Genomic DNA, 57,671 nt, shown 5'->3' with positions numbered 1-57,671 from the left:
CAAGATCTTACCCTTGAAGCAATCGACAAAATGTACGGACCAGAAGCCAAAGCGGATAAAATGGTTGAGAATATCAAAAATATGAGATTTTTGCACGAACAGGTTCTCCAATTGAGAATGCTTCCTTGTCCATACCACCGTTATTACTACATGACGGATGCCATGATCCAGGAAGAGCTGGAAGAAGTAAACACAGTCGGTAGCCGTGGTCAAGTCGTTAAACAGTTGGAAGAAAGCCTTTTTGAACTTTACAGGAATCCGAAGCTGGATTACAAACCGAAAGAGCTGGAAAAAAGAGGTGGTGCGCATTATAGTGATGCTGCATGTGAGATCATCAATTCCATTTATAACGATAAAGGGACTCGAATGGTTGTAAGCACTCGGAACAACGGGGCAATCAGTGATCTGCCGACTGAGAGTGCGATTGAAATTACAAGCATGATTACTTCTCACGGTGCAGAACCTGTTCATTTCGGCTCATTCCCTTCCGCACAACGAGGATTGTTGCAAGTAATGAAAGCAATGGAAGAACTCACTATAGAAGCAGCTGTGACAGGCGATTATGCTACGGCATTACAAGCATTCACCATGAATCCGCTTGTTCAAAGTGGCGACACAGCAAAGGCCTTGCTGGATGAGTTGCTTGAAGCCCACCGAACTTATTTGCCACAGTTTCATCAATAAAATAAGAATGGTTAACAGGACAACAAATATTCATCAGCACTAGTCACCTGATCACATAGAATATCCCTGAATTCCACGGGTTGGATTAATTCGTACCGAATTCAGGGATATTCTGATTAAATGCGTACATAAACAAAAGTAAACCTAATCGTATACGTTTGCTCTTATTGCAATAGCATGTCGAATAACAGAGTCACATCTTGGGGCGAGCTTACAGATATTATTTTTGTTTCTGAAGATCCAGCTTTCTTTTTTACAACTTCCGTCATTTCGTTCACGGTAACTACCACATCCGCTTTTTGTATAGCTTGAAAAAGCTCCTCGTCTGGTGTTGAGATATCAATCGTTTGAATATCTGCGGAAGAACGACGCTGGATTTCGTCCAGATAAAACAGGCAGGCCATAGTTTTGCATTCAATGAAAAGGTAACGCTTCTTCTTCTCGTGTTTGGCTCCAAATAATTGTGTATATGCAAATCCTGACAACATGACATTTTCTATATTGAAACCTTGTTCAAATGCGTCTTTTACGGTCTTCTCCACGAATGAAAAATAAGGATTTTGCTGCTTGAATTCCTTTATCCGTTCTTCATTAGCTATTCGAGTTCCTCGTCCTTTTTGCATGATCAGCAGTCCTTCTTCTTTGAGCTGTGAATATATCCACTGTATCGTGTTTCTATTAACAGAGAGCTGCTCCGCTAATTCATTCGTTGAAGGCAAAGCATCATCCGCTTTCAGAAAGTCTTTACTGATCAGCCATCTAATTTGTTCTTTAATTTGTACATTAATAGGCAGTGGAGATTGGGGATCTGTTTTGAAGGGCAAACGAGAATGTTCCATATAACCATCCAACTTTCTGGGTTAACTAGTGTTCTAGATAAGCTCAATATTAAAACAATCGTTCACAAAAATCAATGAAGGGCATAAAACAATAGGAATAATGGTTTTATATGAGAACAGATCATCTTGACAAATATAAATCATTCGAATAACATTATCCTAGTTAACCAATTAACTATGTAACTAGACATCATGAAATGATTATTCTACTAAGGAGTGATTTTGTTGAACTGGAAAGAGATATCGACACTCGACCAATGGAAAGAAGTATTGGAACAGTCGGATCAACGCGGAAAGATAATACTTAAGCATAGCACTACATGCCCAGTGAGTGCGAATGCACTAGCAGAATACGAACAGTACATCAAAGAGAGCCACACTGAAGACATTGATTTTTATCTTGTTAAGGTCTTTGAATCGCGACATGTGTCTAATCAAATTACTCAGGATCTTGATGTTAAACATGAATCTCCTCAAATTATCTATGTTAATAACAAAGAGAAATTTTGGACTGCCTCTCATTGGTCGATTACAAAAGAACACATAGCCGCTGTTTTGAACTAATAACTACTACTTTATAAACCTAAAATGAAGGATGGTATATAATGAATTATTCACACTTTGCCAAACAGTTAGATATCACTCGCGGAAATTTATACAAAGTATTGGAATCGGTATCCGAAACTAGCGCCGACAAACAACCCGTCGGATTCAGTAACACGATACGTTGGAATGTTGGGCACATTCTTACAGTAGCTGAAATGTTTATTTTCAACAATCTCCAAACTTCTGGCCTACCTAAGGAATATACCAGCTTGTTCGCTCCCGGTACCAAACCCTCTGACTGGACAGGTGAGCTCATTCCGTTGTCAACATTACTTGCGCAGTTGCAGGATCAGGTTGTACGCATCAAACAACACGTAGAGATTTATTCTGATGAAACCCTGCCAGAACCATTGAAATTGGGACCTGTTCTCCAATTGAATAGCATGGGGGAAGTGTGTAACTTAGCCCTGTATCACGAAGCGATGCATACGGGATTCATCCATGCCTTAAAGCGCATCGTCTAAGGGAAACTGACTGGATAATAAAAGGAGCTGATCGACATGGCCGATATGAAATCTAATTTGAACACTGCATGGTATAAAGACACTAAAGGTAGCGGTAGGCTGAAGGCAGATTATCTTAAAACGAATATCGCGATTCCCGAGTCTTCGGGAGGGAGTGGGGAAGGAGCCAATCCTAAAGAATTATTGGTTTCCTCTGCCACTACTTGTTACATCATGACACTCGTGTATATGTTGGAACAGAAGCAACTGTCAGTTACTGGAATAGTGATGAACACAGAGGCTGTAAATTCCAAAGAAGAAGGATTTCGAATTGTCCATCTTCCTCAAGTTATTTTGTCCGCGAATTCCACTGAAGAGCAGATTCAGTCTGTGCGCAAAATCATGATTAGCGCAGAGCAAGTGTGTGAAGTAGGAAATCTGCTCAAAAAAGCAGGTGTTCAGATTGAAGCAGAAGGCAAAGTAGAGATTGAATCTGGTACAGATGTAGTAAGTCAATACATTGAGGAAAATCAACTAAACTGGGATTGACGTTCATTCATAATGTAGGTTCGTCAGTGAGGATACAGATATGAAAGAAATGATGGAATTAACTTCGCTAGATATGGTGGAACGGTTTGTTAGTGAACATGAATTAAGTTTTTTATATGTATCTCAAACGAATTGCAGTGTTTGTCATGCATTGCTCCCTAAGATCAAAATGCTATTAGAAGAATATCCTAAGATTCAATTGGGGCATATCGACATTCACAATGTAGAGAGCATAGCAGAGAAATATATGATTTTCACAGCTCCGATCATGTTGCTGATCATAGAACAGAAGGAATATGTCAGAGCAGATCGATTTGTTCGCTTTAACGAGCTTAAGCATAAACTGGATCAGATATACGAATTGTACACCCAGTCCATGTAAACCCAATAAATCGGAACTCTTGGGAACAACACCGGGCAAAAGTCACAGTTACTTGAGCTGGCACCAATCAAATTTGGAGCCAGCTTGATTCATTTCCCGTTGATTACTTGTGCCGACTGTGCACTCGAATAGGAGATATGCCTTGCAGTTTATTACAATTGGTCCTTTCAATATTAGCCTGGAAATGTTGATCGTTAGTGCTTCCGTACTTGCAGGGTATTTAGTCTTAAAATGGCGTCTGCATGTACTGCGAAACGTTGAAGGAACTTCGATCGATCATCTCATGACAAACATTTTGATTGCAGGTCTCTTTATTTGGAAATTCAGCCCGTTGATTTTGGACTTTCAGCTAGTCATTCACGATCCGTTGTCCCTGATCTACTTTAACGGAGGAACAAATGGCCTCTGGATTGCTGCCTTGTATGGCTGCATCGTGTTGATGATTCATACGTGGAGAAAGAAACTTTCTTTTTTTATGTTCCCTGACCTCTTGCTGACGTTCTACCTGGCTTCATCAGCCTTGTATAGTCTGTTATATTTTATCCTTCTCCAAGGAGGAGTTCGATCTTTAGCGTTAGGCTTGCTCGGCTTGGTTATGGTCATCACTCAATTCAAATTCAGCAACCAACGAATGCTGTCTTTTCTAGGATTGGTAGTAACCGTCTTATGGTACAGCGTGGGCAGAGCAGTGATCGCCTTTGTGGACGGAAACAATGAATTTGTTGTACACGGAATTGCCGCTGAACAGCTGTTTTTTCTTAGTGCAGCATGCATCTCTTTTTTGACTAAAATCATGCTGGAGAGGCGAACCGAACACGATTGATTTTTGGGGGAATCTGGTCCGTGAAGGAGTGACGATTTGGAACAAGTGACGCTTTTAGTAGCATTTACAGCAGGTGCGCTTTCGTTTTTCTCCCCTTGTGTCTTCCCGCTTGTACCTGCTTATGTTTCACATATCTCGAATACAATGGTTGAAGCAGGAAGGATTGCGGCGAATCGGAAACAATTATTCCTCCGATCGATCGGTTTTATTCTTGGTTTTGGCGTTATTTTCGTATTGATGGGAGCTTCCGCTAGTGCCATCGGGAGTTTCATTTCTATGCGCAGGGAATTAATCGAGAAGTTCGGCGGTATTTTAATTATCGTATTCGGATTGCAGATGATGGGTTTGCTGAAACTCAAGTTATTGATGAATTCGAAGCCCTTGCAAAACGAAAAAAAATATGGTGGCTGGTTCGGTTCCTTTTTTCTCGGACTGGCCTTTGGTGCAGGTTGGACGCCGTGTGTAGGACTCGCATTATCCTCCATATTAATCTTGGCTGGTTCTTCTGAATCCCTATATCAAGGGATTGGTTTCTTAGCGGCTTATTCATTAGGCTTGGGTATTCCTTTTTTACTTATTTCACTTTTAGTTACATTTTCGCTATCAATCGTTAAGCTCATTAATCGGGCCCTTCCTCTGTTGAGCATATTCAATGGAGCCATCATGGTGGCTTTGGGCGTTATGCTGTATACCGGGAGTTTCCAACGATTAAGTGCAATGCTTGCCAAGTACTCATTTTTCAATTTCTAATGGAGGACTACTGCTCGTGAAAAATATTCGCAATATGCTCGTTGGCGTTTTTCTGACAGGCTTGGTTGTATGGGGAGTCTACGATCATCTGCGCGAACAAAATGAATTGAAGTTTCATGATAACGCGAACGGTATCAACGGCATAGAAACAGGCATCCAGGCGGGCAAAATTGCACCAAATTTTGAGCTGGCATCCCTGGATAACGAAGAAATGTCGCTGACTGAATTGAAGGGAAAACGGGTTTTGCTGAATTTCTGGGCCACTTGGTGCCCACCGTGTCGTGCCGAAATGCCACATATCGAGAAATTTCATGAAGAGTATAAAGATCAGAACGTTGTCGTCATAGGGATCAATTTGAGTTATACGGAAGATTCGATAGAAGATGTGTCAACATTCCTTCGAAAATATAATGTAACCTTCCCTATTTTGAAAGATGATAAGGCTCGGGTAGCTGATTTATTTGCGATCCACTCGTACCCGACCACCTATATGATTGATTCCAGTGGGGTTATTCGCCAAAAATTTCAAGGTGCAATTACGTACGATACGATGAAAACAGCGATGGATTCCATGAATTGAAACGCTTTTGGTAAGAAGGATGTCTGGCATTGTCACGTAGCTTGGGGAGAAAGTTCAAGCAAGTTTCCAGGTCTTGCAATTTTGTGGAGGAAGGGATAGTACGATGACATTGATTTATATCTTATTGGGGCTGGCGGCGGGTATATGGGGACTGACTCAACTATAGCCTCTGCGTTCCCTTACTTATATTAATATCGAGTACTTGGACCTCACTCAAGAACGTTGGGGAAAGGTGAAAATCCTGGATGTCAGAGACGCGAGCGAGTATTGTGGAGCAAACATATTGAGCCGCATGATGAAGTATTCATCTTTTCCCGCAGTTGGTTTCAGCGAAAAAAAGCTGCCAGAATTCTGGCACGTCGGGGCTTTCTGCAGTTGTATGCTGTTAGAGGTTGTTTTCTTTCAACTAATAAGGGAAACGTGGCATCTCCGTGTCCATGTATGCAATGAAGCGTTTCATTAATAGCTGTGCAACAGATTTAAGGCAAAAACAAGCAGTTGAACAAGTTAAAACGGTTATTGCTAAATCTTTCGGTCGCGGCTATAATGAGAATGCGAGTTAAGGATAGTGATTGTTTAATTACAAGCTAGACCTGCTTGCACATCGTGAATTTGCGCTATATTTAGCGTTTATTTCGAGATGTGCGGGTGGGTCTTTTTATTTGTATTAAGGGGGGAATGAGATGATTATTCTTAAGATCCTTAACAATAATGTGGCAGTTACACAAGACAAATTGGGTCAGGAAATCATTGTCATGGGCAAAGGAATCGCTTACCAGAAGAGAATAGGCGAGGCCCTTGACGAGCAATGCATTGATAAAATTTACTCACTTTCTACCAAGGAGGCATTTATCAAATTTCAGGAACTTCTGACGGAAATCCCTTTAGATTACTTCGATGTTGCGGATAGAATCATAAATTTTGCAAAAATGACGTTAGGCAAAAAACTGAATGATAGTGTATATATATCGCTCAGCGACCATATTTTCTCAACCGTAAGCCGTTTCAAAGACGGGATCTCCCTCAAAAATGCTTTACTTTGGGATATTAAACGGTTTTACGCGGATGAGTATAAAGTTGGTTTGAAGGCGCTTCAATTCATCAAGGAGTCTTTTGATATTCAGTTTCCGGAAGATGAGGCTGGTTTCCTTGCTTTGCACATCGTCAATGCGGAGGATCGCCAAGTAAGTCAGGATATCTACAGAGTGACTAAAATCATTCAGGAAATTAGCGACATTGTCAGGTATTATTTTCAAATTGAATTCGATGAGCAATCCGTAGCATTCTATCGATTTATTACGCATCTGAAATTTTTTGCTCAACGATTAATCAGTGGAAATTTGCATGAGAATGAAAGCGATCAGGATCTTCTGGATGTGATAAAAGAGAAACATCAGAATGCGTTTCGTTGTGTGGGGAAAATCGAAATCTACATCAAAAACAACTACAATTACAGCCTTACGGGTGAAGAAAAGCTGTATTTGACGGTCCACATTCAACGTGTGGTGTATAAGACACGATCATAACGTAACCATGAAAGGAGGTGAGGGTTTAAAAGCAAGCCAGGATGGTGACATTAAGTTGGCCAAACCCTTCACTATGCTGTTTCAGCTAGAATATGGAGGAGAACATAATGGGAAAATATCAACAGTTAGCGGAAGAGATTGTGAATCAACTAGGGGGATCAGATAATATTGGTGACCTCACTCATTGCGTTACAAGGTTAAGATTTCATCTGAAGGACGATTCCATACCCGATGATGAAGTTATGAAAAAGCTCGACGGGGTAGTAACAGTCTTACGTTCAGGTGGGCAATATCAAGTCGTTATTGGAAATCATGTTTCTGAAGTTTATTCGGAGGTCAACTCACTGGCTAAACTGAATTCAGACAATACAAGTTCTTCAACCGAAAAAGGTGTTAAAAAGAAAAAGCTGCTGGACGCTTTCATTGATGTAATATCAAGCTTGTTTCAACCTATTCTTGGCATTCTATTAGCTGCGGGGATGCTGAAAGGCTTCAATACGTTGTTCAGCACACTAAATCTTTATACAACGGATAGCGGGGCATATATGATCATTAATGCCATGGGGGATGCTTTGTTTATGTTCCTCCCTGTATTTTTGGGATATACATCTGCTAACAAGTTTAAAGTACAACCCTTTATCGGTATACTCATTGGATTAGCTATGTGTTATCCCGCTATTCAGTTGGATGCCTTGGCAGGATCCAGAGAGCCACTTTACACGCTATTCAGCGGATCTGCCTTCAGTTCTCCAGTTTATCTGGATGTGTTCGGCGTTCCATTGATCAGCATGAACTACACATCCACTGTTCTCCCAATCATCATCGTTGTTTATTTTGCTTCTAAAGTTCAACATACCGTGGATAAGATTGTTCCGAGTGCGGTTAAATTTTTCATGATCCCGATGGTCACGGTGCTGATTTCCTTATCCTTGGGCTTCCTATTGATCGGACCTGTTGCGAGTTATGCGTCTGAATTGATTGCTCAAGGCATACTGGTGGTACGAGACGCAAGTCCATTATTTGCAGGATTCCTTTTGGGGCTCTCATGGCAAGTACTTGTCGTGTTCGGACTGCATTGGGGACTCATCCCTTTATATATTAACAACATTACGAGCATGGGTTACGACACCATCATGGCTTCCGTCTTTGCAACATCATTTTCCCAGTTGGCCATTGTGCTTGCAATTATTGTGAAAACCAAGGATAAAAAGCTTAAGGCTCTAGGCTTCCCTTCGGCCATTTCTGCATTGTTTGGCATCACTGAACCGGTCGTTTACGGTATTATCCTGCCGCGAAAGAAGCTGTTTATTATGAGCTGTATCGTTTCGGGCGTTGCCGGCGGATTTTACGGACTGTACAACCTTAGAGAGTTTACTTTCGGTGGATTTGGTGTATTTGAGTTTTTGACTATGTTCGACCCTAATGAACCAGGCACGTCTAATATTATAATTGCCATCATTGGTGTAGTGTTTGCCATGATTGTCTCATTTGCATTAACACTCGTCATGTTCAAGGATGATAAGACGGAAGCTGACTCTGCTACATTGTCTGTAGATCCACCTCAATCGATGTCTAAGACTGGAAAAAAACATACGATGCTCAGTCCGATGAACGGGGAGATCATTCCGATTAAAGATGTGCAGGATGGGGCTTTCTCGCAAGAACTACTTGGCCGAGGGATAGGAATTCGTCCTTCTACAGGCGAGCTGTTTGCCCCCTTTGCCGGAAGGATTGTTACGCTATTCCCGACCAAACATGCCGTTGGAATAATTTCGGATGAAGGAATGGAAGTATTGATTCACATTGGTTTTAACACCGTTCGGTTGAAAGGAAAACACTTTGAAAGCTTCGTTCAAGAAGGGGACATTGTGCGACAGGGACAGAAACTGGTCGAATTTAACATTGCTGAGATCGAGAAAGAAGGATACTCCGTAGAAACGCCAATGATTGTTACAAACACGGAGAATTATCTGGAAATCGTCGAGACCAAAGAAAATAAAGTGAACGCAGGCGATGTGCTGCTTACAGGCTTGTTGTAAGAGAATAATTATATATTTTATAAATAGAGGGAGACGATAAATTTGGGATTTAAAGATGGGTTCTTATGGGGAGGAGCAACCTCGGCCAACCAATCAGAGGGAGCTTACAATGCGGACGGCAGAGGACTAGCAAACGTTGATTTGAGCCCGACTGGCGACGTGCGAGAAAGTGTGCTTATGGGAAAAACTAAAATGTTTGACTTTGACGAAAATTATTACTATCCTGCCAAAGAAGCAATCGATATGTATCACCATTTTAAAGAAGATATTGCCTTGTTTGCCGAAATGGGTTTCAAAGTATATCGCTTGTCGATTGCGTGGAGTCGTATTTTTCCCAAGGGGGATGAGACAGAGCCTAATAAGGCTGGGCTTCAATTCTACGAAGACTTGTTCAAAGAGTGCCAAAAGTATAATATTGAACCCCTCGTCACCATTACTCACTTTGATGTTCCAATGCATTTGGTCAAGGAGTATGGTTCATGGCGGAACAGAAAAATGGTTCATTTCTATGAAAGACTGTGTACGGTGATATTTAATCGTTACAAAGGTTTGGTTAAATATTGGATTACTTTTAATGAAATTAACATGGTCTTAGAAGCGCCATTTTTAGCAGCTGGGCTGTTCATTGAAGAACACGAAGACGCAGAAGCTGTAAAGTTCACAGCCAGTCACCATGAACTGGTAGCCAGTGCGTTGGCCACCAAAATTGCCCATGAAGTTGATCCGGAAAATATGGTAGGTTGTATGCTTGCTGCCAATGCTCCGTATCCTAGAACATGCCACCCACAGGATATATGGAAAGCGAAGCAGGTTGAGAACCAAAGCTACTTCTTCATTGACGTTCAGGTGAGAGGTGAGTATCCTGCGTATACACTCAAAGATCTTGAGCGCAAAAATATAGTTCTCCCATTCGAAAAAGGGGATCAGGAATTACTTAAACAGCACACCGTTGATTTTATCGGATTCTCGTACTATTCTTCCAGTGTGGTTAGCGCTGATCCTACACAAACGGATACGATTGGAGGCAATTTGTTCCCCAGCTTGCCTAACCCCTACTTGAAAGCTAGTGACTGGGGCTGGCAAATTGATCCGCTCGGTTTGCGGATTACGATGAACAACATTTATGATCGATATCAAAAACCTTTATTCATTGTAGAAAATGGTCTCGGTGCTGCCGATATAGCGGATGAGAGCGGATATGTTGAAGATGACTATCGAATTGCTTATCTAAGCGAGCACATCAAAGCAATGAGAGATGCTGTAGACTATGATGGCGTCGATTTGCTTGGGTATACTGTATGGGGACCGATTGACATTGTAAGTGCAAGTACGGGAGAAATGAAAAAAAGATATGGATTCATATATGTTGACCGGGACGATGATGGTCAAGGAACATTAAAACGCTCCAAGAAAAAATCATTCGAATGGTACAAGAAGGTTATTGAGTCAAATGGTCAGAATCTGGATGCCTAATTCATAATAAGATCGATATAAACAAAGGTCACTCCCACTTTGCTTGACAAAGTGGAAGTGACCTTATGTTTTCTACTTTTATTATTTTACAATAAATTGATCATGCAACTGGTTTCGAAGTTTTTCACCTTCAACTTTAATCTGAACTATTGTGTTCTGTAATATCGTGTTTATTTCTTATTGCGATGTGAAATCTTCAGTCGATTTCACATCGCAATACATGCCATTAAGTGCGCCGACAAAGGCATAATGAACCTGTTCTGCTGGGACGACCTTATTTTGATAGGATAGCTCTCTCGTTGCACATGCGTCTTCAATAAGTGTTGTTTCATATCCGAGATCTACTGCAGCTCTAACGGTTGCATCAATACACATATGTGTCATCATACCTACAACCACTACTTTGGTTATTTCTTTCTCTTTGAGTTTGCTTTGTAATTCGGTCTGTAAAAAGCTGTTGGGAAAATGTTTATTAATAATACTTTCATTTTCTAATGGTAGAACAGCCTCATGTATCTTTACACCTTCCGAATCCGGAAGAAAGAAACCTAATGCAGGATCACTTGCGATATGCTGAACATGAAAAATATTATCCTTGTGATTTTGTCTGAACCAATCAAGCACTTTAGCAGCATTAGAAGCTGCTTTTTCAGGATTGCTTAATTCCATCTTCCCATTCGGGAAATAGTCATTTTGAATATCTACAATAATTAGAGCTGTGCTCATTATTCTCCACCTCGTATAAAATATTTTGTTACAATACAATCATAAATCGAATTGTAATTTTATTCGATAAGTTAACGAAACACTTTTGTCCCAAAAAAATTCATGGTGAAAGGAATTTATTATGGAACTTGATAATATTGATTTTCAGATCCTTCGGATACTATCTGAAAATGCACGTATCCAATGGAAAGAATTAGGTGAACAGATTCATATGACTGGACAAGCTGTAGGAAATCGTATTAAAAGACTTGAGGAAAGTGGTGTTATTAAAGCTTATTCTGTAATAGTTGATGAAACGAAAATCGGACTCACTTTTACAGCTTTTATCATTTTCTATATGAAAACAGCTAACCATCATTCGTTTATAAGATTAATGGACGATCGAAGGGAGGTATTAGAGGTTCACCGCGTATCGGGAGAAGGCTGTTACCATTTAAAAATTAAAACTAGCTCTCAAGAGCAATTGAATCGTTTTCTGGACGATATTCTTGAGTATGGGAATTATACTTTACATCTATCTATACAAGAAATAAAAAACCGGAATTCTTTAACTACTACATGACTAAACGTATTTAATTTTTATAAGTAATAACATAAAAGGTATAATTCTTCTTCCAACGTGTTTTATACCTTTTCTCAGAATAAAGAATTGCGTGATGAATTGAATTTAAGAGAGAGCATTGACATCAAAACCGTTATATCGTAATATTACGTTTTAGTGATTTAGGAGGGGTACTTTTGACCACACCTGCTTTTGATATGAATACTTTAAAACAGTTCGACGAGCCCGCTAATCTGCTGAAAGCTTTATCTCACCTGATTCGTTTATGTATTGTGCGTGGACTGATGCAAAAAAAGAAATGTAATGTTTCATACATGCAGGAATGTCTGGATCTTCCGCAATCAACTGTATCACAGCACTTGCAGAAGCTTCGCAGTGCCGGTATTGTCGCTACTGAGCGGAATGGTCTTGAAGTGAATTATGTGCTTGCAGATCAACGGGTTGAACAGATTATAACTACTTTGTTTGGAAAGGAAGACTGTGAATCATGAGCAAAAAAAATACTGGTTGTTGGCGGTGTAGCAGGAGGGGCATCTGCGGCTGCACGTCTGCGCCGTCTGGATGAACATGCCGAGATTATTATCTTTGAGAAGGGACCTTACATATCATTTGCCAATTGTGGATTACCCTATTATATTGGGGGTTCGATTGATGATCGAGAGCGTCTTTTGGTACAAACACCTAAAGGTATGGCAGATCGCTTTCGTATCGATGTGCGTACAAGGAGTGAGGTCATTACTATAGATCCGTACAAGCGTACAGTTACGATACAAAGCCAAGAGCGTGGTCAATATGAAGAAAGTTATGATGAGTTAATTTTATCACCAGGTGCAAAACCAATCGTTCCCGATTTGCCGGGCAAGGACAATCCACTTATTTACACCGTACGTAGCATTCCTGATATCGATCGTATCAAAGAACAAATAAATTCATCTAACAACCAATCATCAATTATTATTGGTGGTGGATTTATTGGAGTTGAAATGGCAGAAAACTTAAAGGAAGGCGGATTGGATGTAACGTTAATTGAGGGTAATGGACAGCTACTCACGCCGTTTGATGCTGAACTGGCAGCAGCTTTGGCCCAGGAAATGGAGCAGAATGGTGTAAACTTGCTGTTCTCCCAGCGTGTTCAGGGATTTCATTCCCTTGAGCAGGGCATTGGAGTAGAGCTTGCTGATGGTCATGTTCTGACAGCTGACCTGCTTATTCTTGCGATAGGGGTAACCCCGGATACATCTTTTCTGAAAAGTAGCGGCGTTTCTCTGGGCACACGTGGACATATCATTGTAAATGAAGCTCTGGAAAGCAGCATGCCACATATCTATGCAGTTGGCGATGCCATCGAAGTAACTGAAACCATTCATGGTACTAAGACAGCTATTCCACTTGCCGGACCTGCTAACAAACAAGGAAGAATTGTTGCTGATCGAATTGCCGGACTAAGTTCTACCTATAAAGGAACACAAGGAACATCCATTATTAAAGTATTTGGTATGACCGGTGCTACGACAGGCAGTAATGAAAAAACACTAAAGCGTCTTGGTGTTGATTATAGAACCGTAATCGTGCATCCTGCCTCTCATGCATCGTATTATCCAGGTTCCAGCGCGATTACTCTTAAGTTGCTTTTCACACCGGAAGGTAAGATTCTAGGTGCACAAGCAGTCGGTTATGACGGAGTGGATAAACGGATTGATGATATTGCTGTAGCCATACATTTTGGCGGTCATATCCGAGATTTAACCGAGCTTGAACTGAGTTACGCCCCACCTTATTCTTCTGCAAAAGATCCAGTGAATATGGCTGGTTACGCAGCAGAGAATATTACAGCTGGACGTGTTCAAACGTTCACCTATGATCAGCTGTCTGAGCGCCAGCCAGACCAGTCTATACTACTGGATGTTCGCAGTGCTCTGGAGCATCGTAATGGGAATATTCCGGGTTCAATAAATATTTCAGTGGAAGAGCTTCGTCAGCGGTTAGATGAACTAGACTCATCCAAAGATATCTGGGTATACTGCCAGGTTGGTTTACGTGGATATACGGCTTCGCAAATCCTGCGTCAGCATGGATTTAGCGTGAAAAACTTGAGTGGAGGCTATAAAACATATCGCCAAGCCCAGTTTAAGCCCGCTCCATTTTCTCCTGCAAAACCAGATCATCATGAGCTTGGGCTAGCGTGAAGGAATCAGGGCCAATTCCCACTGCTTCGACTGAGCCACAGCGTATCGATAATGAGTTGAACGTATGCGGTTTAAGTTGTCCGGGTCCGCTGATACAAGTGAAGCAGAAAATGGATCAACTATCGAATGGAGAGACCTTGCGGGTTAAAGCTTCCGATCCAGGATTCTATGAAGATGTGAAAGCATGGGCAACCATGTCTGGGTCCACACTCTTACACTTGGAACGAATCACAGGCGGAATTATTGAGGCTGTAATTGCCAAGAATTCAGTGCAACCCGTTTCTGATTCACCTATCCATGATCCCGCTAGCACGATGGTTGTCTTCAGCGGAGATCTAGATAAAGCGATTGCCTCTCTTATCATTGCGAATGGAGCAGCAGCCAGCGGACGCAAGGTAACCATGTTTTTTACTTTTTGGGGATTGAACGTTATTCGGAAGCATCAGATGCAGCCTGTATCCAAAACCATGATTGGCCGAATGTTTGATATGATGCTGCCGCGTGGCAGCAAGAAGCTTGGCATGTCCAAAATGAATATGTTTGGTGTTGGTCCAAAGATTATTCGTGGCCTGATGAAAAATAATAATGTTCCGTCTTTGGAAGAATTGATAGAATCCGTCGTTGCACAAGGGGCCGAGTTGGTAGCCTGCCAAATGTCCATGAATTTAATGGGAATTCAGCGTGAAGAATTAATAGACCAAGTTACAATTGGTGGTGTAGGTTACTATCTGGGAGAAGCATCCCAAGCGAATCATAACCTATTTGTTTAAAGTCAATTCCTACTTTCAAAGAACACCAAGTGACACTGTACTAGAGGAGTTAGAGGTAACCGTAAAGATATACTCTCCTTAATGGCATTACCTGTATTACTTGAAAAAGGCTGAAAAGCAGTTTCTGTTATCCACAGAAAGCTGCTTTTCGGCCTTTTTTGATCAATAAGAACAATCAATACACGAGAACAACGATAGATGCGTACAGTTTTGTAGCAGATCCTACATTATTCTTTCATTTAGATACCTAGGACTTGTTGTGAGCTGGTTATCAGCTATGTTCATGATTTGGTTACATTTGAACGATATTACATGTTTCGGATAGCCCTACAGAGCCATTCAGTTAATGAACAGCTGCAGTTATGATTTTCTGTAAACCTGTGACATCAAGTTCTGCGGTTCATGCAATGGAGGGGAAGCACGTGACCATTATTCACAAAAAAATTTTACTGATAGACCATGAAACTAGAATTCGAGTGCTGATGAGAAGGTATTTGGAAAAAGAGGGTTTCATTGTAGACGAAGCCTCCAGTGGAGGCCAAGCTATTCAGAAATGTTATTTAAACAATGGAAATTACGATCTGATGTTGCTTGATTTATCGTTGCCCGATATGAATGGGATTGAGATCTGCAAATATATGAAGCACAACTATCATGAGATTCCGATCATCATGTTGTCTGAGTATTCCGAAGAAAAGGATCGAATCGAAGGTTTCAAGGCAGGAGCCGACGATTATGTTTCCAAACCGTTCAGCCCTAGGGAAGTTGTCCTGCGTATCCAAAGCATTGTGGCTCGCACACAAGGAATCAGCATGCATGACTTTAAGAGCACATCAAGCAACGAGGTCCTTATTGATGAGATTCTGATCCAACCTTCCGCTCGGCGTGTTTTGGTACAAGATAATGAAGTACATCTGACGCCAAAAGAATACGATTTATTCTATTTTCTCGCTACACATCAGGAAAGAGCATTTTCCCGAGAAGAATTGCTTATCCAAGTATGGAAATCATCTCACAAAGAAATTTATGATCAACGTACTATTGATACTCACATCAAACGATTGCGCGAAAAGCTTTTTGCCCAATATTCAAAAGGAAATGAGTTCATTCAGACTTTATGGGGATACGGATATAGGTTCCGCAGTCCGGAGTGATCGCCATCTTAAATTGAATTCAGATTGTGAGGAGTTACCTATGTACTATAAACAAATCAAATGGATGATTCTTTTCATTCCGACTTTCACTGTAGCCATCTGGGAATATGTCAGACATCAATTTCTTCTTCCTTACATCTCGATGGATCTGGGCAATTGGCTAACGCCGGTTCTAGTGTATGTCGTCAGTATCACACTATTAACCCAACTATTTCGTATCTTAGAAAAAATACAGAAAGAACTGGAAATTGAACGCTCCGAAAAAGCTGCGCTCGAAGCACGAGAACAGCTGGCACGTGAGCTTCACGACGGGATTGCCCAATCCCTTTTCCTACTGTCAGTCAAAGCCGAAAAATTAGAAAAGGTACGTAATGAGAAGCAGCATGAACAGAACATTCTGTCCATACGCAAAACGATTCATGAAGTGAATCGTTATGTAAGACAAGCGATCACCAATCTTCGTCTCGATCGGGATGTAAGTCAATCCTCCACGCCAATATCATCAACACTTGCGGAACAAGTTCATGTCATGGCCAAGGACGTACGTACGCAAATCAATATTCATTGGGAATTAAAAGACCACCAGCTAGATGAAAAAGAAAAGGTTGAACTGCTAGCCTGTATTCGAGAAGCGCTCATCAACATGAACAAGTATGCTTCTGCTACAGCAGGATCAATTACAGCGATAGGAATGAGCCATAGCTGGAAGGTTACTGTTAAGGATAACGGAAAAGGGTTCGATGGCGATCCGTTTGCCAAACAAGGAAAATTCGGTCTACGTATTATGAAAGAACGCTGCAAAGAGATGGGATGGATCATGAACATGTATCGAGAGGACAGAGAGACGATCGTTGAGATTCACAAGGGGGCTCTAACATGACATTAACCACCACAACAAGAGTCTTGGTTGTTGATGATCACGCACATGCAAGGGAAGCGATCCGTGAGATTATGGAAATGGATGATCACTTTAACGTTATCGGTATCGTCTCTAACGGTCAAGAAGCAATCGACTTCATGGAAAAGTGGCTTCCAGACCTTATTTTAATGGATATTCAAATGCCCGTTTTGGATGGACTGGAGGCAACTCGCAGAATCAAGCTTACGTTTCCTTATGTGAAAATTGTCATGATAACCGTGTCGGACGATATGCTTCATTTGCTGGAAGCTCTAAAACGGGGAGCCCAAGGTTATTTGCTTAAAAATCTGGAGCCCTCGACATGGCTAGAGTACTTGCATTCAATTATTAACGAGGAAGCTCCCTTGTCAAGAGACGTGGCTTATCAGATTTTGAAGGAAGTCAACGTGATAGAACACAAGGAGCCCATTGTAAAACTTACAACTAGGGAATTGGAGATTTTATACGGAGTGGCAGCCGGATGGACGAATAAAGAGATTGCAGGTAGATGTGATATCTCGGAATACACGGTTAAGAATCATCTGAAAAACATATTACAAAAGTTGCAGTTACAAAATCGGGTTCAACTTACACGTTACGCATTGGAACAGGGGCTTGTATCGGAGGCCAAACGACATCCAGAATAAAACGGTAAGAATTTCATGTACGGCTAACGTACAGATAAGGAGAGGCAAAATTTATGCACAATATTGATAACACTTCCACTTCAGGGCAACCAACAAATGCAAACGGTGCTGGACATCGCCAAACTACGCTTCGGATTACAGGCATGACTTGTGCAGCATGCTCAACCAGGATCGAGAAAACACTAACCCGCTTGAACGGTGTTAGACAGGCGAATGTAAATTTAACTACAGAGGAAGCAACGGTAGCATATGACCCCGCTTTAGTAGATATTCAGTCCCTTCGCAATAAAATAGATAACTTAGGCTTCGGAACAGCTTCGACTTCCGTTGACCTAAATATTTCAGGTATGACTTGTGCAGCCTGCTCAGCACGCATCGAAAAAGGCCTCAGTCGTCTCCCGGGGGTGACGCGTGTGAATGTAAACTTGGCTCTGGAGTCAGGGCATGTAGAATTTGTAGCTGGAACACTGAAAGGTTCCGACCTCATTTATAAAATCAGGCAACTGGGTTTTGAAGCACGTATAAAAGCTACAGAGGTAGAAGCTCTATCCATGAGGGAACAGGAGATTCAACGTAAAAAATGGAAGTGGATCTTGTCAGCCGTGCTTTCTTTCCCCTTATTATGGGCCATGGTGTCACATTTCTCGTTCACATCTTGGATATGGGTACCTGATGTATTTATGAATCCACTGTTCCAATGGCTGCTTGCAACGCCCATACAGTTCTATTTAGGATCTCAATTTTATAAAGGTGCATATAAAGCTTTGAAAAATCGAAGTGCCAATATGGATGTGCTCGTCGCACTTGGGACAAGTTCGGCTTACTTGTATAGTTTATATTTAACATCGCTAACTAGTACCGGTGGTACATCTGGTCATAACCATGGAGGAAGCGTCCCGGTGACGGAGGTTGTAAACACGGCCACTCAAGGACCTGTTAATTTGTATTTCGAAACCAGCGCCGTGTTGATTACATTGATATTGCTCGGTAAGTGGCTGGAGGCTCTAGCTAAAGGAAAAACAGCGCAATCTATTAAAAGCTTGATGCAACTGGCTCCGAGAAGTGCCCGGGTTCTACGAAACGGTGAGGAGACAGAACTTCTTCCCGAATATGTACTCGCTAATGATCTAGTCATCGTGAAGCCTGGAGAAAAGATTCCTGTGGATGGGATTGTTGAGGAGGGGGCTTCCTCCATAGACGAGTCCATGTTAACCGGAGAAAGTCTGCCTGTAGACAAGAAGTTTGGCGATCGTGTAACCGGTGCAACCTTAAACAAAAACGGACGTCTTGTTATTCGCGCAACTCAGGTAGGTGCTGATAGTGCGTTATCCCGGATCATCCATATCGTGGAACAGGCACAAGGATCGAAAGCTCCGATCCAACGCGTAGCTGATTCAATTTCAGGGATTTTCGTACCTGTAGTCGTAGGCATTGCTATTGTAACCTTCATATTGTCATTGATCTTCCAAAACTCAGAAGGATTCAGCGCTGCTCTAGAGAGAGCAATTGCAGTTTTGGTGATTGCCTGCCCATGCGCACTGGGCTTAGCTACACCGACATCCATAATGGCTGGATCGGGGCGTGCTGCTGAATATGGTATTTTGTTCAAAGGCGGGGAGCATCTGGAGACTGCCCAACACATTCAGACAGTTATTCTCGATAAAACGGGTACTGTCACTCACGGAAAACCAGTTATGACCGATGTAATATCTGCACCGGCTTGGTCAACCAACGAACTGTTGCAACGGGTTGGGATTGCTGAGTCTAGCTCTGAACACCCTCTCGCCCAAGCGATTATTGATGGGATCAGAGAGAAAGATATAAAAATCATGTTCATGCCAGAACAGTTTGAGAATATTCCGGGATCTGGCGTACGTGCACGTGGTTACAACCAAGATATTCTCGTTGGAACACGCCGACTGCTAGCTGATGTCAAGGTACAGGTTCCTCCAGAAGCATTGGCCCGTATGTCTGAATTGGAGGGTCAAGGAAAAACAGTAATGCTCGTGGCAGTAGATAATGTTTGGGCTGGAATGGTCGCTGTTGCGGATACGGTAAAGGAAACATCTTCACAGGCGGTTAGTCGGCTTCAAGCGATGGGAATCGAAGTGGTGTTAATGACTGGAGACAACGTACACACAGCTCGTGCTGTTGCAAGTCAAGTTGGAATCTCCACAGTCATTGCAGGCATCCAACCGGAGGAAAAAGCTGCAGAAGTAGAGAGATTAAAGCAAATGGGGCAGATTGTAGCCATGGTAGGTGATGGGATTAACGATGCGCCCGCTTTAGCCGTGTCTAATATCGGCATGGCCATCGGAACAGGCACTGACGTTGCCGTAGAGGCAGCGGATGTTACACTCATGCGCGGAGATCTCAATAGTGTTGCAGATGCTATTGAATTAAGTAAAAGAACGATGCGAAATATTAAACAGAATCTTTTTTGGGCACTCGCATACAACGTAGTAGGTATTCCTATTGCTGCCATTGGTCTTCTGGCTCCTTGGCTGGCTGGTGCAGCGATGGCATTCAGTAGTGTTTCAGTTGTACTTAATTCACTACGTCTTCAAAAAATGAAACTTTAATTACGTTAATAACCCGGTGAGTTATTCCGTTTTGTAGTTTTGTAGCTCCAAAGACTGATTCAGAGAGAGACAACATAAAGTGTAGGGTTGCTGATAAAATAATCTCTCAGGGAATGTACTATAGCACATTCCCTGAGAGATTAAAGTGTTATTGCAACGAATTCTAGAGCGATGTTACTGGATCTATTCTTAAGAACCAAAAATTGTTTTTACATGCGGTTGTTGCAACCAATCCTTCAGCGAGGTCAGTTGGAGATCAGGGACAACCACGCGATCTTTCACGTCATAATAGTTCAGCGAATCAATATTAGCTCCAATCCAACGATAGAAGCCTCCAATACCAGCTGCTTGGTCCGCCCCCATTACTGGAGAGAGAGCTGTTTCAAAATCATCATAGTTCAGGAAATTGAAGGTTATATCTTGTCCCAACGCTTGTGTAAAGCGCTCGCCGAGTTCTGCACCAGTAAGTGCTTCCGGACCTGGAGCTAACAGCACTTGTCCTGCCAGCTCAGGATGGGTTAGCGCATAATAATGATATTGCGCTGCGTCTTCGGAGCTGATCCATGGGATCGGTTTATCTGCTGGTACAGGGTAGAAGAGCATTCCATTATTGATCAGACCTGGAATCAAGAAGTTTTCTATATAAAGTGTGGGTTTTACCAAAATAGTTGGAATACCGCTTTGTTGTACGTACTCGATTAATTCTCGTTTAACATCCAACGTCTTGGTGTCGGTTGGCTGTTCTGGTAAAAATCCATTCGAATTCACAACGATCAGTTTAACGTGCGCTTGTCGCGCAGCTTCAACGGCATTCGTAATTTGTTGCTTCATTAGAGCAGTGTCATACTCGATTGGCATATTCAAGAAGACTTTATTTACACCGTTGTTAACTTCATTCAACGTTTCTGGTACAGACAGATCACCAACAAATGCCTCTATACCTTGCTCTTTTAATGCAGCTACGTTTTTGTCATGACGTGTAATGGTGCGAACAGCTACCCCTTTTGAAGTTAACAATTTTGCTACTGCTCCACCTTGTACCCCTGACGCTCCATAGACTAATATCGTTTCCATATATACAACAGCTCCTTATAGTTACATTCATTTGTTCAGTGTTGAACTAAATGTTATATTTATAATAACTAACTCACAAACTTTATGTAAGTACGCACATTTGGGATATCAGGTATCTCTTGTGATACTGTTGGAGGTAAACATATGGAGATCGAACCACTTGAAAATTGCAGTACTTGTCCGGTTGAATTTGCAGTTAATGCAATCGGCGGCAAGTGGAAAATTCTGATTTTGTACCATTTATTGAATAAAGATATTATACGGTTTAACGAACTACAAAAATTGCTCTCCACCGTGACGCATCGAACACTGACACGTCAATTGCGTGAGCTTGAAGAAGGTGGGCTAGTGAGTCGCGTTGCTTATGCTGAAATGCCTCCTCGTGTCGAATACTCACTAACAGATAAAGGACATAGTCTCACCCCCATTTTATTGCAGTTGCAAAACTGGGGTCTACAGCATATGCAAGCACCTTGAAAACAAGCAATACAATTAAAGTCGCTATAATAGCGGCTTTTCCAATTATTATATAGTGAGTCGATATTATCATACTCATATCTGAATTAAATGATATCTAAAGATGCCCCCCAATGATCAAATACATCATTGGAGGGCATCTTTTATTCATGTATAAAGAGAGTTTTTTTACTGGTTTAAGAATCAGGTTCACAAATTGTTTACAATTAAGCCATTTTGTCTCCCTCGAATAGCTCAGCTGAGCCATTCAGCTATTATAAATCTAAGGATAAGCTTATTTAAATGTAGAATCTTATTTTCCAGTTCATATGCTTGTTAAAAATACTTTGAGAAAGAAGGGGACAAAAATGATGAAGGATCGATTTAAAATTACAGTCTTTATTTTAATCATGCTAGTAATTGTAAGCGGTTGTCAAAATACTTCACAACAACAACAAGAGAGCCAAAGAGAGGAAGGTGCTATTAATCAACCATCTGAACCTTATCTGACTTTTAAAGACTTTGACGGTGAAACCGTTACACTGCAGGATAAACCTCAAAATATTGTGATCTTGAACGAGCAAGTTCTACACTCCTTCTATCAAGTTGGAGGGAAAGCAGTCGGTGTACCAACTCCCTTTAACGTTGAAGCGCCCGAAGAAGCTGCACAAGTTCCCAAAGTTGGATACATGCACGAGGTTAGTATGGAAAAGGTATTAGCGTTAAAGCCTGACCTGGTGATCGGCCAGCGCTTTGACCATGGTAAATTGAGAGAAATTTTTAAAGAAGCCAACATCCCTTTAGCAAATCTTAATACCCAATCTATTGAAGACATAAAACAAAATACGATTTTAATGGGGAAAATTACAGGCAATGAGCAAAAAGCAGAAGAGCTCGTAGATCAGATGAACTCAGAAATCAATCAAGTTATTGAACAGATTCCAGATGAAAAGGAAATGCCAACTTATGCGATACTAACCGTTATGGGAGACACTGCATATGTTGAGCAAAGTTCAACAATAGCGGTAGATATTGCAGATCAATTAAAACTTCGTAACGCTACGGTCTCCATAGGTGGAGAAGCTTTTGCCGGATATATCCCGTTTAGCATGGAAGAGATGGTGATGATTAATCCAGATTATCTCTTTATTCTTTCCCATACAACGAATGCGGAAGCTGAAGCAATGATCGAAAAGAATTTCAAATCAAATCCAGCTTGGAGCTCACTTTCAGCCATTTCAAATGACCATATGTACGTTCTTCCAAAAGACAAATTTGTAACGGCACCTGGTGTTGATGTTACCGAATCCTATAAATATATGGCAGACTTGATCACTCAAAGTCAAACGAATTAGATAGCATGATTGAGAGTAATCAGTTTAAAAACAGGATGAGTTGGAAAGTCGCCATGATTGGACTCTTTACAATCTTTGCTGTGCTTAGCGTCATAATCAGTTTAGCTTTTGGAGCAGTTCCAGTAGATGTACGGTCCATTTTAAGTATTTTACTTGGCAACACAGATTCGGACTATTACACGATTATATGGAATATAAGACTGCCACGAACACTTGTAGCCGTTTTTGTGGGCATAAATTTAGCTCTTTCCGGTGCATTATTACAAGGGGTAATGCGTAACCCTATGGCTGATCCCCATATTATCGGTGTTTCCTCCGGTGCAGGATTATTTGGGACAACCATGCTGCTGGTGTTCCCTGCTTTCTCACATTTGTTAGTACCTGTTGCATTTGTTGGAGCCTTGGCATCAGCCTTATTGATCTATTTGCTCGCTTGGGACAAGGGTGTTTCTCCTATGAGGATCATCCTTGCTGGAGTTGCAGCTTCTGCCTTTTTAAATTCGGGAGTTTCAGCACTGTATACATTTTATAGTGACCGCATACAAGGAGCCGTTTCCTTTATGGTAGGAAGTCTGTCCGCAAAAAGCTGGGGACATGTGGAGACGATTATTCCTTACAGCATTATTGGTTTAATATTGGCTTTGCTAAGTGCTCAACGGATGAATGTACTGTTACTCGGTGATGCGGAATCAAGATCACTGGGTCTAAACACGGAGGGTTATCGTTTATGGTTTATTGTTATAAGTGCACTCCTTGCTGCCAGTGCAATAAGTATTGTGGGTCTACTTGGTTTTGTAGGCTTAATTGTTCCTCATGCTGCCAGGATTCTTGTGGGGAATGACTATCGAATATTGTTGCCCGCTTCAGCGCTTCTCGGAGTGACTGTTCTATGTTTATCGGACACCATTGGCCGTGTTGCCTTCGCACCAATAGAGCTGCCAGTGGGGATTATTATGGGTGTGATCGGCGCTCCATTTTTCTTATATTTGTTACGAAAGAAGAGGACGCTATGACCTTGGAGACGAAGAACGTTTATATTGGATATCAGGATAATGAGGTCATTTCAGATCTAAACCTTCAGTTTGAAGCAGGGAAGATTCATAGTATTCTTGGACCTAATGGCTGCGGTAAAAGTACACTGTTAAAGGCGCTTGGAAAGCAGATTCAGTCTACAGCTGGAGAAGTTTCATTTAAGAATAGTGATATTAATACATGGAGCAGAAAAGCTTTTGCCAGAGAATTAGCTTTTTTAATGCAAGTACATGAGAGCAATCCCGAGGTGACTGTTAGACAGCTCATTGAGTATGGCCGTTTCCCTCACAAAAGGAAATTTGAACGATTAAATCAAGAAGATCAGGCCATTGTTGATCAAGCCATCTCACTTACTCATTTAGTCGATTTAGCAGAAAGAACAGTAGATCGCTTGTCTGGAGGGGAGCGCCAGCGGGCATGGATCGCAATGGCACTGGCCCAACAGCCTGCTGTTTTGTTATTAGATGAACCTACGTCCTATCTAGACATTCACCACCAGCTTGAAATTATTGAATTGATTAAACGCTTGAATGTCGAACAGGGCATTACAATCATTCTGGTTCTCCATGACATTAATCAAGCAGCAATGATTTCAGATCAACTCATTGTTCTTCAATCTGGATCATTATATGACTTCGGAACTCCTCGAAAGGTTATTACACATAGCATGTTACGGGATGTTTTTAAAGTGGACGCAGAAATAGATAGCTCTTTTGAAGATGAATCGATCTCTGTCTATAACTTTCAACTTTTAGAAGAATAACTAAATACAAAACAATCTCAGTGTTCATTTATAAGATAGGATTTATTCCTCATATTTGGAATACAAAAAAGGGGTTTTACCGATTTACATTAAAAAATGGATTGTTATCACCTGGATAGCGGCACAGACGCGTAGCACGGTTAAATCGGACAGCCTCCATGTTTTGCCGCCTTCCATGTTTGTTACAGATCCAGGCTTGGACGTGCCATTAATCAGTAGAGTATATGAAGCAACTGATGTACTTGCCAGATTCAGCGAGAAAATAAAAATCTGTGCTGACGAAAGTCCGTAACCGCTATATTAGTGGCTGCGGACTTTTTAACTTTATGTAAAAGCATACATAAATGTGTCTCTATTGGAGTGGATGTATTGACACAGGGCATCGTACTGGATATTGATGACTTGATCCGTCAGAAACATAGATCTACCTTGTTCTCACAAATTAGACACAAAACGACTATGACTTTAGCTAGATTGAGCTATATGGAAAAAACACCTTTTTATGTACAATATGAACAGCATTGTGATAGCGCTTTATTTTTACAACTCTGATTATACTCCTATGGTAATAGAGATTGATGCTGTTTCTAATCCAGAACGGAGGAAATACATTGAAAAGTAAATATGCCTTCTTACTTTCCTTGAGATCACTAGAATACGAGATTAAACAATTAAATGCCTATGCCAAGGAACATGAAGAGTGTTTCGATCTTTTACAACTGAAGCTGGATTCGCTTTGTCAATTTATGACGTTGGAGGAGAATGACAGACAGTGGCTTGCGTGGGGAGGTCAGGAGGAGATCCAGGTATATGGCACGCAACTTCGCGAAACATCTGTGCAGGCCTTATGTGAAATGGAAAAGTATCAATCTGATCTTGCGATTAAGAATCGCTTGAACGTGAGTGAGTATATCGAAATACTCTCCACATCCGTCCGCAACGAGCTTCGGGATTTCCAGCTTAATCAGCACTCCAAAGTTCTTTTTATTGGCTCAGGTGCATTTCCTCTCTCCGCATTGACCATTGCTCATGAAACGGGTGCAAAAGTTGTATGTCTGGATATCGATCCGGAGGCTGTTGAAAAGGGGAGAAAAGTAGCCGACACCTGGGGGCTTGCCGACAGCATTGTTTTCTCCGGAAAACCGATTGATGAGTTGTCTTTTGTAAGTGAAGCTACTCATATCATCATTGCCTCTCTCGTTCGTAATAAACTGGATATCCTGAATGATCTCAAAGGGAAAATTCAACTCGACACACGAATCTTGATGCGCTATGGCAATGGACTGAAATCCCTTTTTAATTACCCAGTTGAAGAGGAGCTGTCAGACGATTGGAAAAAAACTTCGATTTCCGCAGGGAAAGGTTTCTATGAAACGATGATTATTGAACCGAAGCACAGTGTCATACAGAGAAGGTGAGGAGATGGGACAAGATGCAAGAAAAATCGGCTTTAGGCAACGTGCTGATTGTTGGTGCAGGCCCAGCGGGCATTCATGTTGCGGTAGATTTGTCTAAAGGCTGGTCTCATCGGATAGGTGTGGCAAACCGGAAGGGAACACACACACGGCGACTTCAAACAGAGCTTGATGAGCACGAATTCTACGTATCCACAGAGGTTCTAGTCGAACGTGCCAGACATCTTTCGGCAACTGCCCGTCTGGACAGGTTTTATGCAGGATTCGACACGATAGAAGACGAATGGCAAACAATTGTTCTGTGCGTTCCCTGTCACAGCTACGTTGATGTCATCCGTGAATTAAAGCTGGATTACAAGCTTCAGGTTAAAAGAATCATTTTAATCTCGCCGGGAATAGGCTCGAACATGCTTGTACAGGAATGCCTCGGCGTTGCGCGTGAGCGCATAGAGGTGATCAGCTTCTCCACTTACTATGCAGCTACCAAATTCGATCCAGCTATGTCTACTCTCCTGAAATCAATGGTAAAAGGCTTGAAGAAGAAGATTTACATCGGTTCCAGTCGCACAAGCAGTCGTACGCTGCTCCACCTTCAACAATTTTTGAATAGTTTGGGTATCGAAGCTGAGCGCATGCCTTCTCCCATCGAAGCTGAAAGCAGAAGCATCACGACCTATGTGCATCCACCGTTTTTTATGGATTCATTTTCTTTACATGAAATCTTCAGCCTTACTCGCTCCACCAAATATATGTATAAATTATACCCGGAAGGCCCTGTTACACCGGGCACGATCCGCAGTATGGTCCGGCTGTGGAAGGAAATTTCCAGCGTGCTTATAAAGTTTGGAGCGGAGCCGATGAACCTGCTGAAATTTATGAATGATGACAACTATTCTGTTCAGGAGCAGTCACTCTCCAGATCAGATATTGAGGGATTTGTTCAGTTTGATGAACGTCATCAGGAGTATTTGCTGTATATCAGGTACGCTTCACTCCTCATTGATCCATTCTCCAGCCCGGACGAACAGGGTCACTACCGTTCATTCGCTGCTGTACCTTACCAACAGGTAAGCTTGGATGAGCATGGTAAATGGGTTATTCCACGTGTTCCTTATGAAGATTACAGGAAATTAAAGCTGTTGTACCAGGTTGGACAAGCATTACAAATTCCAATGCCCCAAGCCAGCACACTGATGCTGAACTTTGAGCATCAATTAGGAACGTTCATGGAGCAACAAGGAGCAGATACATTGCCTTCTGAGCTTGTCCATGACCGTACATTAGAGGAAGCACAGACCATTATCCTCGAAATGCAAACACACAATTTAAAGGGTAGAGAGGATGTTTTCAAATCATGAGTTTATGGATTCGATCACAGCGTAATAAAGTCTTCTTTGGATTTATTTTGATATTATGTACGGCCATATTTCTGTCTGGATGTAGTCAGGACAACGGTGTAAATACTTCTTCAGGCTCATCTGTCGGGGAAAAAAGTTCAGTTGCATCGGCATCCAAGAATATTACGATCATACATAGTCTTCCCAATGATACGCTCGACCCGCATAATACATGGATTACGCTGCGTGGTGGTGTAACAGAAACATTATTGCGGCTGGATGAAAATATGAAGGTCTCTCCGTGGCTTGCAAGTGACTGGAAAGCTTCAGATGATCGAACATGGGTTTTCACGATTCGGGAGGGCATACAATTTCAGGATGGAACACCACTGAATGCCGAAGCTGCAAAAGCATCGTTTGAGCGTGGCATTGCCGACAGCAAAGCACTTGCCGCAGCTCTTAAAATCGCATCCATAGAGGCAAATGGACAACAGCTTCAAATTACAAATACCGAGCCATATCCAGCTTTTCCTACAGAACTGGTGCATCCGACCACCAGCATTATAAGTGTAGCTGCCGAAAAGCAAATGGGCAAAGAGGCATTCAACAATGCCCCGGTAGGAACAGGTCCGTTCAAGGTTACCAGCTTCACACCGGGCAGCGAAATGCATCTGGTTCGCAATGACGAGTACTGGGATGGCAAGGCCAAACTAGATGAGGTTACATTCAGATTCAATGCTGACGCTAATGTCAGAACGCTTGCTTTTCAGTCCAAGCAAGCCGACATTGTATTTCATTTGGCTCCAGAGATGCTGGCCTCCATCGAAGCAGACAACGAACTGAGCGTTAGCTCAGTCACGAGCTTGAGAACACATTATTTTACCTATAATCCTGCAAGTTCGAATGTCAGCGATCATCATGTTCGAGAGGCTCTGGACAAATTGATTGACCGTGATGTGATTGTACAGGATATTATGCTTGGTCACGCTTCAGCGGCCAATGGACCATTTAATGCTTCCCTTCCTTTCGGCAACAAAGAAGGGTATCAGAAACTTGACGAAGCAGGTGCAATCCAGCTCTTGGAAAGCGCAGGTTACACCAAAGGCTCAGATGGAAAATTACAAAAAGATGGCAAGCCTCTAACATTGAAGCTCATTGCTTTTACTGGCGTGAATCCCGAGTTACCGCTGATCCCGCAGGTGGTTCAGTCTGAAGCAGCCCAAGCAGGTATTACGATTGAGATTATTTCTGTGGAATATCCAGAAGTTTATATTGCAGATCATACGGATTGGGATATATCTACAGCGAGTTATTTAACATCGCCAAGAGGAGACGGAGGTTCATTCCTGAATTCGGCATATGTTCCTGGAGGTTCATATAATCCTGCCAACATTGAAGTCGATGGGTTGGAGCCTATTCTCAAGGAGCTGAATGAGACAGGTGATACGGATCAGCGAAACGAGCTTACTCAGGAGGCTGTGAAAGTGATCAACAAGGCTTTGCCCCATTCCTATATCATTAATCCTAATATTCTGGTAGGGATCAATCAGCGTGTAACCGGTTGGAAACCTGGAGCAGAGGAGTTCTACATTGTAACCAATACACTGGATGTGAAGTAACATGTTTCGGCAGTTCTTTTCACGCATTATTCAGTTGATTCTTGTGATTTTCGTGCTAACTCTGGCGACCTTCCTGCTGATGAAGCTGGCTCCGGGTGATCCCGTGCTCACAATATTAAAGGCCAGTGAGGGAGCCGTTTCCCAATCGGATCAGGAGCAGGTACGGGAAGAGCTTGGGCTGAATTTGCCACTCGTACAGCAGTACAGTCTCTGGCTTCGTGGCGTGATTCAGCTAGATCTCGGAAAGTCATACGTTAACCATCGGGCCGTATGGGATCTGATGATGGATCGACTGCCTGCCACAGTATACCTGACTTCAGGAGCGATCATCGTATTATTACTGATATCCGTGCCGCTCGGCATATTAGCTGCAAAATATAAAGGAAAATGGCCGGATTATCTCAGCCGTTTGTTCGCTCTGATTGGAGCTTCTATCCCAAGTTTCTGGCTGGGTTTGCTGTTAATCTACGTTTTTGCCTTCAAGCTAAACTGGTTGCCTACGATGGGGAGTGGCGACGTCAGGCATCTCATTCTTCCATCGATTACACTGGGGGTTGTCATGGTACCCGAGTACATCCGCTTGCTTCGGTCGGGATTGCTGGACGCATTATCGCAGGAATATGTGCGTGCTGCTCGTGCAAGAGGCATAGCGGAGTGGAGGGTCATCGCCAGACATGCACTTCGTGCCGCTCTTCTGCCAGTCATTACGATTTTCGGAATGAGTCTGGGTGCACTGCTGGCAGGTTCAGTCGTGACTGAAACCCTTTTTGCCTGGCCGGGTCTGGGAAGTATGGTCATGGAAGCAATCACTCAACGGAACTATCCGGTTATTCAGGGATATGTTCTGCTGACAGGCGTATTCATTGTGACAGCCAATGTGCTTGTAGATCTTAGTTATAGTCTGTTTGATCCCCGAATTCGCTCAAGAAGGGGGAAAAGGGTGTGAAATGGACATTTCTTGAGAAGGCATTGGAATTTTACAGAAGCCAAAGTCTTCGATTGAGTCCGCTGCTGTGGCTCGGTGCAAGCATCATTCTGTTTTTCCTCCTTATCGCTCTGTTTGGACCCTGGATATTGCCTAACGACCCTCTGCTGGTTCGTATGTCCGATCGTTTACTTCCACCCAGTGCTGAATTTCCGCTAGGTACTGACCATCTGGGCAGATGCATTTTATCCCGTCTTATAGATGGGAGCCGAACAACGATGAGCACATCCTTTCTGGTGTTGACTACAGTCATCCTTATAGGTGTTCCTATAGGCATGTTATCCGGATTTTGGGGTGGGAGGCTGGATACCTTCCTTATGAGAACCGTCGATGGCATCGGTGCAATTCCTGAATTTCTCTTGGCTGTTGCTGTTGCCGGTTTTCTTGGTCCAGGTCTGCTTCATGTCATGCTGGCTGTGGCGTGTGTGAAATGGATTACGTATGCAAGATTGGTAAGGAGTATTGTGCTGCTCGAAAAGGAAAAAGATTATGTCAAAGCTGCTGTTGTGGCTGGTAGTGGGATGTGCATCATTCTTTATCGTCATTTGGCCAGACAGGTTGCATCGCCGCTCGCGGTCATGGCTGCTCTCGATGTAGGCCGTTTCATTCTGCTGATATCAATGCTTTCATTTCTCGGTCTGGGTGTGCAGGCTCCTGCTCCGGAATGGGGGGCGATGCTGAATGAGGGACGATCGTACTTTCAGGCGGCTCCACAGCTGATGATTTATCCTGGGTTATGTATTCTGATGGTTGTATTCAGCTCTAACCTAATCAGCGACGGCATTCGGGATCATCTGGACGTACGTAAACGTTAATGTATTTTAATGTGGGAGGGAAGGAAAAGCATTGAGGAAAATAACGGAAGGGCAACCCATCCTGGGTGTAAGTGATTTGTCAATCAGTGCCGTCCATCATGGACACAGCCACAGAATTACGAAGGATATTTCATTTAATATTCATATCGGAGAAACACTGGCGATTGTCGGAGAAAGTGGAAGTGGAAAAAGTGTTACAGCCAGTGCAGTCTCCGGCCTTCTGTCCAAACCACTCGTCATTACCCATGGGCAGATTGTTTTCCAAGGGATAAACTTGTTAGAGTCACGGGCAGGGCAGGTGAAATCGCTGCGGGGTAAAGAAATTGGTTGTGTGTTTCAGGATTATCGCGGCAGCTTCACACCGTTCATGAAGGTCGGCCATCAGTTGATGGAAGTCATCCGTACACATACCCGGGCTACGCGACCAGAAGCGAAGGAAATGGCGCTAGACTGGCTACAACGTGTAAATCTTCCTGCCGAACGATCCTTTCGGAGCTATCCGTTTCAGTTGAGTGGAGGACAGTTGCAGCGGGTTGCGCTTGCCGCCGCTTTAATGCTAAAGCCGGCTCTGCTGATTGCAGATGAACCGATCACCGCGCTTGATGTCATCACTGGACAAGCCATCATGGACTTGATGGAAGAGCTTCAGTGTGAAGTCGGCTGCGCAATCCTGCTGATCTCCCATGATCTGAGGCAGGTCGTCAAGCGGTCACATCGAATCGCGGTCATGCAAAAAGGTCATCTTGTGGAAACGGGAACCCGGGACCAGATTAAGAATGCACCTCACCATCCCTATACGCAAGCATTGCTCAAGGCTTGTCCGAGAATCCCTCACAAGCAGCATACGAGTCCAGAAGTAACGGAAGTTTGGGGGTAACAGATCGTGGAGCCTTTACTGGTAGCTAATAATCTGGTTAAAACCTATGGACACGGCAAGCAGGTGGTCCATGCAGTTCAGCAGGTTTCCTTCACCATTCAAAAAGGCGAATGTCTGGGTCTTGTTGGCGAAAGTGGCAGTGGCAAAAGCTCGCTTGCACGTCTGCTGCTGGCTTTGGAAAAGCCTGATCATGGAGATATCCGACTGCTGGGAAGCTCCATGGTAGAGATAAAAAAGAGTACGCTCCGAAAGATGAGACAACACATTCAGGTTGTATTTCAAGACAGTAATGCTTCCCTGAATGATCGTTTACCTGTCTGGCGATCTGTGTTGGAGCCTTTGGATAATTTTCCAGATGTTTCACCATCCTTTTTGGCAGATGTCAGGCACGACAGACGTGAAACAGCAAGATGGCTGCTGGAAATGGTGGGACTTGAATCGGAACATCTTGATCGTTACCCTCATGAGCTGAGCGGAGGACAACGGCAGCGGATAGCCATTGCAAGAGGTATCAGCCTGAAGCCACAACTGCTCATCTGCGATGAACCCACATCCAGTCTGGATGTTACCGTGCAAGCGAATATTCTCAGGCTGTTAAAACAATTGCAGACCGAGCTGGAGATGTCATTCCTGTTTATTTCCCATGATATTGCAGCCGTTCATCAGATGAGCAATCGAATCATCGTCATGAAGGATGGAGCAATCGTTGATGAGTTTGCAAGCGAACTGATCAACGAGCCACAACGACATGATTATACTAAAAGTCTCCTTTCAGCAGTATACGACCTGGAGTAATACTTTTTTTCTTTATACAAGCTGTGATAAAAGAGGTTCTCATGAAAAACGGTGTTTGGTTAGCCCTGTTCTCCTCAATCGTATTCAGTGTGATGAATGTTCTCGTGAAAGAAGTCAGTGGAACGATTCCGCCGGCAGAGATCGCATTTTTCCGAGGACTCATTGGAACGATTCTGATTCTTGTATTCATGCGTTCTGGACGGATTTCTTTTTCCAGAACAGGAATCCCCATGCTGGCATTAAGAGGGGTGCTCGGCGGATTGTACATGCTGGCCTATTTTTTTACCTTGTCCAAGATTCCATTAACGGACGCGAGCATACTTGCACAGATGTCGCCTGTCTTTGTTATCGTGCTCTCCGTTATTTTCCTGAAAGAGCGGCTTTCCCGAAGAACTATAGCGATACTGCCCTTGATTTTCCTGGGGGCGATACTTCTGATCAAGCCTCATGAGTATGCTAGTTATTCAGCCTATGCTCTGGTGGGACTATTGAGCGCAGTCTTTTCGGCAGCAGCGGGAATTTCCATTCGCTACTTGAGCAAGACTCATCCGTCCTATGAAATTGTGTTTTATTTTGTGGCTACCTCGGCTCTGGTGGCATTGCCGTTTATGTGGAAACAATTTGTCATACCAGACCTGGTGCAATCGCTATACCTGTTAGCCATCGGCGTGGTTTCACTGCTTGGACAAGTGTTCCTGACCCGCGCATTCACGCATGAAAGTGCCATCGTGGTTCAGGTCGTCAGCTATTTGGGTCTGGTATTGAACGGAATGTTTGGCTTTTTATTCTGGCAGGAGATACCGGATTGGCTAACTGTTCTTGGCGGTATGATCATTGTTGCTGGGTGTATCGCCCTATCCAGTCAAAAAGGGGCGAACAAGACACGATAGATGTTTGACCAACGTATTTTAAATGAAGGAGGTTATGCTCTTGAACGAACAGACGCTGTATGATGTATGGTGGCAGCATCCCGAAGAAGGGGATCAGGGCATGGAGGAGGATCATATCCCGCACTGGAAGAGAGTTCTTGGTTTTATACCGGAAGACAATCTGGAGCAGTGCAGTGTTCTTGATTTCGGCTGCAATCAGGGAGGATTTCTGAGACTTCTATATAAGCTCCGGCCTTTCAGGGAAGGGGTGGGAACTGATCTGGCACGTCAATCCATTGACATTGCCCATCAGCGCAGGGGAGATCTGCCGCTGGAGTTTCATGCTACGGGGCAGCCTGAGCAGTTTGTGCATCGGTTTGATTTGGCTTTTAGTCTGGCCGTGCTCTATTTGATTCCCGATCTGAATAAACATGCATTGCAGATCAGAACCTGTCTCAAGCCTGGTGGCATCTATTATGCGACCTTTGCCGACTACGGTAGCAACCCAAGTTTGCCCGAGATCCGGGATCGCATTAATGGTAATGCAGCCATTCCTATGCAGGATCACACACTGGATACCATATCCGAAGCGTTCATGCTGGCAGGATTTCAGGTGAGCGTGCGTCGCATGCCGCCAACGGGATTCGTCGATCTGTCTCATGGTAAGAAGTGGTATAACCGAGTGCCAGATCAATTGCAGTTTGCTTATGAACAATCCTATATATTTCGGTTTGTTGCTCCTAAAGTTAACAAAGATATTCTGTATGAATAAATTGTCCAAAGGTAATGATATTGTTGTATCTTTGTCGCTCAAGCCATTGATTTCAATGGCTTGAGCTTTTTTTGTCACAAATTTTAGCTTTAATAGCTCATAGGGGCTATTACGAATATTCATACCATCAAGTACGATAAAACACGTATTGTTTTTATTCAATTAGAGACATTTATCAATGGAGGTTAGACAACGTTGCAGACACAAAAAAAAATAACGATGATTATGGTTTTAGCTTTAGTACTTTTCATTTCTGGTTGTTCAAGTTCGTCAAAGGATGCAACAACGCAATCTGCAGCGACGGAAGACAAGGAAGTTACGTTTTTGTTCAACTTTGCAAGCCAGACGATTGATCCACATTTGGATTATACTCCGCTAAGAGCCGGAGTTACCGAAACCCTGGTTAAGTTGGGTGAGGATCTGCAGATCGAGCCTTGGCTGGCTGAAAAGTGGAACACGACGGACGGACAGCACTGGACATTTGAAATTAAGAAGAATGTAACCTTCCAGGATGGACGGGCTCTGGATGCCGAAGCTGTTAAACAATCTCTTGAACGGGCGATCCAGGTGAATCCGGGTATAGAACAGGTTTTGAAGATTAAAGAGATGAGTGCATCCAGTCAGACATTGAATATTACAACTGAGAAACCCTTCCCGCAGTTTCCATCCGAGCTTGTTCACCCGAATGCATCCATTCTCGATGTCAATGCGCCTGACCCGGACAAAACACCTGTTGGAACTGGGCCTTTCAAGGTCACGTCCTTCACAGCGGGAAGCTCACTCAAGGTGGAGCGCTACGATGAGTATTGGGACGGAGCTGCTAAGCTCAGTCGTGCCTCATTCAACTTTAATGAGGATGCGAGTGCGCGCCTTTCGGCTCTGATGTCGGGAGATGCGGATATTGTATATCGCCCGCCAACTGAAAGTCTGGAAACGATGAAAAGTGATTCCACTCTTCATTTGGAATCGGTCACAAGCTTGCGGACACACGAGCTTATTTTTAATACAAACCAACCCGAATTCAAGAACAAATATATGAGAAAAGCCTTTGATGCCCTCGTGAATCGTGAGGAATTGAAGGACGTGATTATGGGTGGACAGGCTACGCTTGCAACGGGGCCATTCATGCCAGGCTTCTACTATATTCCTTCCTATGAAGCCAAAACGACAGGTGTCGAAGCAGCACTCGCATGGTTTGAAAAGGCTGGATATCAGGTGGAGCAGGGTAAGGTCAGTAAAGACGGAAAGCCGCTCAGCATGAAGCTTGTCACGTATACATCACGGGCGGAATTTCCTCTGTTTGCTCAGGTGTTACAAGCGCAAGCGAAGGAGATAGGTATCGATATTACAATTGAGTTTGTGGATAATTACGAAGACTATCTGCTCAACAAAGATGACTGGGATCTGGGCACATACAGCCCATTAATTGCACCACGCGGGGATGCCAGTTACTTCCTCAATGTCGCCTTCAAACCCGACGGGACGCTGAATTTCGGAAAAATTAATGATTCAGAGCTGAATCAGTGGATTGATGAGCTAGATCAGATGGTGGATACCGAGAAACGAAATGAATTAATTAAAAAAATCCTGATGCATATTGATGAAGAAACCTATTACTCCTACCTGGTTCATCCCAATACACTCGTTGTGTATAAAGATCGGGTGAAAAACTGGGTAACCAGCAAAAGTGAGTATTACATGCTGACGAATCAACTGGATGTGGAATAGACATGAACAAGCTCCTGAAACGAAGTATAGAGTTCATTCTCTTTATTTTGCTTCTGTCCTTCATTAGCTTTGTGTTCGTAAAGTTAGCTCCCGGTGATGCGGTAAGGGAAATATTGCGCTCGGATGATGTGGCCGTGACCTCTTCCCAAATGGAGAAGCAGCGTGAGGCTTTGGGGTTAAATGATCCTGTGCTTGTACAGTACGGGAAATGGCTGTCACATCTTGTGCGACTGGACCTGGGCACTTCGTATATGACCAATCGTCCGGTAACGGAGGAGTTACTGGACAAATTGCCGGCAACGTTGCTTTTAACGTGCACTTCACTGCTGGTGCTGATTGTCATCGCTATTCCGCTTGGCACACTGTCCGCCTTATATCCCCATCGTGTCATCGACCGGTTCAGTCGGCTTCTGGCTGTGCTGGGCACCTCAGTCCCTAGCTTCTGGCTGGGGCTTCTTTTAATAGAAGGCTTCTCCGTGAGAACACATCTGTTTCCCTCTATGGGGACGGGGAGCATTGCGCATCTGATACTACCATCCCTAACACTGGGATTAACCATGGCAGCCGTATACGTGCGCCTCATTCGTTCAAGTTTGCTGGAAAGTCTGGGGCAGGATTTTGTTCGGGGAGCACGATCCAGAGGAATAGGTGGCTCGAGTGTGCTCCTTAGACATGCCTTCCGGCATGCACTCACTCCCGTTGTGACCATGTTTGGCGTAAGCATCGGAAGCTTGCTTGGAGGAACGGTCGTCATTGAAGTGCTGTTCGCCTATCCCGGTATGGGCAAATTCATTGTTGACGCCATTCAGAGTCGTGATTATCCGGTTATTCAGGGCTATATGGTCCTGATGGGCCTGATCGTTACGATCATGCACATACTGGTTGACCTTCTGAATGATGTTCTCAACCCCGAGATCCGGTTGAAGGGGGAACGATAATCATGCTTAAAACCAAGTGGGGCGCTGCCCATGCGGTGCAAAAACCAAAAATGATCGTTCACATCATTATTTTGGTACTCGTTGTTTTGACCCTGATCTGTGCGCCTTATGTGGTTCCACATGATCCCTATGCGATCAACTTGGCGATACGACTTCTGCCCCCAGGTATAGATCATCTGCTGGGCACCGATGATCTTGGTCGAGATCTATTATCCCGTATGCTGCTCGGGGGAAGACATACAGTAGGAACCAGTTTGATTGTTCTCTTCGGTTCACTCGCGATCGGTATTCCTGCAGGATTATTGGCCGGCTATGCAGGCGGGTGGCTGGATCGAATCTATAAACGCATATCGGATGCTTTTCTTGCATTTCCGGATTTCATTATTGCGATTGTGCTAAGTGGGCTGATGGGACCAGGTATCTTCAATCTGATGATTGCCATCATTTCAGTCAAATGGATTACGTATTCCCGCATCGTTCGCAATAGCGTCATCTCAGAGAAGCACCAGGAGTATATTACCATTGCCCGCCTAAGTGGATTACGTCCTCATCAGATTTTGTGGAAGCATATACTGTCCCATGCGTTGTCTCATGTGATTGTGATCGCTTCGCTGGATATCGGTAAAGTCATTCTCATGATTGCCTCGCTCTCCTACATTGGACTGGGCGCACAGCCCCCTGCACCGGAATGGGGAGCCATGCTGAACGAGGGACGGGCCTACTTTCATAGCTCACCTTACCTTATGGTTGCCCCCGGACTCGCCATCATGCTCGTCGTGCTCTGGTCGAACATGCTGGGAGACCGAGTGCGCGATAGGCTGGATATCAAACAACGAAGCAGGGAGTGAGAAGCTGATGAGTTTACTCGAAATAAAAGGACTACGGCTTGTGGCCGGGAAGCAGACCCTTATTCACGATATGCACCTGTCCATTCAAGAGGGCGACTGGCTGACTGTCATTGGGGAAAGCGGCAGCGGAAAAACACTTACAGGCTTGTCCATCGGTCGCTTGCTTCCAAACGGGGTGCACCATACGTCTGGACAAATTACGTTTAAAGGCCAGTCTCTGTCAGCGTTGTCCGAGAAACAAATGAATCGGCTGCGTGGCAGAGAAATCGCATATGTATTTCAAGACTATACAGGCGTGTTTAGCCCGTTTCTTCCCATAGGCAAACAACTGGATGAGACGCTTAGGGTACATTATACATGGGGACGTCAGGAACGGAAGGAGCGGATCGTGCAAGCGCTGAATGACGTTTCCTTGCCAGCCAAACGGGTTGTTGTCAGCTATCCGTTCCAGCTAAGTGGCGGACAATTGCAGCGGGTATGCATCGCGATGGCCATGCTGCTTGAACCGAAACTGCTGATTGCGGATGAACCCACGTCTGCGCTGGACTGGGTAACGGGGGCGGAAATAATTGATCTGCTCATTCAGCTTCGAGAGAAGACAGGCTGCTCGATTCTGTTCATCACACATGACCTGAAGCTGGCTAGACGCTGCGCGGATCAGATTGTTATTATGCGGGAAGGACGAATCGTGGAATCAGGCAATGCTGAGGACGTGCTGACACAAGCCATACATCCGTACACGCAAAAGCTTCTGGCAGCCGAATCCATGCTGTCTTATGCTGAACCTGACGTCGTTCCGAAACGAGGTCGATTATCATGAGTGAAGAAGCTGTGTTTACGGTTCAAAACCTGATCAAGACCTATCCGGGACAGACAAGAGCAATCGACGGCGTTTCTTTCAGTCTCCACCCGGGAGAATGTATGGGTCTAATCGGAGAAAGCGGGAGCGGAAAAAGTACATTAGCACGCTGTATTTTATTAATGGAGAAGTTCGATTCCGGGCAAATGTGGTTTCTAGGAAAAGAGTTGGTACAACCACGATTCGGTTCCGCCTGTCGTGTCTATCAGGGGCAAGTTCAGGCGGTGTTTCAAAATCCTGCATCGAGTCTCAATCCCAGACTACAGATCATTGATTCCGTGATGGAACCGCTGGACACCCTCAAGCAACGAACACCTGTAATCGTCCAGGATTGCAGACAGGACAGGCTGAAGTGTGCCGAACGGCTGCTGGATCTGGTGGAGCTACCAGCGCATCTCTTGCATCAGTATCCCCATGAGCTCAGTGGAGGACAGAAGCAGCGCGTCGCTATTGCCAGAGCGATCAGCAGCGATCCATCCCTGATCATCATGGACGAACCCACGTCCAGCCTGGATATGATTACACAGGCTCAGATCATCGAGATGCTGATGACATTGCAAAAAAACATCGGATTTGCCTGTTTATTTATTTCACATGATCTGGCTACAATTCAGCGTATATCCGATCGAATTATGGTGATACAGAAGGGTCGAATCATCGACCATTTTGCTAAAGAAGCGTTGTTTACATCCGAAAGGCATGCTTATACGCAACAGTTGATTCACAAATATTCAAAGCGAGGGAGTAAATTATAAAATCCGGCTAACGATAGCCGGATTTATTTTTGACTATATCAGGTAAGGAAATACATTTACCACTTCAACAATTTGTTAGCTTGTTTCTCCATTCAAAATCAAGCCTTTTTTTGCTGACCGTACGGCAACCCTACAACAGTTATGAATTACTTCAAGACTCTACCAACATATTACTCTGAATGCAGGAGCGATGTTACTATAAAGTTAAGTAACACGTACTTCGAAAATAAAACACGTTTCTAGAGTTATTCAGCCATCATATATTAGACGAAAGGTTGAATCTAAGAGGAGAATAAAATTAGTTAAAAACCTTCACATACATCTATGAATTAAAGTACAGAAAGACAGTGCCGGAAAAATTACTTTTTAAATATACGGAAACTGACGATATTGAATCAATTATACTACGCATAACTCAAGATAAACGCAGCATAGGCTAAGTAATTTGAGTAAAATTTTCAATCAATGTTTATAATAATTTCTTCTTTTCTAGACTCCCAATCGCATATTAGTCCGATTCTAAACGCCTCACCTGAGTAATTTGATGTTATACGAATAGTTGAGTTAAGTGGTTCTCTAAAGAAGCTGACATATGCATCAATTATTCCATCATAACCGTCAATGACTATGAAATGTGCTTTAGGTGGAACATTACTTTTCACCCAATTCACAAGCCATGATGGCATTTTGCAACTAACCCAATATGAAGCTAAATCTCCCGCGTTGCAAATACTGCTTCGAAGCGGATCAAAAATGTCTTCAAGTATGAAAGCTTGGCCTTTAAAAAGGCTAAGGGCGTTGAACGCTGATTTTATATAAATCAAGGGAAAAGATACGTCTTTGACGTCATCAATCATATAGTTGTATTGATATTTTGAAGCTGAACTAAGGAGAAATGGATTTATATCCGGTAAAGCTCTCAGAGTTATTAGCTTACAAAAGTTATCCATATTAAAATTCTTTATTGAGGAGCATACATAAAATCTATTTTCGTGATAAGCAATACTTACAAAATTACATGAAGTTGAAGATGGAGGATTTATAAAAATATACTTTCGATCTGTGCTTCTTATAAAAGTATTTAAAGAAGAATGGAACTTTTTCAATGTACCTTCAGGTTGTTTTGAGAGGTTATCAGAAATATACAAAGGGCGCTTCATATTCCATGCTTCATCAAATTTTATAAATATTTGTGGTAAAATCCGAACAACTCCACTGAACATAAATCCTAACCTATATGGAACTAAAAGAGTATCTAGTTCTTTCTCAGGAGAGATAGCGGTAAAAATATGTACAACTGGATTTCTCACTTTCAATACATTTAATGATCCTCGTTTTCCGGGTCCGAAATTATTTCTATTTATTGAGAGTAAAGAATTTCTGAGTGCACGTAATTCAAATGAAGAAAAGTGATTATTTGCTTCATTTGAAACAAATCCACACGGTAATTTCTTAATCCCTCCCAAACCTGCTGGAATGACATGTTCTTGATTCGAATACTCAAGTTTCTCACTATAGTACTTGTATTAGATACACTGGTTCATGAAGCACCCTCTCTTTATTTATATAATAGGAAGAACTCAGATTTAAATAACTTCGACAATATATTCAAGAAAATGAAATAATATTCTCTCGGGCTCTATCTCACGTTAATTTGTAAGTTTATTATATCAAAGGAATTGCCCCTAGTGCATGCTAACGTATGATATAGTTGTTGTTGGAACAATAAGGTTGAAAAAGGTCGTACATAATATTAGTTTGGTAACCAAAGCATTGCTTTTCCGAAGAGATAATTAAACTGTTGAGGAGACGATGAGAATATGATTACTCAGAAGCAATTTGTTGATTTTTTAAGCGAAATTGAACCGAGTTCGACCACCAAGACTAATGCTAGTGATGCACATACAAAAGTTAGAAAGCATCTTTGCGAACACATTACATTTTCCTGATTACGATGACTTACCAGGTAAAGAAATTAGTAAGATTTATCCATGTTTACTTGACTTAATTCGTTCCCATAAGGCACGACCGATTACAAGGCAAAAGCTAGAGCAGGTAATAAATGATGCACTAAGTGAAAACTTTAGGTTGCCATCGAGACCAGTAACTATCATTACTGAAATAGAAAAAGTCACCCAAAAGGAAAAATCTCTGCAATTTGAGTGGGAAGCTTTTTTTGGTGGGGCTTCTAGGGAATATCCTCCTGCAAATGAATGGAATACTATACTCAAGTTTCAATTAAATCAAACATCGAAATGGATAAAGGAGAATCGCAGAAGCCGTAGAGTAGAGCTGAGGGGCAGTCGACGTATTTCAACTGCATGAGCGTTTGGCTCTCAATTCTCAGCCGTTGCTGGTTTCAATGTAGAAATGGAATATCGTGGAGAGGTGTGGGCAACTGATCAACATGCCGATTCTGAAACGCCAGACTATCCAATTTCCGGTATGTATCATGAAGGAACAGGCGAGCGTCTTGTAGTGACTATAGGGATTATGAAAGATCAGTTAGCTGAAGAAGTTAGACGTTTCTTAGAAGGTGGGTTGAATGATGATTTGACGAACCCAGTGTTAAATATCTATTCAGATAAGCCTATAATCAGCGCTAAACAAGCTAATATGGTAGTTGATAAGATTAAAAAGGAAATACAACGGATAACCAGTAAAAATGGAATTAAAGTTATAGATCTATTCTATGCAGGTCCAAGTCACTTAGCGCTTTTTTTTGGGCATCGTTCAAATACACTGCCTCCCATCCAGTGTTATGAGAGGGTTTCTAGTAATACTTACGTTGCTACGTGTAAAATTTAATAAAGCAAGGTAAAGTAAATTAGTCGTTGGTGGATACTATGTTTTTCTTGTTCTTTCAATTTTGTTAGTTTTGCTAAAAAGTACAATATTGAAATTAGTGTTGAAGAATTCAAAGAGTTTGAACAGTTTCTAATAAAACAGCCTTTAATGGGTACTAAAAACTAATTGGAGGTAGCTGCAGAGAACTTCATTTACTTAATGCTTCAACAAAAAGTTAAAAAACATCATAGTCTAGCTATTTTCTAATATAAATTTAGTGCTACGTTTTAAAGCTTTTTAACTCTGGAGATCCATTATGAGTTTAAAAATACACCATGAAAAAGAAATTGTTTTGATTGAAATTTTGGTTATAGAGTGACATAACTTACTAATGATTTTGAGACCTACTGATTTTGGAAGAATATAATATTACTGAATTTAATAATTCTTCTTCCTATTAGGAAAAGAGGACATAGCCCTCTCATTACTATTGTTTTTTGTATGTTTGGTTTTTCTTTGGGGTTGGTGGGAGCGTATCACCTTGCTTTACGGTAACACCGGTTTTAATCGTACCACCTCTCGGACCAAGAACTTTATAATCTCCTGTTTTTGGGGCTGAATTACCTGACTTTAATGGCTTTGACATGTTATCACCTCCTTGTACTTTCTTTTACGAAACACTTAAGTACAAGTTTCTAATTACTATGTTAGAAGAATTAAATAGGGAAGATGGATTATGTGTCAAAAGAAGATATGTAGCCGCAGGATAGCTTGTAATCAACCAAGTTTCTAATTATAATGCATATATAGGTGTAAGTGCTTCCAGGATTACAGGAGTCGTTTGATGATGAAACGTAGTACGGAGAAGCTGATTAAATGGTGTTGGATTTTTTGGGTAACGTTTCTGTTGTATAAATTACTTAGTCATTAATTAAAGAACAAAGTACGTACACCTATTAATTAAATCTAAATTCCTGGAACCTCCTCTTATTTTAAGGGGAGGTTCTTTAAACATAAAAATAATACTCTCATTGTTTTCTCAAAATATCCGTTGTATAAAACAGATAACAATGGTCAATACCACTCACTAATCTGATCACAAAGGAGAATAGATTAGTGAGTATAGAGAAAATCATTCAATTTGTTCAATCATCACAATATGAGCAAATGAACTCCACAGGTGCAAAAATACACTTGCTGAGACAAGTCATTGGTGAATATCAATCATCCCTGGGACTTCAACGACTTGAATGGACTGAGCATGGCGTTGTTGGAAAATTCCTTGCAAATAAACACTATGATATGAAAAATCCACAATTATTCGACTTATTAGAGAATCATGGAGTTCTGTCGAAAGTGGTCCGGATTAGATTAAGACAATTAAATGAGACAGAGAAATTATTGCTTCAAAAATTCAGTACGGCTGGCAACGCATATTTAAGATTTACTCCAATTAGAGGAATTGGTGGTCACAGTGAAGAGGAACTCAGTGTATACAGAAAGAATTTAACCAACAAAAACATATATGACCTCTTAGGCCAATGGAAGCATTATAAAAGGATATACTCTAGCTTTGTTGAACAGTGGGAATCTATACGTAATCTGGCATGTAAGGAGATGTTGCGTACGAATCAGCACAAAGTAACCTTATCTGTAGGAAAGCTAAGTGTAGTAATTCCAGATCCAAATATTGATACCGATGCTGCATATAAAATGGGAGGGGGTAAGCTACTACAACGAAGTGGAAAGATTAATATGGAACAAGTAAGATTATATGCAGCTAGAGGATACTTTTCTTTGTCACAAGTGTATGAGCATCTATATGTGAAGAACATCCAAACGAAATATTTGCTTTTAACATTAATAAGTGAGCGTAATATGATGGAGGGACTAGTACAGCAGAATAATAAATACTCTTGGATTAACATACAAAGTGAAGCAACCTGGAAGGAATAGATGAAACACAAAAAAGCCGATGTCAGATACATCGGCTTTTTTGTGTTAACTATCGAAAAATTCAGATAAGAGCAGGTTAACCTTTTTTAAATCGGAAGATTTCATAGGCCAAAGCTTCTCATTGATTTCGTTTAGCAATTTCTCTTTATCACTTTTTCCAGTCTTAACATACTTGCTGTAATAAAAAAGTTCATGGACATTGACTTGAAGAGCATCCGCAATTTTCTGGAGATTTAACAAGGTAATATTTTTCTCGGCACGTTCAACGCCCCCGATGTAGGAGAAGTGAAAACCAGCCATTTCGCCTAATTCTTCCTGCGAATATCCTTGTTTTTTCCGTAATTCGCGAACACGCTGTCCTACTAATCTTAAAACAGGTTCGTTCATTGCCACACCTCTAATTCAGTCTAAACAATGGGAAACCTTCGATACATTAATGTATATAAATTATTTTATTAAAATGATAAGTTTATATATCAATTTTTTTGGGCATACATGATAAAGGAGGTGGAGGGGATGACAAATCACCTAAAAGCAGATGTTGGAATTGCTACCATAACAGCTCAAGGGATTTTGTTTAATGGTCGATTTTACACAAACCGAGCAGTGATTAAAAAGAAATGGTTTGTACTAGCGAGAGAGGAAGGACAGTGGAGGATACCCGTTGTGTACCTACACAACTATTATGAAGCCATAATTATTATATCTTTAAGTCACCAGGAGGTAAGTTTGGCTATGTGGGTTAATATTAAAAATTTGAATTTGGAAGAAGTAGAACATTATCATAAGGAATTAAATCAGTTAAAGGAGCTGAAGAAAAACTTAACTAAAGAGATCAACTAGGAGCTATTTTCTGTGAAACCAAAAGAGCCTTATCTCGCTAAGATAAGGCTGCCTTGTAACGATACTCATTTGTTAATACTAGACAAATGAGATATTTCTCTAGTGCTTCAATATTTCGTTTATGCTGACGGACTTGAAAGGATAGACTTTCGCATCAAGCTTGCTCAAAAAGTTAGTAACTACCTGAACTAATTACTATATCTGATTGTTTTTCTAACTCAGAATATTCTTGCGCATTCATTACCTGAAATACTTCCTTTATTCTTTTTCTGGCTGTATTCCTATTTCACTTTATACATCTATGATTTAGTTCTTCCTTCATACGATAAATTATCAAATATAGATTCCAAAGGAATATCTAGAACATGAAGCAGCAGATATAAGTTATATGCACTAATCATATGCCTACCTCGCTCAATATTGGCTAGGGAAGAACGGGCAAGAGGATAACTCTGACAAATCTCTTCTTGTGTTTGCTTTTTTGACTTTCGAAGGTCTCTTAGACATTCTCCCAACCACTTATAGAACTCTTCTTCTGACATTTGAATCCCTCCGTCTATAATTCTATTACTTCTTAGTATGTTCATAGAGAGACACTAGATATACATAGGTGGAGTATAAAAAGTCGTTTTTTTGTTCATACATTAAACAAAATGAGAAAGGGAGGGCCTTTGTGGAGGAATATCATGACATCAAGTATCTCCCTCTCAAGATTTCACGAAGTAAAAAGTATGGAAATAATTATTGGACCTCACGAGGAAATAAAGTAGGGAAACGCAATATTGAACTATACAGTGATTTGGAATTTGATCACTGGCTTACTGTAGAGACAAACCCTAAGGTTATAACGTACTGTGAGCAACCTTTGAAAATATCATATGTTTTGAAGGGTCAGCTACGTACAAGCATATTTGACATGTGGATTCTGAATCAAGATGGTAAAGAAACCTTTGTCGAAGTCAAATATGAGAAGGAACTTACTTCGAAACATCCTAAATATGATCGAACAAAACGTCAGATTGAGGCACAACGAGAATGGTGTAGGATTAATAATAAATCCTATGAAGTTCGTACTGAAAAGACCATCAGGAGCGGATTGCACTCTATAGAGAACAGGACATCCATTGTGACAGCAATCCTCAACAGTAATAAGCCAACATGTATTTTAGATGTATTTAATGGTGTTTCATTAAAAAAGAGAAAAATCTCAGACATCATTCAAGAATTACCTCAATATTCAGCAGAGCAGGTTTATCTAGCGCTTAAATGGTTGTTTTATGAAGGACGTGTTTGTGGAAACATCGAAGATCAAATTTTCGGGAAAGGTTTGGAGGTGTATACATGTGAGTAAAGAGCGAGTTTATGAACAAAGCGGGTTAGCACTAGAACAAATGAATCCAGAACTTTGGCCAACAGTTGATGAAAGCACACTCGAACATTCAGTACGTCTTATTTATATTAATCGTAAAAAAGCTGTGATGATGTACTTTCAGAGAGTTAGCTTAGAAGAGATCAAGCAGGAAACAGGAATAGTTCGTCAGAACGTCAGAAGGTTCATCAAGCGTTGTATGCAATATGATAAAACAGGTACAGTTTGGGGATTTAGAGCCTTGATTCCCCAGAAGAATGTGAACGAATATCAGCTGGACGTATTCAATAGGAACCAAAAAAACGGGCGAAAGACAGGCGAATTTAATCGATTCTTGGATAGATACCCTGACATTAAAGAACTTCTGGAGGACCTGTTTCTCGGGAGAAAGAGACGCACTCTGGAGCCGGTTATGAAAGTAAAGTATATTCATAAACGCTTTATTGAAGAATGCCGTAAGAAAGGAATCACACAAGCAGAGTATCCGTTGAATACAGAGTGGATGGGATACAAAGCAGTGCAACGGTACCTTAGACGAATTTCCTATGAAGATTTTTGTAGATCAACAAAGCGTTTTGGGGATGACGCATCACAAAAAGCAAGACATGTAGGAGAAGGGCAACAAAATCAAATTTCAAACTTATTTCCATTTCAAAAAGTTCAATTTGATGCTCACCGAATTGATGGTTTCTTTGCTGTAGAACTGACTACACCTGAAGGAGACACCGTAACTAAAATACTACGGCGTTTTTGGATCCTTACAATTATTGATGTAGCTACACGAAATATATTGGGATACTCGATTAGTTTAAATCAAGAATACAGTGCAAGTGATGTTATGCATTGTGCACGTAATGCTGTATTACCTCATAAACAGCTAGAACTCACGATACCAGGATTAGCTTATCATCCAGTGGGGGGCTTTCCCTCAGAGAAGTTCCCAGAAATTGCTTGGGCAGTTTGGGATATTATTTGCTTAGATAATGCCAAATCTCACTATGCTCAAATGGTAAAAGACCGCCTTGAGAATTTAATTGGTTGTTTTATGAACTTAGGACCGGTAGCTCTTCCTATGAGGAGGGGAATTATCGAACGATTTTTTAAAACATTGGAGGAAAATGGATTTCATCGTTTACCTAATACCACAGGAAGTGAACCCAAGGATCCGCGAAGAAAAGATCCTGAACAACAAGCCACCCAATTAAATATCACGTACGAGCATCTAAAACAACTCATTGATGTATTAATCTCGAATTATAATGGAACTCCACACGGGGGAATTTATCATCAAACTCCCTTAGAGCTTCTGGAGAAAAGAATGAAAGTTTCTGGGCTAACCCCAAGACTTCTAGAAGAAGAGAAAAGATCGGAGATACTCTTTATGCAAACGATCCATAAACGAACTGTAAGAGGATCATTGAAATCAGGAAAGAAGCCGTATATTGAATATGAAGGTGTTCCGTATCGTAGTGACCAACTTGCGAATTCAGCATACTTGTTAAACACCGAGCTCTTACTTCATGTAAATGTTGATGATCTTCGTACATTGAAAGCATATCTGCCCGATGGAAGCGAATTCGGATATTTGACAGCTAGCGGAAGATGGTCTTTAACTGCACATTCCTTACAAACAAGAAAAGCGATCAATTCCTTAGTAAAGAACAAGGTACTACATCTTACAACTTGGGATGACCCCATTTTTGTATACACTAACTATCTTATGACTCAAAAAAAATCAAAAAAAATGGTCAATAAGCAAGTTCGGGTAAATGAAGAGAGTATTTATAAACCTGACAATCCACCCACTGAACAAACTAAAGCTTTGGAAGAAGCCAGTTTCCAAAATGAACTGCTTGATAAAGCTCGGGAAGAGCAAATCAATAGAGACAAGCTCAATGAGATGGAAAATTACGAACGCATGTTAAAACAGTTTAAGACCAAGATATAATAATTAAGGAGAAGATAGAAATGGATAAACAACTCATAGCTGTTGGGACACACCCTATTGAAGTAGGACACTATATGCTTCCAACTAAAGAAGTTCTTCGTTTGATGGACAATCTAAAAAAGATAGTAACGAATCGATTACCTGGAATGATTGTGTATGGACGCCCCCGTTTAGGTAAGACAACTGCATTAAAATTTGCACTTGAGAATTTACCAAATTTTATAAACGCGCCTATCCCCATTTTTATAGCCAACAGTAACACATACAGGTTTCCTAGTGAAGAGAAGTTCTATTCTGACCTTCTATATGATTTTGATTTTCCGTTTATATCACGAAGAAAACCAGGAGATTTGAGAAATCAAATTGTTAACTTATTAAAAGAAAAAGCGGAGACCTCTGGTACGAGACGGGTCATAGTAATTATGGATGAAGGGCAGAACTTAACCGAAGCTCATTATCAATGGCTAATGGATATTTACAATCAACTAGATCGAGCAAAGATTAGCATGTCCGTAATTTCTGTGGGTCAAGAAGAGTTGTTGAGTAGACGAACGTTTTTTCTTGGCCAACGTAAATCACAAATCATCGGACGATTTATGACTCACGAACATCGTTTTTTTGGAATTACTTCACTAGAAGATATCAGAAGTGTTCTTCACTGCTACGATTCACCCGAAATATCCGAGTATCCTGAACACAGTGAATGTAGCTTCACACGTTACTTTTTCCCGGAAGGATATGATAAAGGGCAGCGGCTTGAAAAAGATGCTGGCATTATCTATCGTCAATTTATGGATCTTCGCCGGGAACACGGTGTCAAATCAAAGCTTGAAATTCCTATGGAGTACTTTACTTATGCTGTGGAGAATGCTTTAAAAATTTTTGGAACACATGGAGAACAGCTAGAATGGATTACTTCACAACAGTGGTTGGAAGCGATAAAGCTTACGGGTTATATAGAATCCGAAATTTACATGGCATTAGCGCAGAGGGGAGACAATGAATGAAAATCGTTTGGAGGAAAGAGTGGGTTAATGAATACGAATCACCCTGGTCAGTTTTTGAAAAATTATCTTTAGTTAACCTTGTAGAACGAAATGAGATTCTAAAAGTTTTTGGTATTCCAAAAGTGAAAAATATTAAACAGAACATTGGAGACTATCATCGAAATCTTTTGCTTCTAAACGGATTTGATCTTCAAAAACTTCATCAAGCATTAGATTTCAATTTGTTAGAACACAATAAAAATACAATTCATGCATTGATTGCACCATTCCATGCTTTATACAGTTCACGTAGCCACTGGTTTCATGAAAAACTGCTTTGGTGCCCAAAGTGTATGGAAAGAGGTTTTCATTCTTGGCTTCACCAGTTTAAGCTTTTAGACAAATGTGCATTTCATAATCTTAATCTGGTTAAAAGCTGTCCTGATTGTAATGAGACTATACCTTTTTTATTGTCTAATAAACAGTTGGGTTATGCTTTCAAATGTAAATGCGGGTTCACTATAGCTTCCTTTAATATATCCAGTTGGAATGAATGGACAGCGCCGGAGCAAATAGATCAAGCTATATTAGAATGGATAAGATCAAACATGTATCAATTAGATGTACAACCCAGATGGATCGTTCATGAGCAACATTGTAGCTTGAAGTTGTTAATTAAAGCTGAGCCCAAGGAAACTAAACATATTGAATCAATAGAATCCCTTTATCAAAATGATTATTATTCTCAACGTTTCCAACAAATAATGTTGAGAAATTGCTTGCAGACGTTCAGACAAGTCGAGGACAAGTTATTAAAGAATCTCCTTAGAAAACATCAACATTGCATAACTCAATTGATGGAACTCAGAAAAATGAATGATATAGCTGAATTTCCTGAGATATGCCCTTACGCTTATGCATATGTTTTTTGGAGAAAAGCTCTTCTGAAGAAGGAATATTTCTATGATGAGAATGGGAAAGGTGATTCGTCTGAGGAAGTACCTTTACTAATCGAGGAGCACTTGGAGTATTTCTCTGAACAAATTGTAAGTCTTCAAATGAAAACTCAAAAATGTATTGATACAAAGATTCTTTTTTGGATTTTGGAAAAGATCATTATCCAATTTAGTGAGAATTTTTTCAATGCTTGGCTGGAGATAGCAGGGGAGAGAAGTAAAAAAATTAGCGCACCTTCTTGGAATGAAATAAATGAGATGAGAAATCGGTCTTTTCCAATAATAGCTTTTAAATATAATTTTATTGAGAAAAGCTCATCAAGTTGTGTTGAGTATCACCACTTAGAAAATGAAGAAATGCCGACTTACAAATATGTTTGCCCATATCAACACGAAAATGCCATACGTAATACTTATACTATGAAGTCTTATACACCTCAAGCGGTCGCAATACTGATCAGAGGTGACAAAGATGTTAAAAATAAAACACTCCAAAAATCAGTTGACGCTTACGTCAAAAAACTTAGTTTTTTTAATACCCGTTAATCTTGTGTGATATGATGAGATTAACGGTTTTTTTATTGGAATAAAAATGATGGGGTGTGGCAATGGAACAATGTTTTTGTCTTTTAAGGAACAATGTTCTTGTCCTCAGACACAGCGAGGGCGACGTGGATCTATCTTTCAGCCATTAACTTAACATATGTACAAAATACGAGTTTTGTGAAACAGTATGTAAGTTGAAAAAAAGCCGTACCAGATTTTAATCCTTTTAATTCCAGCAACCAAAACTCGCATTAACATTGTCGTTATTTTAGGCGGTTCATGCGTTTACCGATCGTTCGACCATACCAGTAAACTGGTAAAATAATTGAATATAACGCACTCAATACTCTGGCGTTCAGGTCATCTGTGTCATAGTGACCTGTGAGCATATACACGATTATGGCCACAGGAATCGAAATAATCAAACTATCCAAAATGCCTGCTCCTAATCTAATCCAAAAACTTGCTTTGTACAAAATGATTTCCTTTTATTATACATGAAAATTATTCCAAACATATGATTTTCTATTTAATCTTTATACGTTTTACTCCCTTGCAAGTTTGTGAATTTCAGAACAAACTCGTAAGAGAAAATTTGTACGCACCTGTTTCCGGCTCAATGCATTGCATACGTTAGCTCCTCTCCTAGTCTGCTTAACTGTTGTCCGCCACATTACAGAAAAAGAAGCCATATTGGACATATGGCCTCTGCTTTGCGCGCTTTTTGGAACAGATTATTCACCCATCCCCATTCACATTCACATATGAAAAGCTTTCCAGAAGGATCCTTCGGTATTGATAATATTCATGATCTGATTGAACGGAATCGTAAACGTCGGGAATCCTGCAGCATACGGTGCAATATCATAAGGGTTGAAGTAGAGATGCAGCGCGTCTGCTGTAACAAAAAACGGCTGATTGGCACTGATGCCTGTATACGTATCCGGGAAAACATAAGAATACTGCGGATCATTTTTGATCTGCTCCCCGACAATCTGGCTTAACACCTTCACATAGTCGCTGTCTGGTTTAAACAAATCCTTCAGCTCATACAGCTGTCCATCCGACAGATTAATAATGGCATAGATCATCGTCGGCATGCCGTGTGCGGCTCCAGCGGGATAGTTGTAACCGGTTAATTGCAGTTGAAGCAGCTGCTGCTGGTAAAACGTAATATCGAAATCCCCCGTATACGTATAATCCAGTTGCTGATCGGCCGGAATCGGTTTGACCTGGGAAAGCTCCTTCAGCTTGGCATTCAGTACATCCTGCTGCGTCTGGCTTGTTAAGCCTTCGACCTGCGGATAATAGACAAGGTAGTCCCGGTTAGGCTTGTATTTCTCCTCACGCACTCGATAAGGCGGTTGAAGCGGTACGATGGTGTTTTGATGCCATATGATCTGCCCCGCCCGGTTTACATAGGATAAACGCTGATCCACAAATACTTTAATCAGATCGGGTGCAACGACTTCAAGTGATCCCGCTCCCTCAATATGAGGATACCCAGGAGCAGGTCTGCCGCTCAAATCCAGCAAATACGTCTGAGTTCCATTCGATGCCGAAGCAAGACCATGTTTATAATTTTCCACATTACGATAGATGAACTCCGTTAATCTCCTGCCATTCACATCAGCAATCGCATACAATGAGCCGATATAAGGCTGCTCCGGATCAATGGCTTTCCCAAGTGCATACCTCTGCTCTCCCAGCTCACGAATGTCATTGTAAGCCGGCTGAATCACAAATGATCCTTGCTTATTAATGACACCATAATTCGATCGATAATCTTCTGCCGTATTTACAATCGCCTGCCCGCCACTAAAAGGAAGTGCAGAAGTGAACTTCGGCTGAATTCGGACATTCCCCCGTTCATCAATGTATCCGTATTTGCCTGAAAGCTCCTTCTGAAAAGCAAGCAAGCCATCCCCAAGCGGTCCTACATAGGCATAGGGATAGGTTGATATCCGATTTCCGTTGCGATCAATAAGTGCATATTCCTTCTCTTTGATCTGTACCACCGCTTTACCATGCTGGAAATCATTCGCAGACATATATTGTGCCCGAATCACTTCCTTGCCCGAGGCATCCAAGTACCCGTACAGAATGGAGCCAACTGCTGGCTGATCCGTGCCCGTATCGTAAAATACCGCACGTCCGTCCTGCACATCTGCAATAAACGGATAGGCCCTTGGGGTCAGGACCGCTCCGTGTTCATTAATCATTTTAAAACCTTGAGAATCTATAGCTATAGCCCGCTCTTCGAAAAAAGAATTAATAGAATCATATACGGGCTGAACCACATACTGTCCCTGTAGATTAATGACTCCTGCACGACCGTCTTTCACCACAACAGCCAAGCCATTTGGCTGAAACGCCTGAGCCTGCTGCAGAACAGGTTCAAGGCGAACATGTCCTTGTGCATCCATATACCCCCAGCGTATACCGTTTGTCGTGCGAACAGATATCGGATATAACCAGACTGCTGCTTGAGTACGCTCGCTGGGGGTTATGGCCTGTTTAATCTTTTTCTCCAGTTTCAGCAGCTCTTCTCTGGAAGGATAAGCTTCCGGTAAGCTTAATGCTTTCTGGACGGAAGTCAGCGCGGCTGAATATACCCCGGCATGAAACTGAGCATCCGCAAGATAATACCAATAGAACACATAGTCCGGATATTGTGCTGTAAGCTGCTCGTAATAATGCACGACTTTGGGAAAATACGCATGATATACATCCGTCGCTGCAACCCACTGCCCCTGCTGCCACCGAATAATGTCCACCCGATAAGCTTCACCAGTATCATGAACCCATAACGCGATTTCAACCTTTCCATCTCGGCCCTGCATGCCGGGCATATCCACAATCTCTGCATAGCTATAATATAGATCATCAGGCACGATATCGGTCAACCCGGATTCAGTCCATTCATACACAGCGAGCTTTGACCATATTGCGCCGATCTGCCAGCCCACAATGAGATTATTCCTTGCCGTTGATGTGACCGGGGCTGCCGTCAGCAGTGTAACCCCATAACCCAAACCTTTGGTAAGAGCCATTTTGATCCACTGACCTTGAACAAATTTCAGAATTAACAGATACAGCTCACTATGAAGCTGATATACTGCAGCTATCTCCGGTAACCCGTCACCTGTAAGATCGGCCGCATACACGGCTGGATGTTGAACCGGTTTATCAATCGTGATGACCGTTGCCCCGGCCGGAATATGCTGATTCACAATTTGCAGTAATAGCGGTTCACTCATCGACATCTCCGCTTCCTCCCTTATGACCGCATTCGCCTAATGGTATGCAGCATAACTCGGGATATGACACGAAAATGCTTTCACTCTAATCTCCAAGACTCACTTTCTTCCCATCCATTAAAATATAGCTCACACAACACAAAAAAATTGCAGCGGCCTAACCGAGCCAACTGCAATTTTAATCGTGATTATTTATAATTAGGGTTAATGCTCGAATGTGCACCTCCCCCCACTAGAACTTAAACTAATCCGTAACTAGTCGGGAGATATTCTGTTCAAAATCAAGCTTGTACGTTTGCATTGAGCTGAACATATTGAGACAGGCGACAATACTGATCCAGCAGTCTCTCCTCTTCACCTTCACCCAATGCTACCCGGCGCCCGGATTCGATAACACTTGTTACCAATTCGTGCAGAAACTGCATCTGTAGTCGCTGCGCGGCAGAAGCACACTGTTCAAGCAGTTCAATATCCCGAATAGTAAATTGAGATAACCCCCGAAGCAGTAATTCCTCGGACCAGCTGGATAAGTGCTGCATCAATCCATTATCTTCGTGCAAAACGTCCCATCCTTCCATTGCTGGAATCCAGCTTCAAACTAAGCAGCGTCTGACCTTTCAGGAAGCTGATCGGACTGATGCGCTTCGCTTCCAATCGTACAAACGCATAGAAGTGCTCCAGCTTCTGAGAACCGAAACCTGATTCCAGCCGATGAATCATGGACTGCCAATCCGAGGAATACGGAAGAGTGAGTGGCAGACACTGCCCGTCTGTATTTTCTATCATAAGAATCAAATCCTGCGTCTGTTTGTTAAATGTATGCTCTACAATGCGAGCAACCTCAATGAGGGCCAATCGTTCTTTCGGCTCCGTGAACAAGGATATCGAGTCCGGTTGACGCTGGAGTGCAGACGGTATATCCATCAGATACGTCCCAAAATCCACCTCAGTCACATTTGTTCGCGGCAACAGGGTCAATTTGGCTCCATCGCCAGACGATATGCGTCGTTCTTCATTCACTTTAACCGACTGGAACAGCACTTCTTCTCCAGTAAATTGACTAAACGTCAGGCTTGGCAACCATGGGGTAAATGCAGCATAATGCTCCGCAAACGAGAATTGCTGATCCTCATAATAGACCGCACGCACATCGCTATACGTATACATCTCTCCATCATCCAGACCATAGAAATAATACGTAATCCCGCGAAAGCCGGATCGGGTCTCCCAAGAATCTGCTCCCAGGCCATAGAGATGAAGAGAGGGCACGGTAAAATACTTGCTGCGAAAGCTGCCTACAAGCTGACTCTGCTGCTTCACAGATATATCGCCTTTCATAAGCACTTCTAACGCAAGATAAAGCTTGCTTATCCGTTCCAGCATCGTCTGCATGGAGAAGCGTACATGCCGCTTGAAAAAAAGCTGAAGCTCACCCTGAATACCGCGCAAACTGCGCTCAATATCCGGAAGATTACCGCTGTGTGCGGCAATGGCAAGTGTCTCCAGCTGCGCCAGATAAGATTGAGGCAGCCGGGCAAGCCCTGTCTTCAGCATACCTGCCAGAATCTCGCGGCATTCCTGAACGGTTTGAAGCGAAAACTTCGCTTCATATGCACGAACACTCAGAACCTCCATATCATGGATTCCGTGAAGCATCCGGTAACGCAGCAATGCTTCAAGCTTGGCCATCTTTCCGGCCGTCTGTTTCACCTTGCATAAAGCTTTTGCCAGACTAGGCTCATCTGTAAAAGAAACCTCAATGTCCTGAGTTTTCAGCTGCACAGTGAGCAGCGTGTCCTCCTTGATGTGAATTTCTTCAGGGTAACGCAGCCGAAAAACGACTTCCTCAATCATGGATGCAGTGTACGATTTAATAATCGTCGCAAGATCAGTCTCATGCATCCAGCGAAAACGGGAAGATGTATTTGCTGGCTCTAGTTGCAGCTTGTAGTCAGAATGGTCCTGCTCCATAACTACAGGCAGCTCCTTTGCCACGGAATCAGCAGGCTTGGCATATTTATTCGGCGAGCCAGAAGAAGATAACTGCGTTTCCGTTGGTTTCAAGGAAGACTCTTCAGAAATTGCATGAGATACTGCAGATGCTGCAGCGGATGCCTCCCCTTCTGCCGCTTGCTGACGCTGGTCATACAGAATGGCAATCAGCACATGTTTGCAGATATGCTCGGACGGACAAGAACACTGCCATTGATCGAGCGAGGCATAGAGGGTACATTCCGTACCCTCACTTAGCTGACAGTTAACTGAGGCCTCGCCCCAGGTATAATTCACATGTATACCTTGATCCAGCTCCTTCAGTGCCCTCTTATATAATCCCTTGTTCGCATAACGAATGAGATAATCCTCGGTGCACAGCTTCGAGAAGAGCCTGAATTTCTCCTGAAAATCATTCATACTCACGTGCTCAGCGCCCCGTCGCTCTCAAAATATCATAGATGGTCTCACTAAAGACGCGACCAGGAATTTTGCCCAAAGCAATAGATTTGTTATCTGCATAATAATAGTGCTGTCTCGTACCGTGTGATTTGAAGAAGTGCAAGGATTCCAGCGTAACATCTTCCATTCCTTCATAATAGGTAATGCTTGTACCGCTGAATTGAAGCTCGGCAACCAGATCGCCGTATTCCTTGTAAAATGCATTGAACCAGCCACCATCCTGGGCAGGCCCCTTGATCCAGCCGTATTTCTCCAGCGCTTTTGGAAGAGCCGTTGGTGAGAACTCTTCTTGTGGAAGACGATCATACTCTGTTTTGGCCTGATCCTCATCCTCAACCAGATGGATTGCACGCTTCAGTTGCTCGAACGGCTGCTTCACTTCATAATCCTCAAGCTGTGTAATCCAGCCCTCCAGCGTTTCCTGATCCAGTTCAAGCGGATGCACGAGCCCGATCTGAGCTCCTGACGGCAGCTCTGTTTCATCCTCATCTACCGTGTTAAAGGTTCCATCCTCCATATAACGGAACGTATGAACCAGCTCACCTTGCTCATAGATGCCCCAGATTAGTCCGACTGCGAACTTTTGCATAATGACATTGTCTACAAACAGAGCCGTCCATTCCTCTGCTGTCCAGAGACGCTGCTTGGATAACGATTCTTCCAGACGCTGCGTCTGGATCGTGACCATCGTTTTGAGATCCTTCTTCAGCTGAGTGAAACGTGCTTTGGATTGTGCCGCAAGCTCAGGATCATCCTTTTGGGCTGGAGCAGGCAAGCTTTTTACCGCTTTACCCGTTTCCTCATTCAATACAACCACTTGCAGGTCTGCATTCACTTTCACTTGGAAAGAACGCTCTCCGTAACTAAGCTGCAACGTGCCCTTCTCATCAAATCCAAGGGAAGTCACCAGCCGGTCCTCCAGCTGCTCAGCCGTTAGTCCAAGGTTCTCGGCAGCAAGCTGCAGCGCCTCTTCAGCTGCGCCCTTCACCTGACGGTTCTTCACACTGCGTTTGATCTTGTCGATGGCCATCAGTGCAGCAGGTTCATTCAGGAAA

Annotated in this window: 54 protein-coding genes and 2 pseudogenes (2 of these 56 running past the window's edge); 44 read left to right on the top strand and 12 right to left on the bottom strand. The window is 42.3% G+C overall.

Features of this window, described 5'->3' with window-relative positions:
* Nucleotides 1-684, top strand: the 3' portion of a protein-coding gene (locus tag HNR77_RS14740; RefSeq protein ID WP_184185583.1) for a 6-phospho-beta-glucosidase. It extends 639 nt beyond the left edge of the window; only the last 684 of its 1,323 coding nucleotides appear in the window; its start codon lies beyond the left edge, outside the window; it ends in the stop codon at nt 682-684.
* Nucleotides 685-848: 164 nt separating this feature from the next.
* Here HNR77_RS14740 and HNR77_RS14735 read toward each other — a convergent pair whose 3' ends face one another.
* Nucleotides 849-1,523 carry a GntR family transcriptional regulator gene (locus HNR77_RS14735; RefSeq protein WP_184185580.1) on the bottom strand — a complete coding sequence of 225 codons (675 nt, stop codon included), beginning with the start codon at nt 1,521-1,523 and terminating at the stop codon, nt 849-851.
* Nucleotides 1,524-1,748: 225 nt separating this feature from the next.
* Between HNR77_RS14735 and ytxJ the strand changes: the two genes are divergently transcribed.
* From ytxJ to HNR77_RS14685, 10 genes are all read left to right on the top strand, one after another.
* Nucleotides 1,749-2,087 (top strand): bacillithiol system redox-active protein YtxJ, encoded by a 339-nt coding sequence (ytxJ, locus tag HNR77_RS14730; RefSeq protein ID WP_145325439.1) that lies wholly within the window; start codon nt 1,749-1,751, stop codon nt 2,085-2,087.
* Nucleotides 2,088-2,128: 41 nt separating this feature from the next.
* The gene (locus HNR77_RS14725) at nt 2,129-2,593 is read left to right on the top strand and encodes a DinB family protein (protein ID WP_076331731.1); all 465 of its coding nucleotides are present in this window, start codon (nt 2,129-2,131) and stop codon (nt 2,591-2,593) included.
* A 36-nt stretch (nt 2,594-2,629) separates the two neighbouring features.
* Entirely contained in the window at nt 2,630-3,121 is a 492-nt protein-coding gene (locus HNR77_RS14720) for an OsmC family protein (protein WP_184185577.1), read from the top strand.
* Between the two features lie 40 nt (nt 3,122-3,161).
* Nucleotides 3,162-3,503, top strand: a complete 342-nt coding sequence (locus HNR77_RS14715; RefSeq protein ID WP_105598996.1) for a thioredoxin family protein — start codon at nt 3,162-3,164, stop codon at nt 3,501-3,503.
* Between the two features lie 142 nt (nt 3,504-3,645).
* Nucleotides 3,646-4,326 carry a hypothetical protein gene (locus HNR77_RS14710; protein WP_184185574.1) on the top strand — a complete coding sequence of 227 codons (681 nt, stop codon included), beginning with the start codon at nt 3,646-3,648 and terminating at the stop codon, nt 4,324-4,326.
* A gap of 45 nt (nt 4,327-4,371) precedes the next feature.
* Entirely contained in the window at nt 4,372-5,076 is a 705-nt protein-coding gene (locus HNR77_RS14705; protein ID WP_311768629.1) for a cytochrome c biogenesis CcdA family protein, read from the top strand.
* A 16-nt stretch (nt 5,077-5,092) separates the two neighbouring features.
* Entirely contained in the window at nt 5,093-5,656 is a 564-nt protein-coding gene (locus HNR77_RS14700; RefSeq protein ID WP_184185568.1) for a TlpA family protein disulfide reductase, read from the top strand.
* Between the two features lie 683 nt (nt 5,657-6,339).
* Complete coding sequence (licT, locus tag HNR77_RS14695) at nt 6,340-7,182, top strand: BglG family transcription antiterminator LicT (RefSeq protein ID WP_184185565.1); 843 nt, start codon at nt 6,340-6,342, stop codon at nt 7,180-7,182.
* Between the two features lie 107 nt (nt 7,183-7,289).
* Nucleotides 7,290-9,221 carry a beta-glucoside-specific PTS transporter subunit IIABC gene (locus HNR77_RS14690; protein WP_184185562.1) on the top strand — a complete coding sequence of 644 codons (1,932 nt, stop codon included), beginning with the start codon at nt 7,290-7,292 and terminating at the stop codon, nt 9,219-9,221.
* Between the two features lie 42 nt (nt 9,222-9,263).
* Nucleotides 9,264-10,694, top strand: a complete 1,431-nt coding sequence (locus HNR77_RS14685; RefSeq protein ID WP_184185559.1) for a 6-phospho-beta-glucosidase — start codon at nt 9,264-9,266, stop codon at nt 10,692-10,694.
* A gap of 177 nt (nt 10,695-10,871) precedes the next feature.
* Here the strand turns inward: HNR77_RS14685 and HNR77_RS14680 are convergent, their stop codons facing one another.
* Nucleotides 10,872-11,420: a cysteine hydrolase family protein gene (locus HNR77_RS14680; RefSeq protein ID WP_184185556.1), complete on the bottom strand. Its 549-nt coding sequence runs from the start codon at nt 11,418-11,420 to the stop codon at nt 10,872-10,874.
* A gap of 121 nt (nt 11,421-11,541) precedes the next feature.
* Here HNR77_RS14680 and HNR77_RS14675 point away from each other — a divergent pair, with 121 nt between their 5' ends.
* The 7 genes and pseudogenes from HNR77_RS14675 to HNR77_RS14645 all read left to right on the top strand — a co-directional run bounded on the left by HNR77_RS14675 (nt 11,542) and on the right by HNR77_RS14645 (nt 20,219).
* Nucleotides 11,542-11,982: an Lrp/AsnC family transcriptional regulator gene (locus tag HNR77_RS14675; RefSeq protein ID WP_184185553.1), complete on the top strand. Its 441-nt coding sequence runs from the start codon at nt 11,542-11,544 to the stop codon at nt 11,980-11,982.
* A gap of 197 nt (nt 11,983-12,179) precedes the next feature.
* On the top strand, nt 12,180-12,473 hold the full coding sequence (locus HNR77_RS14670; protein WP_184185660.1) for an ArsR/SmtB family transcription factor: 294 nt from the start codon (nt 12,180-12,182) through the stop codon (nt 12,471-12,473).
* Nucleotides 12,474-12,482: 9 nt separating this feature from the next.
* A pseudogene (locus HNR77_RS14665) lies at nt 12,483-14,938 on the top strand (FAD-dependent oxidoreductase).
* A gap of 422 nt (nt 14,939-15,360) precedes the next feature.
* A complete protein-coding gene (locus tag HNR77_RS14660; RefSeq protein WP_184185550.1) occupies nt 15,361-16,092 on the top strand; it encodes a response regulator transcription factor in 732 nt (243 codons plus the stop codon).
* A gap of 40 nt (nt 16,093-16,132) precedes the next feature.
* On the top strand, nt 16,133-16,972 hold the full coding sequence (locus tag HNR77_RS14655) for a sensor histidine kinase (protein WP_184185547.1): 840 nt from the start codon (nt 16,133-16,135) through the stop codon (nt 16,970-16,972).
* The gene (locus tag HNR77_RS14650) at nt 16,969-17,637 is read left to right on the top strand and encodes a response regulator (protein WP_184185544.1); all 669 of its coding nucleotides are present in this window, start codon (nt 16,969-16,971) and stop codon (nt 17,635-17,637) included. The genes HNR77_RS14655 and HNR77_RS14650 overlap by 4 nt, the downstream gene beginning before the upstream one ends.
* Before the next feature lie 53 nt (nt 17,638-17,690).
* The gene (locus HNR77_RS14645) at nt 17,691-20,219 is read left to right on the top strand and encodes a heavy metal translocating P-type ATPase (RefSeq protein ID WP_184185541.1); all 2,529 of its coding nucleotides are present in this window, start codon (nt 17,691-17,693) and stop codon (nt 20,217-20,219) included.
* A gap of 189 nt (nt 20,220-20,408) precedes the next feature.
* On the opposite strand, the gene HNR77_RS14640 is transcribed toward HNR77_RS14645, so the two are convergent.
* A complete protein-coding gene (locus HNR77_RS14640) occupies nt 20,409-21,293 on the bottom strand; it encodes an SDR family oxidoreductase (protein ID WP_184185538.1) in 885 nt (294 codons plus the stop codon).
* A gap of 144 nt (nt 21,294-21,437) precedes the next feature.
* Between HNR77_RS14640 and HNR77_RS14635 the strand changes: the two genes are divergently transcribed.
* The 18 genes from HNR77_RS14635 to HNR77_RS14545 all read left to right on the top strand — a co-directional run bounded on the left by HNR77_RS14635 (nt 21,438) and on the right by HNR77_RS14545 (nt 39,511).
* The gene (locus HNR77_RS14635; protein WP_184185535.1) at nt 21,438-21,770 is read left to right on the top strand and encodes a winged helix-turn-helix transcriptional regulator; all 333 of its coding nucleotides are present in this window, start codon (nt 21,438-21,440) and stop codon (nt 21,768-21,770) included.
* Nucleotides 21,771-22,120: 350 nt separating this feature from the next.
* Nucleotides 22,121-23,104 (top strand): ABC transporter substrate-binding protein, encoded by a 984-nt coding sequence (locus HNR77_RS14630; RefSeq protein ID WP_184185532.1) that lies wholly within the window; start codon nt 22,121-22,123, stop codon nt 23,102-23,104.
* Nucleotides 23,105-23,139: 35 nt separating this feature from the next.
* Entirely contained in the window at nt 23,140-24,117 is a 978-nt protein-coding gene (locus HNR77_RS14625; RefSeq protein ID WP_184185528.1) for a FecCD family ABC transporter permease, read from the top strand.
* Nucleotides 24,118-24,119: 2 nt separating this feature from the next.
* On the top strand, nt 24,120-24,899 hold the full coding sequence (locus tag HNR77_RS14620; protein WP_184185525.1) for an ABC transporter ATP-binding protein: 780 nt from the start codon (nt 24,120-24,122) through the stop codon (nt 24,897-24,899).
* A gap of 611 nt (nt 24,900-25,510) precedes the next feature.
* Complete coding sequence (locus HNR77_RS14610; protein ID WP_184185519.1) at nt 25,511-26,317, top strand: nicotianamine synthase family protein; 807 nt, start codon at nt 25,511-25,513, stop codon at nt 26,315-26,317.
* Nucleotides 26,318-26,331: 14 nt separating this feature from the next.
* Nucleotides 26,332-27,672, top strand: a complete 1,341-nt coding sequence (locus HNR77_RS14605; RefSeq protein ID WP_184185516.1) for an opine metallophore biosynthesis dehydrogenase — start codon at nt 26,332-26,334, stop codon at nt 27,670-27,672.
* Nucleotides 27,669-29,270 carry a nickel ABC transporter substrate-binding protein gene (gene nikA / locus HNR77_RS14600; protein WP_184185513.1) on the top strand — a complete coding sequence of 534 codons (1,602 nt, stop codon included), beginning with the start codon at nt 27,669-27,671 and terminating at the stop codon, nt 29,268-29,270. The genes HNR77_RS14605 and nikA (HNR77_RS14600) overlap by 4 nt, the downstream gene beginning before the upstream one ends.
* Nucleotide 29,271: 1 nt before the next feature.
* Nucleotides 29,272-30,216 (top strand): nickel ABC transporter permease, encoded by a 945-nt coding sequence (nikB, locus tag HNR77_RS14595; RefSeq protein ID WP_184185510.1) that lies wholly within the window; start codon nt 29,272-29,274, stop codon nt 30,214-30,216.
* A complete protein-coding gene (nikC, locus tag HNR77_RS14590; RefSeq protein WP_184185507.1) occupies nt 30,213-31,070 on the top strand; it encodes a nickel transporter permease in 858 nt (285 codons plus the stop codon). Before nikB (HNR77_RS14595) ends, nikC (HNR77_RS14590) begins: the two co-directional genes overlap by 4 nt.
* A 31-nt stretch (nt 31,071-31,101) precedes the next feature.
* Nucleotides 31,102-31,947 (top strand): ABC transporter ATP-binding protein, encoded by an 846-nt coding sequence (locus HNR77_RS14585; protein ID WP_184185504.1) that lies wholly within the window; start codon nt 31,102-31,104, stop codon nt 31,945-31,947.
* Between the two features lie 6 nt (nt 31,948-31,953).
* Nucleotides 31,954-32,742 (top strand): ABC transporter ATP-binding protein, encoded by a 789-nt coding sequence (locus tag HNR77_RS14580; RefSeq protein ID WP_184185501.1) that lies wholly within the window; start codon nt 31,954-31,956, stop codon nt 32,740-32,742.
* Between the two features lie 41 nt (nt 32,743-32,783).
* The gene (locus HNR77_RS14575; protein ID WP_221443849.1) at nt 32,784-33,632 is read left to right on the top strand and encodes a DMT family transporter; all 849 of its coding nucleotides are present in this window, start codon (nt 32,784-32,786) and stop codon (nt 33,630-33,632) included.
* Nucleotides 33,633-33,672: 40 nt separating this feature from the next.
* Nucleotides 33,673-34,383, top strand: a complete 711-nt coding sequence (locus HNR77_RS14570) for a class I SAM-dependent methyltransferase (RefSeq protein ID WP_184185498.1) — start codon at nt 33,673-33,675, stop codon at nt 34,381-34,383.
* Between the two features lie 219 nt (nt 34,384-34,602).
* On the top strand, nt 34,603-36,111 hold the full coding sequence (gene nikA / locus HNR77_RS14565; RefSeq protein WP_184185495.1) for a nickel ABC transporter substrate-binding protein: 1,509 nt from the start codon (nt 34,603-34,605) through the stop codon (nt 36,109-36,111).
* 2 nt (nt 36,112-36,113) lie between these two features.
* Entirely contained in the window at nt 36,114-37,049 is a 936-nt protein-coding gene (nikB, locus tag HNR77_RS14560; RefSeq protein ID WP_184185493.1) for a nickel ABC transporter permease, read from the top strand.
* A 2-nt stretch (nt 37,050-37,051) separates the two neighbouring features.
* Nucleotides 37,052-37,897, top strand: a complete 846-nt coding sequence (gene nikC, locus HNR77_RS14555; RefSeq protein ID WP_184185490.1) for a nickel transporter permease — start codon at nt 37,052-37,054, stop codon at nt 37,895-37,897.
* A gap of 7 nt (nt 37,898-37,904) precedes the next feature.
* Nucleotides 37,905-38,717 (top strand): ABC transporter ATP-binding protein, encoded by an 813-nt coding sequence (locus HNR77_RS14550; protein ID WP_184185487.1) that lies wholly within the window; start codon nt 37,905-37,907, stop codon nt 38,715-38,717.
* Nucleotides 38,714-39,511, top strand: a complete 798-nt coding sequence (locus tag HNR77_RS14545) for an ABC transporter ATP-binding protein (protein ID WP_184185484.1) — start codon at nt 38,714-38,716, stop codon at nt 39,509-39,511. Before HNR77_RS14550 ends, HNR77_RS14545 begins: the two co-directional genes overlap by 4 nt.
* Before the next feature lie 458 nt (nt 39,512-39,969).
* Here the strand turns inward: HNR77_RS14545 and HNR77_RS14540 are convergent, their stop codons facing one another.
* A complete protein-coding gene (locus tag HNR77_RS14540) occupies nt 39,970-40,977 on the bottom strand; it encodes a hypothetical protein (protein WP_184185481.1) in 1,008 nt (335 codons plus the stop codon).
* 430 nt (nt 40,978-41,407) lie between these two features.
* Between HNR77_RS14540 and HNR77_RS14535 the strand changes: the two genes are divergently transcribed.
* On the top strand, nt 41,408-41,836 hold the full coding sequence (locus HNR77_RS14535; RefSeq protein ID WP_221443848.1) for a hypothetical protein: 429 nt from the start codon (nt 41,408-41,410) through the stop codon (nt 41,834-41,836).
* Nucleotides 41,837-41,848: 12 nt separating this feature from the next.
* Nucleotides 41,849-42,319, top strand: a pseudogene (locus HNR77_RS14530) (SAVED domain-containing protein); the annotation flags it as partial.
* A 466-nt stretch (nt 42,320-42,785) separates the two neighbouring features.
* Here the strand turns inward: HNR77_RS14530 and HNR77_RS14525 are convergent.
* Nucleotides 42,786-42,944 (bottom strand): YjzC family protein, encoded by a 159-nt coding sequence (locus tag HNR77_RS14525; protein ID WP_143038097.1) that lies wholly within the window; start codon nt 42,942-42,944, stop codon nt 42,786-42,788.
* A 470-nt stretch (nt 42,945-43,414) separates the two neighbouring features.
* On the opposite strand from HNR77_RS14525, the gene HNR77_RS14520 reads away from it, so the two are divergent.
* Entirely contained in the window at nt 43,415-44,254 is an 840-nt protein-coding gene (locus HNR77_RS14520) for a hypothetical protein (RefSeq protein WP_184185475.1), read from the top strand.
* A 45-nt stretch (nt 44,255-44,299) separates the two neighbouring features.
* Here HNR77_RS14520 and HNR77_RS14515 read toward each other — a convergent pair whose 3' ends face one another.
* The gene (locus tag HNR77_RS14515; protein WP_184185472.1) at nt 44,300-44,641 is read right to left on the bottom strand and encodes a helix-turn-helix domain-containing protein; all 342 of its coding nucleotides are present in this window, start codon (nt 44,639-44,641) and stop codon (nt 44,300-44,302) included.
* A 129-nt stretch (nt 44,642-44,770) separates the two neighbouring features.
* Between HNR77_RS14515 and HNR77_RS14510 the strand changes: the two genes are divergently transcribed.
* Entirely contained in the window at nt 44,771-45,097 is a 327-nt protein-coding gene (locus HNR77_RS14510; RefSeq protein ID WP_184185469.1) for a hypothetical protein, read from the top strand.
* A gap of 299 nt (nt 45,098-45,396) precedes the next feature.
* On the opposite strand, the gene HNR77_RS14505 is transcribed toward HNR77_RS14510, so the two are convergent.
* Nucleotides 45,397-45,639: a helix-turn-helix transcriptional regulator gene (locus HNR77_RS14505; protein WP_184185466.1), complete on the bottom strand. Its 243-nt coding sequence runs from the start codon at nt 45,637-45,639 to the stop codon at nt 45,397-45,399.
* A 131-nt stretch (nt 45,640-45,770) separates the two neighbouring features.
* Here HNR77_RS14505 and HNR77_RS14500 point away from each other — a divergent pair, with 131 nt between their 5' ends.
* Genes HNR77_RS14500 through HNR77_RS14485 form a run of 4 tightly spaced genes read left to right on the top strand, consistent with a single transcriptional unit; the run spans nt 45,771 to nt 50,902 of the window.
* Entirely contained in the window at nt 45,771-46,448 is a 678-nt protein-coding gene (locus HNR77_RS14500; protein WP_184185463.1) for a TnsA endonuclease N-terminal domain-containing protein, read from the top strand.
* Nucleotides 46,441-48,414 carry a hypothetical protein gene (locus tag HNR77_RS14495; RefSeq protein WP_184185460.1) on the top strand — a complete coding sequence of 658 codons (1,974 nt, stop codon included), beginning with the start codon at nt 46,441-46,443 and terminating at the stop codon, nt 48,412-48,414. The genes HNR77_RS14500 and HNR77_RS14495 overlap by 8 nt, the downstream gene beginning before the upstream one ends.
* Before the next feature lie 20 nt (nt 48,415-48,434).
* A complete protein-coding gene (locus HNR77_RS14490) occupies nt 48,435-49,421 on the top strand; it encodes an AAA family ATPase (RefSeq protein WP_184185457.1) in 987 nt (328 codons plus the stop codon).
* Nucleotides 49,418-50,902 carry a hypothetical protein gene (locus HNR77_RS14485; RefSeq protein WP_184185454.1) on the top strand — a complete coding sequence of 495 codons (1,485 nt, stop codon included), beginning with the start codon at nt 49,418-49,420 and terminating at the stop codon, nt 50,900-50,902. The genes HNR77_RS14490 and HNR77_RS14485 overlap by 4 nt, the downstream gene beginning before the upstream one ends.
* Before the next feature lie 263 nt (nt 50,903-51,165).
* Here the strand turns inward: HNR77_RS14485 and HNR77_RS30775 are convergent, their stop codons facing one another.
* The 5 genes from HNR77_RS30775 to HNR77_RS14460 form a co-directional block, all read right to left on the bottom strand.
* A complete protein-coding gene (locus HNR77_RS30775) occupies nt 51,166-51,309 on the bottom strand; it encodes a hypothetical protein (RefSeq protein WP_397366850.1) in 144 nt (47 codons plus the stop codon).
* Between the two features lie 351 nt (nt 51,310-51,660).
* Nucleotides 51,661-54,168 carry a WG repeat-containing protein gene (locus tag HNR77_RS14475; RefSeq protein WP_184185448.1) on the bottom strand — a complete coding sequence of 836 codons (2,508 nt, stop codon included), beginning with the start codon at nt 54,166-54,168 and terminating at the stop codon, nt 51,661-51,663.
* A 275-nt stretch (nt 54,169-54,443) separates the two neighbouring features.
* Complete coding sequence (locus HNR77_RS14470; protein ID WP_184185445.1) at nt 54,444-54,722, bottom strand: hypothetical protein; 279 nt, start codon at nt 54,720-54,722, stop codon at nt 54,444-54,446.
* Entirely contained in the window at nt 54,709-56,574 is a 1,866-nt protein-coding gene (locus HNR77_RS14465) for an SWIM zinc finger family protein (RefSeq protein WP_260410576.1), read from the bottom strand. Before HNR77_RS14465 ends, HNR77_RS14470 begins: the two co-directional genes overlap by 14 nt.
* A 10-nt stretch (nt 56,575-56,584) precedes the next feature.
* Nucleotides 56,585-57,671, bottom strand: partial view of a DUF4132 domain-containing protein gene (locus HNR77_RS14460; RefSeq protein WP_184185439.1) — the final stretch only. The gene runs 2,474 nt beyond the window's last position; 1,087 of the gene's 3,561 nt are visible here — the last part of the coding sequence; its start codon lies off the right edge, out of view — the gene reads right to left on this strand; the stop codon is at nt 56,585-56,587.

Source organism: Paenibacillus sp. JGP012, assembly GCF_014203995.1.
Taxonomy (GTDB): domain Bacteria; phylum Bacillota; class Bacilli; order Paenibacillales; family Paenibacillaceae; genus Paenibacillus; species Paenibacillus silvae.
The sequence above is the reverse complement of the archived record's forward strand: the minus strand, read 5'-3'. Positions and strand labels throughout refer to the sequence as shown.

Bases quoted from the DNA above. Each gene is read 5' to 3' on its own strand.
- HNR77_RS14735 (WP_184185580.1), bottom strand. From the start codon at position 1,523: ATGGAACATTCTCGTTTGCCCTTCAAAACAGATCCCCAATCTCCACTG.
- HNR77_RS14725 (WP_076331731.1), top strand. From the start codon at position 2,129: ATGAATTATTCACACTTTGCCAAACAGTTAGATATCACTCGCGGAAAT.
- HNR77_RS14720 (WP_184185577.1), top strand. From the start codon at position 2,630: ATGGCCGATATGAAATCTAATTTGAACACTGCATGGTATAAAGACACT.
- HNR77_RS14715 (WP_105598996.1), top strand. From the start codon at position 3,162: ATGAAAGAAATGATGGAATTAACTTCGCTAGATATGGTGGAACGGTTT.
- licT (WP_184185565.1), top strand. From the start codon at position 6,340: ATGATTATTCTTAAGATCCTTAACAATAATGTGGCAGTTACACAAGAC.
- HNR77_RS14690 (WP_184185562.1), top strand. From the start codon at position 7,290: ATGGGAAAATATCAACAGTTAGCGGAAGAGATTGTGAATCAACTAGGG.
- HNR77_RS14680 (WP_184185556.1), bottom strand. From the start codon at position 11,420: ATGAGCACAGCTCTAATTATTGTAGATATTCAAAATGACTATTTCCCG.
- HNR77_RS14675 (WP_184185553.1), top strand. From the start codon at position 11,542: ATGGAACTTGATAATATTGATTTTCAGATCCTTCGGATACTATCTGAA.
- HNR77_RS14670 (WP_184185660.1), top strand. From the start codon at position 12,180: ATGAATACTTTAAAACAGTTCGACGAGCCCGCTAATCTGCTGAAAGCT.
- HNR77_RS14655 (WP_184185547.1), top strand. From the start codon at position 16,133: ATGTACTATAAACAAATCAAATGGATGATTCTTTTCATTCCGACTTTC.
- HNR77_RS14650 (WP_184185544.1), top strand. From the start codon at position 16,969: ATGACATTAACCACCACAACAAGAGTCTTGGTTGTTGATGATCACGCA.
- HNR77_RS14645 (WP_184185541.1), top strand. From the start codon at position 17,691: ATGCACAATATTGATAACACTTCCACTTCAGGGCAACCAACAAATGCA.
- HNR77_RS14640 (WP_184185538.1), bottom strand. From the start codon at position 21,293: ATGGAAACGATATTAGTCTATGGAGCGTCAGGGGTACAAGGTGGAGCA.
- HNR77_RS14635 (WP_184185535.1), top strand. From the start codon at position 21,438: ATGGAGATCGAACCACTTGAAAATTGCAGTACTTGTCCGGTTGAATTT.
- HNR77_RS14630 (WP_184185532.1), top strand. From the start codon at position 22,121: ATGAAGGATCGATTTAAAATTACAGTCTTTATTTTAATCATGCTAGTA.
- HNR77_RS14625 (WP_184185528.1), top strand. From the start codon at position 23,140: ATGAGTTGGAAAGTCGCCATGATTGGACTCTTTACAATCTTTGCTGTG.
- HNR77_RS14605 (WP_184185516.1), top strand. From the start codon at position 26,332: ATGCAAGAAAAATCGGCTTTAGGCAACGTGCTGATTGTTGGTGCAGGC.
- nikA (WP_184185513.1), top strand. From the start codon at position 27,669: ATGAGTTTATGGATTCGATCACAGCGTAATAAAGTCTTCTTTGGATTT.
- nikB (WP_184185510.1), top strand. From the start codon at position 29,272: ATGTTTCGGCAGTTCTTTTCACGCATTATTCAGTTGATTCTTGTGATT.
- HNR77_RS14575 (WP_221443849.1), top strand. From the start codon at position 32,784: ATGAAAAACGGTGTTTGGTTAGCCCTGTTCTCCTCAATCGTATTCAGT.
- nikA (WP_184185495.1), top strand. From the start codon at position 34,603: ATGATTATGGTTTTAGCTTTAGTACTTTTCATTTCTGGTTGTTCAAGT.
- nikB (WP_184185493.1), top strand. From the start codon at position 36,114: ATGAACAAGCTCCTGAAACGAAGTATAGAGTTCATTCTCTTTATTTTG.
- nikC (WP_184185490.1), top strand. From the start codon at position 37,052: ATGCTTAAAACCAAGTGGGGCGCTGCCCATGCGGTGCAAAAACCAAAA.
- HNR77_RS14550 (WP_184185487.1), top strand. From the start codon at position 37,905: ATGAGTTTACTCGAAATAAAAGGACTACGGCTTGTGGCCGGGAAGCAG.
- HNR77_RS14545 (WP_184185484.1), top strand. From the start codon at position 38,714: ATGAGTGAAGAAGCTGTGTTTACGGTTCAAAACCTGATCAAGACCTAT.
- HNR77_RS14535 (WP_221443848.1), top strand. From the start codon at position 41,408: ATGCACATACAAAAGTTAGAAAGCATCTTTGCGAACACATTACATTTT.
- HNR77_RS14525 (WP_143038097.1), bottom strand. From the start codon at position 42,944: ATGTCAAAGCCATTAAAGTCAGGTAATTCAGCCCCAAAAACAGGAGAT.
- HNR77_RS14515 (WP_184185472.1), bottom strand. From the start codon at position 44,641: ATGAACGAACCTGTTTTAAGATTAGTAGGACAGCGTGTTCGCGAATTA.
- HNR77_RS14510 (WP_184185469.1), top strand. From the start codon at position 44,771: ATGACAAATCACCTAAAAGCAGATGTTGGAATTGCTACCATAACAGCT.
- HNR77_RS14505 (WP_184185466.1), bottom strand. From the start codon at position 45,639: ATGTCAGAAGAAGAGTTCTATAAGTGGTTGGGAGAATGTCTAAGAGAC.
- HNR77_RS14490 (WP_184185457.1), top strand. From the start codon at position 48,435: ATGGATAAACAACTCATAGCTGTTGGGACACACCCTATTGAAGTAGGA.
- HNR77_RS14485 (WP_184185454.1), top strand. From the start codon at position 49,418: ATGAAAATCGTTTGGAGGAAAGAGTGGGTTAATGAATACGAATCACCC.
- HNR77_RS14475 (WP_184185448.1), bottom strand. From the start codon at position 54,168: ATGTCGATGAGTGAACCGCTATTACTGCAAATTGTGAATCAGCATATT.
- HNR77_RS14465 (WP_260410576.1), bottom strand. From the start codon at position 56,574: ATGAATGATTTTCAGGAGAAATTCAGGCTCTTCTCGAAGCTGTGCACC.